Here is a 57,671-nt window from a genome sequence, read left to right on the forward strand (position 1 = left end):
GAACAGCCACCGCCATGGGCCGATATGCCAATTCTAATCCTGGCGATTATTATAAAAAATGCAAGCCAGTAAACGGTCTCCGCATTGAAGGAGCCTACTCGTCAGATGTGTCTTTATATAAAAACAAATCAAATCTGCTCGACAAGATAACCTACGATCCCAATAAGCGCCCTATTATCTTTTTCAAAAAGGATGGCACCTATATTAATGAGGGATTGGCATTTAGCAATATTACAAAGGGAGATGATTTTGCTATTGGCAAAGGAACGTATGAGTTAAAAGATTTTTCGATAATACTCACAACGCAAAGCGGACGTAAGCTGCAAGTGTCTTTTGCAGGTTTGCTGGATGCTAACCCAGCTACTAGTTCTGATGGGTACATCGTTAACCAAAATCTATTTTATAAACTGGATAATAGTTATCAATCACATTAAACGAATTGTCAAAATAAAAAAATATGCTTTGCTAAGCATGACGGCAACTATTATTTCCGCAAATGCGCAACAAGTAAGTTCTTCATTTAACAGAATATAAACATCAAAATTTAAGCTATGAAATATTTAATCACAGTTATGCTAATGTTTATTTGTGGCATTTCTTTTTCTCAAAGGCCAAGCAAAGAACAAATGGAAGCCGATAAAAAGCGATTGGCTGAAGCCATGCAAAAACTTAATGAGAAAACCTCAAAAATGGACCCTAAAGCTAAGAAAGGCTATGACAGTCTGCTCAATCAATATGGTATTGGACTAAAGATGGATAATGCTATAAAACAGGTAAACAATACTCAGACAACAAAAAATGGCGGTGTATCCTATGGGTTAGTTCCTGCAAAAAATACAAAAGCAATTGCATCTATTGCAGCCACACCCACAACTGCTAACATCAATGCATTTGTAAATAACACGAGCAACAGCAGTTTTTCCGCTGTGTTGCCTGCTGCAAAAACCAAGGCCAATGAAATTTATAAAGCATTGAAAGAAAAAGGCGCTACAACAGATGAAATGGGTAATGCTGCCGTAGCGTTCTGGATCCAGGGGCGTACACAAATAGCCCTCAGCATGATGGCTCAGGTGTGTAAAAATGCCCCCACCAACACCGATAACCTGAACAACTATGCGTCTATGCTTACCATGATGGGTGCGCCGGACATGGCCATACCTATTCTCAATAACCTGAATACACGATTTAAAAAGAACAGCACCATCCTTAACAATATTGGGCAAGCATGGTTTGCATTGGGCGATATGGATAAAGCTGGTAAATATTTAGACAGCACGTTGCTGATTTGTGCCACACATGGGCAAGCCAATGAAACACTTTGCCTGATAGCGGAGAACAAGGGAGATAAAACTGCCGCTGTTACTTATGCCAAAGCTGCATTTAAGCAGGGTAGCACCCCATCAAGAAAAGACAAGTTAAAACAATTGGGCTATACACCGGGTGCTGATGATTATACGGGTTTTCCCCGCAATAACAAAAGCGACGACCTGTTGAACCTTGGTAATTTTTTTCCAATGGAATTTCCTAAATCGTATGCTGCCATGAAGATGTACGAAGAGCAATGGAAGTCATTCACCTCGGCTATTGACCAGGCCATCAAACCATTGCAAAAAATTACGGAAGAATCGAAAAAGGAAACGACCAGGCGTTTGGAAGAGCAGCAAAAACAATTTATGAATGCCATGAACAAAACGCTTGCCAACCCCAGTTCGGTAAGTCAAAGTAGTGCTATGCAAATTATGGGTGTGCCGATGTTTTCGGAAAAAATGAGTGCCAAAGAAAAAATGGTGCTGCAGAACCTGCAGCGAAAGAAAGATGCGGTGCTGCAAAAAATTGCTGACTTCGTTAAAGGAGACGGAGCTGGATACACCAAGGATTATGAGGCAACCATGAAAAAAATAAATGAAAGATGGAAAAACGTGGGCGAAGGCGGAACAGAAAATAATGAAAACCTTTGCAACGAATCTGTAAAAGCAATAGATACTTACCTGGCTGCATACAATACGAAGTATGAGGAATTATACAAAGAATACCTGGAAGCACAGAAGCAGTATTTGAACGAAATGTCTTATTTATCACTTTACACTACCTATCCTGAATTGTTGCCGGGCATCAATGCCAGTTTGAAATGGCAGTGGCTGAAAGACCTGTCCTTTAGAGCCAAAGTGCTACAGGTGAGCTATGGCTGTGCAAGCCCAGGTAAAATAAAAGAAGGCAAGCTTACCGCATTTAAAGATCCCAACTGCAATATCAATAGCGAATTTGGTAGTGCGAAGCTCGGCTTCACGATGACGCTTACCTGCAGTGGCTTAACTACTACTGTTAATGCAGGTGTGATCAGCGGTACTTTGAACCAGGATCTGGATCATGCAGGTTTTGGCGATTCTTTTAAAAATTGCACAGTTAGTATTGGACCTAAAGTAAGTGCCGGCGGTAAACTGGGCCCATTACAGGCAAGTGTAAGCGCTGGTGTAGGTGCAGATATTGAAATTGATAGAACCGGTGTAACTGATGTAGTGGTTGTGGGGAGTGTAGAAGCTGCAGCAGGGATTGGTCCTGCTGGGGCAAGTACTGGTATGGAAGGAAGAATGAGCCTTAATAGCGGCGTTGGTTCTATAAGTGGTACAGGGTTATTTAATAAATAAAAAACGCAATACTTATTGTAAACAATTAGTCATTATAAAAATGAAAAAAATATTTTTTATCAGCCTCATGCTTTATGGATTTTCTGTACAGTCACAAACAACTTTTAAAGCATGGGAAAAACAAATTACTAAGGATTGTACAGGTGAAACGGTACAAAACGAACCAGGTAGGTTTTGGGATAACCATATTGGTTGGGGTACAGGAAGTAAAGAAGGTTTTTCAACAACAGATATTGCCAATGCAAAAAAAATGATGACCGCATTTGAAAACCTATGCAAGCCAAAACTGCAATTTACCGGCGGGCTTGCGAAAGCCAGTTTTGGGATGAATTCAAAGTCATTTTACAACCAGTCGGTCACGAATCCTTATATGTACAATCTCGGTTTTCATCAATTTGTCTGTAATATACAAACACATAAGCTGGCAATTGTTGACGAATACCAGGGTGTGCTTAGAGTAAAAGGAAACCCGGGGTTTGAAACGGTATTTCATTCCTTAGAAGGCAAGGCCGAGGCATATAAAATTCCCGCCAACAGTCAGAATATCAATGCGCCTTTCATTGCTATATATAATTACTATGCTTTTATAGATAACAGGCTGGTGGATGCTATCAATAACGGAAATAGTTTTATTGAGCTTCCTGCTGAAGGGGTAGGCGATCAGCTGAACCAAAGCAACGGACAGGTGCTTGAAAATAAGCCCGGCAAAGGGTATGGCTGGACTGGCAGCAACGGCTTTGTGGCAATGGGTACCGTTAGTTTCATATTTCGCCATGCATTTATAACGCATACCGATATTCCTTTTTTTATTCCTGTAACGAGAAAAAAATTCCTTACCGACCTACTTGAATTTTATGACAGGGACAAACCTGAACTAGTGGCGAATATGCAGGATAAGATAAAAAATCTGGCAAAAACAATAATTGAATCCGAGAAAACTAACAGTAGTTATTTGCAGGGGCAAAAAGACAGACAGGTTAATCAGGAGCAAGCTGCCAAAGATATACTTGCAATAAATGAACAGAAAAAACAAACCGTTACTAAATTGCTGCAAACGAAAGATGAAAAATGGCTGAACCAGCAGGCTATTGTTCAAGGGGACAATAAAGCTTTTACTGTTCCTTACAACCGCAATATCAACGCAAAAGAAATTTATGGGAATTTTTACTTCACTGATTTTTATACCGGTAGTGAAGGGTTAAAATTGTACCAAATCAACCCAGAGTACGTGAAAAAATACCCGCCTAATGCTGCCAAACCAGCTATCATAGATGTGGTATACCGTTTCAGAACTGGTGAGAAATTTTTGACCGGAGTAAATGATTCCTTTATCAATCAACTTGACCTGAAAGAATTTAGAAAGCTCTTGTAATAATTTTTCGAGGAATTAGGATTTGAATACCCTGAGGAAAATGCTGGAATAAAATTTAATACTAAACTGGTTGGAACGGGCAAATATATTAGCCTGATTGGTGCAGCAGGAACTGGCGGCTGGTCATCCTATCAAAAAATCATCTTTTTTAATGAGTAAAAGGGCAGTCTGGATGGTCTATTTTTATATTATAAAATTTAAGACAATGAAAAAACTACTCATTTTATCTTTGTTTATTGTGGTTGCAATGACAGCAAAAGCACAAATAAAAAAAAGCGATTCCAGTGGGATGGTTAAGCCGGTTATTAACTCCAAGATTAAAGCGAAAATCATTGAAACACCGCCTACCCAAACCACTCCTGTGCCAATTACAGGTATTGCCACAGGCACGGTACAAAGGTCTACAGGTACAACAATACCCACACTTCCATCAACTACAAACACAACTACCACGCAGAGCGTTACTACAACTACACCAGCAGCTCTTCCCGACCTAGTGATTACGAACATTAGTTTTTCTCCCAATACAGCCAATACCTATTTCGTAAATTATACCTTAAAAAATATCGGCACTGCAGGTATAAAAAAAGGTTTATTATCAGTGCAAAGCTATCTAAATGGCAATGCTTCTGGTGGTGGCAATTCAGTGTCACTAGGAACTGAGGTGAATCAATTATTGAACCCTGGCGAGTCTATAAGCAGCAAAACTGGATTTAACACTACTGGTGTTATAGTGGGTAATGCATACACATTTGAGCTTTGTGTAAATGGAATGAAAGCAAATATTGGCACGCCCACAGAAGCATGGGTTGGCCAGCAATTTCCTGAATTGAGCTATACCAATAATTCGATACAATCGGCATTTACCATTGCACCACCTCCACCTGCCGCAGCAGATATAAATGTTGTTATTACCAGAATAACGAAAAGCCCGGTAGATTCAACATCCTTCGTTAGAATTTATTATACGCTAAAAAATATTGGCGAGACAGCTATTCCACAAACAGCCTCGTTATCACAACAAGCTAGGGTTGAAGACACAGATAATGATCCAAATACCTTTCTGGAAACTGCTTGCTGCGGACAGGCGATTGGAGGAAGCACTTTGGACGCTGGTGATATTCCACATGCGCCCGGAGAAACAAAAGAGCTATACTTTGATGCCAGAGTTGCAGGAGGAGCTAATTTCTCTACTTTACCCAAAAATGCACTTTACAAGTTTAACATTCAAATAACTGGTTACGGTTTTACCGATGGCAATAGTGGGAACAATAAAAGCACTTATGATTATCGTCTTCAATAGGCATAAAATGATCAGATCAATAAAAAACGTGCTGCTGTTTAACATCCTCATGGTAATGAGCTGTACAAGTTTTGCCCAAAAACAAACATTTGATGTGGTTGCTTACACCTTGCCCAAAGGATGGCAAGAAAAGAAAAGTGAGGCAGGTATTCAGTTATCAAGTACTGATACAAAAACGAGTGCCTATGCTGTAGTAGTAATCACCAAATCAATGGTATCAAGCTTAACTGCAAGCGAAAATTTCAATAACGATTGGCTTAAATTGGTAAAAGGAACGGTACAGATAAATGGCGAACCTACTATACAAAACCCAACAAAGGAAAATGGATGGGATATCATTTCTGGAAATGCAAATTATACCGATGGCGCTAACAATGGGATAGCCACTTTATTAACTGCAACTGGTGGTAATAAGGTCGTAAGTGTAGTTTCAATGACCAATAGCAAGCAATATCAGAACGATTTATCGACTTTTCTCAGCTCGCTAGAATTATCGAAGGCTGTATTAGGATCCAAATCCTATACCAATACAGTAGCAACAGATGGAGTACGTACTAACGCTATTACTGGTATCTGGGGACAGTACCAGAACGAGAATTTTTCTACAGCAGGTGGTGGCAGACAGGCTACAGCTGGATACGATTGGCGTGAATATTATTTAAACACCAACGGAACTTACCAATTCCTTCAAAAAAACATTAGCTATCTGTACAATAACAATATCGTGATCGCTTATGAAAAAGGGGGGTATAAAATTAATGGTAACCAAATAGAGATTGTACCAAAATCAGGTATTGTTGAAGTTTGGAGCAAAGGTAATAGCGATAAGGCAGGCAAGTTGCTGAAAACTGAAAAGCGGAAGCTGGAGAAAATTTCATATACTTTCACGTTGCATTATTTTTCGGCTATTAGGGAAATAAATCTTGTACTGCAATACGCAACAACAACAACAACAACAACAAGAGACGGGGCTTTTAGCAGTAATAATTTGTTTCCAAATGCTTGGTACTATAAGAGGCCATTTAACCCAAACAAACGTTCCATTGAACTGCCCGAAGGAACAAGCATAAGATTTGAAAACAATATTGATACTGCACCATAAAAACAGGTGCTAAGACTAGATACTCTTTCTTCTTTATCAAAAATCATCCTTTTTTATGATTGTCTGCAGTGTAATCGCAACTTAATTTTATATTATAAACTTTTAGCAATGAAAAAACTACTCATTTTATCCTTGTTTATTGTGGTTGCAATGACAGGTAATGCGCAGAATCCTTTTGAAGGCAAATGGGAAGGTATGCAAACCAATATGCAGGGATATTACCCAAACAAAATAGAGTTTGAGCTTAGTTCAAATAAAGAGTTTTTGATGAAGGATCCTGTATCGAAAACAGATAATAAAGGTACTTATACTGTCTCGGGAAATTCTATCAGCTGTAAATATTTTGAAACTATCGGTGGCACAAGTTATGTGCATTATTTTGTAGGTACTTATGATGCCACTTCAAAAAAAATGGTCTGTACTTATGGAAACTATCCCGCCAACAACTGGCTAGGAAAATGGGTTGTATCCTTAAAGCCTGTTGCACAAACTTCTGTATCTTCTATACCGTCAGTAAATACACAACCCGTGGAAAGTAAAGATGCCGATTATTTTCTTTCTGTTGTTACCACTATTTTTAAAACAGGAAGTGATAACAAAGAATTTCCTTCTCCAATACAAGTTCAAGTCTATTCCGGGAATTTAACTTATTTTAATAACCATGGGTTTAGAATGAGCGATTATAAGAATGAGTTACCCAAATATAGCACGATACCTCTTGTTATTGCACAAAAAGATGGCTACAATTCCTATAACGCAATTGAAAATTCACTTGCTAATTATAAACAATACGGGCTTAGATTTTTTTTAGTTTACGATGCTAATGTATCGCTGGATGCATGGAAGATTGAATCTATTGCGCTGAAGCTCGAATTTAAAGATGCTGCTGGTAACCCTCATCCCACAATGGGAAACAAATTAATTACATTTTATGGCTCCAATCTTTGGATGGATGGTTTTGATAAAATAATTACTTTCTTTAAGACAGATAAATATTTTAACTCACTTCCGGTTCAGCAAACAGGAAAATGGTCAGATGTTAATAATTTGAAATGGTAGTTAAACCACTTCTATTGTTCCATTAAAATAAAATGTATGAAAAGAACGGTTTTTATAATAATACTTTCTGTGCTCTCTGTCTTTGCCTATGCCCAAAAACAAACATTTGATGTGGTTTCCTATGCCTTGCCCAAAGGATGGCAAGAACAGAAAAGTGAGGCAGGAATTCAATTATCCGCTACCGATAAAAAAACGGGCGCATATGCTGTAGTAGTAATCACCAAATCAATGGCATCAAACTTAACCGCCTACGAAAATTTTAATAACGACTGGCTTAAATTGGTAAAAGGAGCGGTACAGATAAATGGCGAGCCTACTATACAAAACCCGATAAAGGAAAATGGATGGGATATCATTTCTGGAAATGCAGATTATACCGATGGCGCTAACAAGGGGATAGCCACTTTATTAACTGCAACAGGCGGTAATAAGGCCGTAAGTGTAGTTTTAATGACCAATGCCAAACAATATCAAAACGAGCTGCTGGCATTTATGCAAGCTTTGAAACTATCAAAGGCCACTCAGATTTCTGTCAATAACCAGGTAATTGCAAATAATGCAAATGGTTCATCTATAATAGGTTTATGGCGCGACAATCATTTAGAAGTAAGTGGATATTTTAATGGTTTTCCGCAATATACTGCTGGTTATTTTAGGCGCGAATATTTATTTAAAGAAGACGGCACTTATACTTTTCGCTTAAAGAACTGGTCGACACTTTTGAAAGAAATACTTTTTGCCTCTGAAAGTGGAACTTATTCTGTCAGTGGGAATCAAATTACCATTACGCCTAATAAAGGTAGGGGTGAGTGGTGGAGCAAGAAAGATAATAATACAAAATTATGGGGGAATAAGTTGGGTGCATCTGATTATAAGTTAGAAAAGGTAAATTATACTTTCGAAATAAAATATTATTCCGGAACAAATAATTATGGTCTTCTTCTTAACCCAAAAAAGAATACAGAGCGTGATGGCACTTGTAATCAAAATGGTTTTTCCTACACGCAGAGTAGTACTGGTGAATCCATTATTGATAATCCGCCAGGCTTTAAAAATTAATTCAAGTAAGGGGTCAAATGAACAATATGAAGATAAAAAAAAGACTGCCTTGTATAGCTACAATCCTGAGTATTTTAAAATAAAAGCTACTCAACCTTTAAAACCAAGAGTAATAGAGTTACAGTTTCGATATGAGATTGGGGAGGACAGAGGTTTTTAGGAAAGGCTATTCAATAACTTTTTGAAAAATTATGACCTCGGAGCATTACAGAAAATGTTGGATTAAATAAATAGCAGAATGATAAAACAAATGCGGGTAAAAGCAATCCTATTTTTTCTTGTGTTAGTTCAGCAAGTAGATGCCCAGTATTGCCAGTCGTCAACAGACCTGGAAACCCTTCCTGGTAAACAAATAGATGTTGCACATTTTGAGTGGCCACAGCAAAAAGCACATTGGCTTGATGGCTTAGGTACAACCACCAACATAACTGCCGCCAGTGCCATACTTACCAAAATTGAAACACTCGAAAAACAAAGCCGTGCCAATTATAACCTTAAAGGTTGTGTGCTCAAAACCAGTTTTGCTGGCAATATTGTACCAAACATAGCTGGTAAATACTCTTTAGCGAGCTATGATCTTAACCTAGGCTGTTATGAATACATCTGTGTTAAAAACAAAATGATGATAAACAGCGAATACGAAAATGTTTTTCGGGCATATGTTAATCGTTATACTGAGATGGAAAATGCTTTTTCTTTTGGTGATGAATCTTACTATTACCAAACGCCTAAAAAGTACAACGCAAAATTTATTGCCTTGCACGATTTTATAAAAATAGGCGACTCCAAATATATCAACAATGCCAAAGGATTTTATCAGGATATTCCAGAGTCAACTGTAAAACAAGGTAATCGAAGTATTTATATGACCCGCCATTGGTATTTTACCAAACCCGGTGTTTTATTGTTTGTGCCTGTTACCCGTAAGGAATACCTCGAAGCGCTGTTAGTATATTATGAAAGAGAAGCGCTTTTAATAGCCGATAAAATAAAAGAGATCGAAAAAGAGAGTGCCGGTATGATGAAAGATCCTCAGAAATACCCCCAACTTTATGAAAATGGTAAACACAATCTGGTCAGCAGAAAGGCTAAATATCCCGATTGGCAGCAAAGAATAGCAACAAAGAGAGCCATAGTACAACAGGCTTTGAAAGAAAATACGGCAAACTGGTTGGCGCTACCTGCTATAGTGAAGCCTAAAGCAGAAACCTTTTCCTGGAAAAATAGTTACGGCCCAAATGCCAATGATTATGTATGGGTTGATACCTACAACGCCGATACCAAAGCGGATGCACAAAAAACTGGTTCATTTACTTTTAGCGGTTTTTGGGACAACAAAGGTGGTGCTACACTTTATCAATATAATCCCGAATATTTTAAGGGCGCTGAAAAAAATCTGGTCAAACCTTATATGATAGAATTGACCTACAGATATGTAAAAACCACTCTTGGGAAAAGCCTTGTAGAAAATTTTACCGAAAACTTCGACTTTGATGCTATCAGGAATATGTTGGAATGAGGGCATAAAATCATCTTTTTTAATGATTTTAACTAAGATTGATACTATTTAATTTTATTTCATCAATAACATTTTCTAAAACTGAATAACATGAAAAAAATCTTCTCAATTCTAGGCTCACTGTTGTTTGTAACAGCAGTTAAAGCACAAACTGTTATGGTAAAAAAAGAAACTGTAAACCCAGGCAGTAATCAAACTACAGGTACTTCAGCCTCATCAAAAGATCCTAAGGGAGCTGCTGTAGATCTTAAAAAGGAAGCAGCGGATAAAGCAGCTGCAGAAAGGGCAGCTAAAGACGCAAAAATTGCACAACATGTTGATTCTAAAGCCACCACAGCTAAAGATCCTAAAGCTGCACCTATCGATTATAAAAAGGAAGCAGCCGATAAAGCTGCAACAGAAAGAGCAATTAAAGATGCAAAAATTGCACCTACAAAAGGCAACTAATGCTGTTCAGTAGAAACATTTATCGGCCGTTACATATCGAAGTAAAAGAAAGTCTGGTACAAGGCCGTGGCGTATTTGCAAAAAACAAGGTACCAAAAGGGAGCCTTATAGAGCAGGCTCCCGTTCTTTTCTTATCGCATAGTGAAAAAGAAGCGCTACGGTTTACCAAGCTTTTTCATTATTATTTTTTATTGGGTGAAGCTGAAAGGCAGACCGCTTTTTGTTTTGGCTATGCCTCATTTTACAATCATTCGCCCCAAGCAAATGCCCTTTACACATTTTCGAAGAAGAAAAATACCATTAATATTTATGCTTACCGAACCATTGAAGCCGGCGATGAAATAACCATTAACTATAATGGCAAACCTGCAGATAAGAATGAGGTTTATTTCCCAAATCCGGATGAATAATGACGAAACAGCTATACTTAAAAACGATAAAGGGAAAGGGCAGGGGTGTTTTTTGTAACACAGCTATCCACGAAGGAGAAGTGATAGAAGTTTGCCCGGTCATTATTATCCCTGCTAAAGAATTTGCTGCATTAAACGCCACATCTCTGATGGATTATAGCTTTTATTTTAATAAAGAAGAAAATACACTGTCGTTAACCATGGGGTTTGGCTCTATGTATAACCATAAACAATATCCTAATGCTGTTTACATACTTGATAGAGTGAAAAAACAGATGGTGTTTACGGCTTACGAACAGATAGAAGCACATACAGAAATATGCATCAACTATGGTGGCGAACATGGTAAAGACTACAGTAAATGGTTTTTAGACAGAGGGATAGTTCCTATTTGATCAGAAAAATCATCTTTTTTAATGATTGACCTGCCTATGTCGATAGCCTATTTTTACTAGAAAAAAGCAAACCATGAAAAAAGTAATTTTAGCCTTTTTCCTCACTATTGGTATAGGAGGGATGGCACAAGCACAGATTTTGGGCAAACTCAAAGCAAAAACAAAAACTGCCGCAGAAACCTCAGTCGATCGCTCTACAGATAAAGTTGTAGACAAGGCTGTAAATAAAACCGCAGATAATGTTACAGACAAAGCAATAAACAAAGTAAGCGACAAACTGAACAACTTATTTAAGAAGAAAAATAAGAAACGTCCTGATACTGTTCCATCTGCAGTTCCAGATTCGAATAAAACTGCAATCAAACCCAATAATCAAAACAAATAGGTTTGCTCCATGAAATTAAGAAGTGGCAATAAATTGTAGCTTTTCCAAACTGGAATATCAAAACCAAACTTATTATACATGCCAATTTTGGCATTAAAGTAATCTTCTCAAGGTAAGTCCATTTTTAAATTACCTTGAGAATTGTTGCATTTCCATATAATTTTTTTGTTGTAAATCATTCAATAATGAGCCCGATAAGCTAGAAAAAGGCTTTAGCTGTTAAAAAAACCTTTAAATCGGTGTTAGCCACCATTATGCTTCCTGCCAAAAATAACCAGGTATATGTGAGTCAGTAATATTTAATGGAAAGTTAATACGTTAGGACTTGCTTAATTGCATTTTTTTTTTGGAACTTTATCTTTTTAATAATACCAAGCAAGATATAAGAGCCATGGCTGCCTACGGCAAATTTACTGATGAGGAATTGATTGCCTTGCTAATAGCGGGAGACCATGCTGCATATACTGAGATTTATCATCGGTATTGGAAAAAGCTGTTTTACATTGCCGGAAAAAAACTGGGTAATATGGAAGAAGCAGAAGAAGTAGTGCAGAATATTTTTATGTCGCTTTGGAATAGAAGAGCAGTCATTACCATTACCACTACTTTGAGCGCCTATCTTACTACCTCGGTAAAATATTGGATCATTAAAATACTAGATAAGCAGTACCATCAACAAAAATATGCGCAGAGTATTGCCAGCAATGTACTGGACGATTCTACCCAGCAATGGCTGGAGTTTCTTGACCTGAAAGAAATGCTAGACAGGTATGTATCTGAACTGCCTGAAAAGTGCCAGATGGTGTTTAACATGAGCAGAAAGCTGAACATGTCTCAAAAACAAATTGCCGAAGAACTTAATATTTCTGAAAAAACAGTCGAGGCGCATATGGGAAAGGCCATAAAAACCTTACGAACAAGGTTTAATCAGTTCTTTTTGATTTTGTTATAATTTTTTTGAGGGGGAACTAAGGGATTTCCATTTTACGATGGATATTATAGTTACAGACCCCTAAAAAATGGAACATTCAGAAGAACTAGAAAGATATAGATACCTTGCCTCAAAATGGTTGGACCACAGTATTACGGACGATGAGCTTAGGGAGTTCAATGATTGGTATAATACAAACCTTGAAACACCATTAAACATCCCGAGTTCTTTTGCTGCAAGCGAGCAGGTGCTTGAAGCAAGAATACTCCAAAAATTAAACGATACACTAGAAGTTAACGCAATAACAGAAGACAGTAAATACAAAAATGGCAGCATAAAAATTGGCTGGCCGATGCGTATTGCAATAGCAGCTTCCATCCTGATTGCCCTGGGCACAGGATTATGGTTTTATCAGAACCAGAATATAGAACCCCAATTACAGGCTGTAATCCACACTGATATCCCTCCGGGTAAAAATACCGCTATGTTAACTTTTTCAAATGGGGCAATCATACAACTTAGCGACACAAGGAAAGCGGTATTCGTTAACCATAACAAATTAACATACAATGATGGTAGCGTAGCCGGCTTGGGTACCCAAGATAGAGACATTGCAGCAGGCGAATTGATTACCGCAGTTACTCCAAAAGGAGGTACTTACCAGGTCATTTTATCTGATGGAACGCATGTCTGGTTAAATGCTGATAGCAAATTATCATTCCCCTCGCAGTTTACCAGTAATAAACGGGAAGTAAGCCTTAGTGGAGAAGCTTATTTCGAAGTCGCTAAAAACAAGGCAAAACCATTTGTTGTAAATTATGGCAAGGCAGAAGTGGAGGTTTTAGGTACCCATTTTAACATTATGGCCTATAAAGATGAGACAGCCAGCAAAGTCACCTTACTTGAAGGTGCGGTCAAAATAAATAATGGAGCAGAAAAAGTGGTGTTGAAACCTGGGCAGCAAGCAGAAATTTCTGAACGTGCAGGGCAGGGCATTATACTCAACAATGATATTGATACAGAACAGGCCGTTGCTTGGAAGGATGGATATTTTATGTTCGCTAATGAACCAGTTGAAAGTATCATGCGTAAAATAGAGCGTTGGTACGATGTATCTATTATTTACCAGGATAACCTACAGGACAAAGCCTTATGGGGCACAGTGTCGAGGTATAAAAATGTGTCGGAAGTCTTAAAACGCCTAGAGCTTACAGGAGTGGTACGCTTTAAAATGGACAACCTAAACGGCAAGGGGAAAGAAAGGAGGATAATTGTTATGAAATAGCGATACACCATTTCAGCATAATTATCTAAAAAACCAGGAGCGATTGCAGCGCCCCCGGTTTACCCGCATCAATGCGGTTTAGGTGATTACTGCCGGTATAGACATTATAATAAGATCAAACAAATTATTGAACCAACCTAATATTCAAAGATATGGAATTTTATCCTTATGAACTCTGTAATAAAAAACGTTACGGGGGTTATAAACTATTTTTAATCATGAAACTAATAGTTTTTTTTCTCCTTATTGGTTTGCTGCAGGTAAGTGCAAATGGCTTTGCCCAACGGGTAACGCTGTCAGAAAAAAATGCAAAGCTGGAGCAGATTTTCAATAAAATCCGCAAACAAACCGGTTATGATATTTTGTGTGATGCAGATATCATCAAACAAACCAAACCAGTTACAATAAATGTTAAAGACACCCCATTAACCACTGCGCTTAAAAAATGTTTTGAGGGGCAACGGGTATCCTTCAGCTTTATTCAGGACATGGTTGTTGTTAGAAGAACGACCGACCCGTTGCTTTCTGAAATCAACCTTGTTACGGTTAAGGGAACTGTAACAGATACAAAGGGCTTGCCATTACCTGGTGTTTCGGTTAAACTCAAAGGTACTTCTTCTGGCGGTGCAAGCACCAACAAGGACGGTAATTACACGATAACAATACCAGAGTCAACCGGCATTCTTGTTTTTTCCTATATTGGCTATGCACAAATGGAGGTTCCTGTTAATGGCAAAACTACCATAGATGTTCAATTAACAGAGTCGAATACGGCATTAAACGAAGTAGTTGTGGTTGCCTACGGAACGCAAACTACAAGAAACATCGTTGGATCGGTAGCTACTTTATCGGCTGCAAATATCAAGGATCAGCCAACGGGAACATTTGCTGAAAGATTAACGGGAAAACTTCCGGGAGTGCAGGCCGCTCAAGGAACCGGACGCCCTGGCCAGGGAATGGATATCCGCATACGTGGTGCTGCCTCGCTAACTTCATCGGTAAGGCCGCTGGTTGTTATTGATGGAATACCTATGATTGGTAACCCTGATAACATCAATAACATCAATCCTGACGAGATTGAATCTTTCTCCATATTGAAAGACGCTTCGAGTACTTCCATGTATGGTTCGCGCGGAGCCAATGGAGTTATTCTTATTACCACCAAAAGGGGCAAATCAGGCGCACCTAAAATTGAATTTAACAGCTACTACGGACTTGCAGAAAACATGAAAGAGCTGAAGCCCGAGGTAATGGATGCTACACAGCTGGCTACTTACATGAAAGGTTTTTTTGAAGATAAAACTTTGTATGAAGGTTATACCGGAGGTATACCCGGTGCTTACCAAAACCCCGAACAATATGGTAAAGGAACAGACTGGTACGATTTATTAACCCGTCAGGGTGCCGCCCAGAATTATAGTTTGGCCATTTCATCAGGCAATGATAAATCTGCCTTAAGCATAACAGGTGGTTATTTTGATCAGGATGGTATTGTAAAAAATACAGGTTATAAACGTTTTTCGCTACGTATAAACGGCGACGTAAAACTGACCGATAATATTAAGCTAGGGGTAAGCCTTGCTCCATCGGTACAGCTTGAGCACAACAACAGGCAAAACAGGGCAAATAGTTCAGGTTTCAATGTTGACGGCCAAAGGGCAATTTTTGCTTCAACGCTGATGATGCCCACTATGGGATCGGCATACAACACAGATGGCTCTTTAGCATTAGGAGTTGGATCTTTTCCGAATCTGTTTGTTTGGGCAAATCCATTGCGACAGCTAACTGAAATTAATGATGACGTTAAAAGAATACGGGTGCTCGGTAATATATTTACTGAAATCGGTTTTCTAAAACATTTTACCTTCAGGACTTCTGCCAATCTTGATCTGGGAAATATGCAGGCAAAAAAATTCGTGCCATCTACTGCATTCGGAGGATTTAACGATGTTCCGGTTGAATTTCCTACCGCTGGAAGTAATGATACGGCTTTGGGCGAATCATATACCGAAAACCCAACTACCTGGCTAAACGAAAATCTGTTGAGTTACAAAAATGTTTTCGGTAAAGACCATTCATTGGAGGTATTAGCGGGTTTTACTGCCCAGCGTTTTGATATTTACTCTTCACAAATTGTTGGACGCGATTACCCTGATAATAGTGTACCCTATTTAAGTGCTGCTACCCGTTTTACAACAAATACCTCAGCCGCTTATGCCTGGACCATGTTATCAGTCCTCAGCCGTGTCAATTATACATATAAAGACAGATATTCTCTTCAGGCTTCGGTAAGAAGAGACGGTTCGTCGCGCTTTGGTTCGAATAACAAATGGGGAACTTTCCCTTCAATAGGTGCTACCTGGATTGCCAGCGAAGAAGCGTTTTTAAAGGATTTTTCTAAAATAAGTTTTTTAAAAATACGTGCCAGCTATGGTTTAACAGGTCAAAATGAGTTTGGCGGCAGCCTGGCCAACCAGAATTATGCACATACACCAACCATAGGCAATAGCAATTATGTGTTTGGCAGTGTATTGGCACCCGGAAAGGTACAAAGTGGTTTAGGAAACATTGACTTGGTTTGGGAACGGAATAAACAGCTAGATCTGGGCATAGATATTGGCCTCTTTAAAGACAGGATTAATTTTACCTACGATTATTATAACAAATATACAGATGGCTTATTGTTTACCGTTCCGGTACCACACTCATCTGGCTATACCAGCGTACAGGATAATTTGGGCGACATTAGGCAATGGGGGCACGAATTTACCTTAAGTACCAAGAATTTAACAGGTGCATTTAAATGGAACACTGATTTTAATATTTCTTTCAATAGGAATATAGTTAAGAAAATTGGTGTAAATAACGTGTCTTTTGCAGATAACCCTTCGGGAGTATTGTCTGAGTTTACCGACTGGAGAACTATTGTAGGTAAGCCAATAGGCCAATATTTTGGCTATGTATTCGATGGTGTATTTATGACCCAAGCAGAAGCCAATGCAGGCCCTAAATACTATGGTACAAGCCCAACTACATTATCGCAGGCAGGAACTGTACGTTACAAAGATTTGAATGGTGATGGTAAGATTACATGGCCTGAAGACATGACTATTATTGGAAATCCAAATCCGGATTTTATATTTGGTTTCACCAACAGCTTCGCGTACAAGAACTTCGACCTGAATATTGTACTGTCTGGTACTTATGGTAATGATCTGTACAATGGTATGGAAGAAAGTACCTATAATCTTGACGGGGTTTTTAATGGCCCACCAGAATTATTGCAACGCTGGCGTTCAGAAGCAAACCCCGGAAATGGTTTGGTTCCGCGTACATTGGCCGGAACAACGGGGGCTTATCGCGCCAATTCAAGTAGATGGGTTCATGATGCTTCGCATATTACCATCAATAACATTGCATTGGGTTATACTTTCAGGAATTTTAAAAAATTAACCGCCATAAAAAGCCTGCGTTTGTACACTACTGTGCAAAATGCCTACATATTTACCAGTTATCCTGGCAATCCTGAGGTGAGTATAAACGGCCTGACTTCTGTTGCACAAGGACAGGATTTAGGGGCATATCCAATACCCAGAACATTTACGTTTGGGATTAATCTTGTTTTATAAACTGATGTATAGTTCTCATCTAAAAAGCATTAAAAATGAAAAAGTATATTTTATATAGCATCATTATACTTACCCTGGGATTAGCTTCGTGTAAAAAGTTTCTTGATGAAAATAATCCGAACAGCATCAACCTCGGCAGTTATTTTAAAAGCCAAAATGATTTTGATCTGGCAGTGAATGGAGCTTACGCCCAACTTAGAAGCATATATAACAACAGAAGCGCCTGGCTTATGGGCGAAATGCGGTCTGATAATGCGCATTACGATTATACTCCGACTGATCAGGCTGTAGCGACTTTTAGTAAATGGGCCATTGCCGATTTTATTAACGACGGATCCAATATCGAAACCCCAGCCAAATGGGACGCCGCGTATAATGCCATATCAGCATCAAATACTATACTGGATCACATCGATGATGTAACGCTGCCTACCGCAAGTAGAAACCAGGTTATTGGCGAAGCCAAATTTATACGCGCATTATCCTATCTGGAACTGGTACGGTATTTTGGTGGGGTACCCATCTATCCACGGGCTCCTTTAAGCCGTAATGAAACGTATATTGCCCGTTCATCGGCACAGGAGGTTTACGATTTTATTATAGCTGATGCAAAGGATGCAGCAGAAAAGCTTGCACCACCAACTTTCCCGCAAACAGGTAGGGCCACAAGGGGAAGTGCGCTTACCTTACTTGGTGATGTATACATAACAACCAAAAAATATGACCTGGCAGAAGCGGTATTAAAACAGGTTACTCAAATGAATTATGGCCTGATGACAACCTACCCGGATGTGTTTCAGCTGGCCAATAAAAACAGTAAGGAATCAATATTCGAAATCCAGTTTAATACTGGTTTGTCAACCCCTCAGGCAAATACAGGAGGAAATGTTTATAATTATTTGCCTAGAATGACGAGCACTACAATTATAACCGGAGTAAATACGAATACGGTAACGGCTCCTGGAGGATACAATACACCCACCCAGGAACTCATCTCAGATTATGAATCAGGAGATCAGCGGCTGGATGCTAGCATTGCAGTAGCAGAAGGGTCTTTCAATGTAAACGATATATTTACTGCTACTGCAGTTAAATCTGTTGTTGGATATACTGCGCCTTCAGGTAAAGTTGGCAGACCCTTTGCCAAAAAATTTCTTCATGCACATACCATTGCCAACCAAACAAACGATAACCTACCTATTTACCGCTATGCAGAAGTATTATTGCTGCTGGCCGAAAGTTTAAATGAACAAGGTGGAAAATCGGCCCAGGCATTGCCTTACCTGAACCAGGTTAGGGACAGGGCATTTGGTGCAGGCAAAGCTACGATTACCACTACCGATCAAAATGCGTTGAGGGCTATTATACTACATGAAAGACGGGTAGAACTGGCTTTTGAAAATAAACGTTGGATAGATCTGGTAAGGACCGGAAATGCAATTACCGTGATGAATGCTTTTGGAGTAAGCCAAAAACAGAGATTCAGCTATTTACAGGCGGGTACTTATAATGTCACGCAGGAAAAGCTATTATTTCCAATTCCAACCTCCGAAATAATGCTGAATGATAAACTTAAACAAAATCCTGGTTACTAATTACTACTAACGTCATGAAAAGAATTTTTATTTTAGGTGCCATTTTTATTCTGGCACTAAATTGGTCATGTGGTAATAAAAAGACCTCCGACCCCCCGGTTGTTAAACCTCCTTTTGTAAGCAAGCCACCCGAAGCCTTTGCAGGCTTTTTGACGGTGCTTACCAACGATGCCAGCCGGAAAATTGAGATTTACGATCCAACAATAGAAAACTGGAATACAGCCGAAGCAAAGAAATGGACATGGGCGCCCACAACCGCCCTTGGCTTTGTTACGGCCGATATCAATACTTTTGGCGGCGGGACAGATTTTAAGCTCAGAAAAGTGCCAGTATGGAACAATGCGGAATATGCCGCGCTCACTGATAACGGTTTTGCGGCCATTATCGAATATCCTTCAGGTAAACGCAAATGGTCAAAACGCCTTAGCGGAAACCTTCATTCGGCAGAACTGCTGCCCAATGGAAATATCGCCATAGCTGCATCAGATGGGGGCTGGGTTAGACTTTATGCTTCGTCTCAGGGCCCTGATCAGGAATATTATGCCGAATATCCGCTTATTTCTGCACATGCTGTTTTATGGGATCCCAAAACCAATGTACTTTGGGTTACCGGCCAGCATGCCATAACCAAAGCACATATTATTACAGCGCTTGCCATTGGCGGTACAGATGCCGTTCCAGAACTTAATGAAATCGATTCCTGGAGAACTACCATCCCGTCTGCCTGGGGCCATGAAGTATCAGCTTACTATGGCAACGACAACTTACTTTGGGTAACCAGCAATGGTGGAGAGTATGTGTACAATAAAACGACCAAGACTTTTTCTACGGCACCAACGGCAGGCCTCACCTTTGTAAAGGGGATAGCAAACCAGCCTAGCGGACAAATTGTACTGACCCGTCCTGATTACAATAAAAATCCACGTCCTGCAATGAACTGCGGTTTGAACGACTGGAGCACCAGCACGGTAGATTTTTATTCGGCCAACGGCCAGCTGGATGGCTCAAGGGTAGTAAATGGAGCATGTTTTTATAAAGTTAAGCTGCTTAACAGTAGCTATCAATAACAGCTTCTGAACAAGCTTTTTCGTACACCATCAAAATGTATAAAGATGAAAACATTAAATGCTAAAATCATATTCTTTTTATGTTGTTCAATCCTATTTTTGGCATGTAAAAAAGAAAACAAACCACAGGAAGCGAATAAGTTGGCACCTGCAAACAAACAATTAAGTGCTAATGCAAATGCTACGGCAGATGCAACACTGGCAAGCTGTTGCTGGATCGGTACCACCAACCAGGCCAATGCCACCATGGAAGCTTACGATCCTGTATTAACGAGTTGGGCTACCCCTAAATGGTCGTTTAAGCCAACAACAGCATTGGGATTTAACGCTACTTCCGAAATACCTTTATGGGGATTAGTGAATGATTTGAAAGTTAGGAACAATAACCAATGGGGCTCTGGCCAGGTGATTACCGCCCAGGCAGAAAGATTATCGGTAATTGCTAAATACCCGGGCGGACAACGCATTTGGGCAACGGGCTTTCCGGCTGATGCCGGTGTGCATGGAATGGAAATTCTCCCCGACGGAAATTGTGTGGTGGCCGCTGCTGGTACAAGCGCCAATACCGGTGGTAATTATATCAGAATCTATTCTTCTTCACAGGCAGCACCAAATCAATATGTAAATACAATTTATCCGCTGAAAGCTGCCCATCAGGTACTATGGGACCCTGTTAATAATTGCTTATGGGCACTTGGCGATTCACTGAAAAAATATGCTTACAATACCGCTGCAAGTGGAGGCACGGTTTCCAATCCCAAGCTGTCTAAAATAGCCAGCTACTCACTTCTTTCGCAATGGGGACATGATATTGCGCCTTATGATGGTGACACCGATAAGCTGCTGGTAACGACTAATGGTGGTGTTTATATATTCAGAAAATCTATTGGCGCATTTGTCGTAGGAGCAGGCGCAATAACCGGTGCCGCGCAACGTACCTTTGTAAACTCGGTAAGTACCCTGCCAGGGCAGAACACCATGGTGCAGACCTATAAAGATCCTGGTTGTCCCATTAATGGCTGGTGCAGTACACATGTAGATTTTTATAACCTCACTACAGGCGCATTTCTATATTCACGTACGGTTAGTTCTGCAGGATTTTACCGCGGAAAATCATTTGACCCCAATTACCTTTAAAATCTATGAGATCAACGATAAAGGCAACATGCATGTTTATTTTATTGTTCAATTTTGCCTTAACAAAAGCACAGGAAACGGGCCACAGGAGCGCCATTATCCCTGCTCCTGTGACGTTTGAAAAACATGCGGGCGAATTTGTGTTCAATGAACAGACCATCATTACAGCCGATGCTACCGGGCAGCCGCTGCTCGTTTTTTTTAAAGCCTATCTTTCTGGCCTAAGCAAATTTCTGGGCGGGCATTCTGTCAAACGGATGCTTCCTCAAACCGTAAAAAATAAACCAAATAGCATCCTGTTTACCAGCAAAGGCGCAGAACATCTGCCAGATGAAGGTTACAAACTTAGCATTACGCCTCAGGCCATTGTGGTAACAGGCAAAAAGGCTGGGTTATTTTATGGGATGCAATCGCTAATCCAACTGTTCCCAGTAGAAACTACAGGGGGGCTGAGGCTGCCTTGCCAGAGCATTAGCGATTATCCGAGATTTGCCTACCGTGGCCTGATGCTTGATGTATCACGTCATTTTTTTACAGTTGCTCAGGTTAAAGATTTGCTCGATATAATGGCACACTATAAATTAAACCGCTTTCACTGGCACTTAACAGACGATCAAGGCTGGAGAATAGAGATCAAAAGCTTGCCAAAACTTACACAGGTAGGGGCTTTTAGGGTGCCTCGTATAGGCGATTTTGGTGCAATGGATCCACCTAAACCAGGAGAGAAGGCAACAGATGGCGGTTTTTATACACAGAATGAGATACGCGAGATAATCAGGTATGCTGCAGAAAGAAATATCCAGGTAATGCCCGAAATCGATGTGCCGGGCCATTCCATGGCCGCAATTGCAGCCTATCCCGAACTTTCATGTACACAGGATACCAGTATTAAAGTAAATCCGGGCAGCAGTTTTGCCAAATGGTTCCCTGACGGAAAGTATGAAATGTATATCGATAACACTCTTAACCCCACAAACGAAGCAACCTATGTATTCCTGGACAAGGTTTTTACTGAGGTTGCCTCCTTGTTCCCGTATGAGTATATCCATATTGGTGGCGATGAGTGCTTTAAAGGGTTTTGGGAGAAAGACGCAGGAATACAGGCCTTCATGAAAAAAATGAATATCGGGACCACCCATGAGTTGCAGGGATATTTTATCAGCAGGTTGAATAAGATCATTAGTTCAAAAAACAAAAAACTGATCGGCTGGGATGAAATACTGGAAGGCGGATTGAATGACCAGGTTGCCATCATGAACCGTTTTGGAGAAAAAGGGGCCATCGCCCAATTAAAGAAAAAACTGAATATTGTTCTGGCACCGGGAAATAATGGTTTATATTTTGATTACGCACAGAGCCGTTCAGATATGGAATCCATCAATCACGGAGGCTTTTCTCCGGTCTGGAAAGCCTATGAGTACAACCCTGAATATGAAACCTTAACAGCCGAAGATAAAAAACACATTATGGGCGTTTCCGGCTGCGTGTGGACTGAGCATATTCCTTCTGTTTCCAAATTACAGTATATGATATTTCCGAGAATGTTTGCACTTGCAGAAACGGCATGGAGTCAGGAAAGTAACAAAGATTATAAAGGCTTTGCTGAAACTACCCTGCCAAAGCACCTCGAAAAACTGGATAAAGCCGGATACAATTACCGCGTACCTACGCCTTTTGCCTATACCGATACCACTCTTGTAGGTAAAAAATTTTATTTCGATCTGAAAGTGCCAATGGCCGGTGCAAAGATATATTATACGCTGAGTAACCGTTTGCCGGGCGATGCCGATCACGAATATCGCGGGCCGATAAGCCTCGATGTTCCGGAGGGAAAGAAAAGGGTATTGAAAATAGTGGTGGTTTCGCCTTCGGGCCGTAGAAGCGTGGTGACGAACATTACATTGGATAACAGCATTTAAAGCAAACACACAAATGAAATTAAAACAACTATCAACCCTTGTTCTACTTGCCGGATTGCTGGTGCTCTTTGGTTTTCAGCTAAGAGAAGAACAGCCCAATCCCGGCAGTTTCGAAGTATTGAAAAGAAGCTTTAAAAATCCTGTCAGCGCCTACGGTACAACACCCTTTTGGGTTTGGAATGCGAAGGTAAGCAAGCCACTTATCGATTCGATGTTGCTCGATTATAAGAAAAACGACTTTTCGGGGGTAATCGTTCATGCCAGGCCCGGACTGGTTACCGAGTATTTATCAGCAGAATGGTTCAGCCTGTTCGAATATGCCATGCAACAGGGCAAAAAGCTGGGGCTTAAAGTATGGATCTACGATGAGAATTCTTATCCTACCGGTTTTGGGGGCGGTTTGGTTCCGGATCAGATGCCAGAATCATATAACCAGGGTCAAATGTTATACATGAGCGAGGTAAACCAGCTTCCCGATAATCTTTCAGATGTTTTCATCGCTTTGAAAGCGGTTAACGGAGCGTTTATAAACGTAAGCCCAAACCTGGCAGCAGAGCGTGGTAAAACAGGAAAATACCAGATTTTTAAAAAAGTAAATTACGAAAAATCGAACCGGGGCACAGTAGCAGGCCCCATTGGATCTTCTTATGTAGATCTGATGGCCAAGGGCGTAACACAGAAGTTTATGGATGTCACCTTCAAGGGCTATGAAAAAGTTGCCGGCCGCGAATTTGGAAAAACCGTTCCGGGTATTTTTTCTGATGAACCGACCATTATTAATGAAGGAAAAGATTGCGTACGCTGGACACCGGATTTGTTTACCACCTTTAAAGAAAAATGGGGCTACGATCTGACCCTGCATCTACCTTCTTTATTTGAGGAAACCGGAAACTGGAAAAAAGTAAGGCACAACTATTACCAAACGCTGTTACAGCTGTTTATAGATCGCTGGTCTAAACCTATGTTTAACTATACACAGCAACAGGGGCTGACCTGGACGGGGCATTACTGGGAACACGGCTGGCCAAGTCCCTACCACGGACCAGACAATATGGCCATGTATGCCTGGCACCAAATGCCCGGGATAGACATGCTGTTTAACCAATTCAATGAAGAAAAACCTGTACAGTTTGGCAATATCAGGGCGGTTAAGGAGTTGAGCAGTGTTGCCAATCAGCTTGGTAAACAGCGTACGCTTTCAGAAACCTATGGAGGCGGAGGCTGGGAACTCACCTTTAAAGACATGAAACGGCTGGGCGACTGGGAGTTCGTACTGGGAGTGAATTTTATGAACCAGCATCTTTCGTTCATGACCATTACCGGGGCCAGAAAGTACGATTATCCACCCAGTTTTTCTTATCATGAACCCTGGTGGCCGTTTTATAAAACGCTGAACCAGTATTTTGCCCGGTTGTCGCTTTGCTTGGCCTCAGGTCAGCAAAAAAATGAAATACTGGTGTTGGAGCCAACAACTTCAGCCTGGATGTATTATTTCAAAGGCAAGGAAAATAAACGCTTCTTTGAGATTGCAAAAGGTTTCAACGATTTTGTTACCACCTTGCAAAAGCAGCATGTGGAGTATGATCTGGGCTGCGAAAACATCATCAAAGACCAGGCGAAAATTGAAAATGGAAAGTTCGTCATCGGGCAACGCGCCTATAGCACAGTGGTGATCCCACCAGGCATGGACAACCTGGATGGCCCTACATTTAACCTTTTGAAAACATATGCCAGTCAGGGTGGCAAAGTAATCCTGTTTGAAAAACCAGGGTTTGTTGACGGAAATGCCGGTATCTCTGATGATTTTTTCAGTGCGGGCAAGTCAAACGTGCAACAGGCCATGAATTCGGATAAAATACAGGTCATCAGGGAGCATTTGCTACCCGACGATTTCAGAATTTCTCCTGCCAGCGATAAAGGAATAGGGGGTAACCTCTATTACCAACGCAGGCAGCTTGCCGACGGGCAATTGGTTTTCCTTTCCAATGCAAGTATGGATGCTGCGGCTACAGGCAGTGTAGCGCTTAAAGGGAAAGATGTACTGCTTATAGATCTTTTTAAAGGTGGAATTTATGACTACCCTGAAAAGAGGAATCAGGATAAGGTTGAGTTTAATTTTACCATCCCGCCGGCAGGAAGCATGATGGTTTTTGTATCTGATAAGAAAGAAACTGGTTATAAGGTGGCAGCGCCTGTAATAAACGAAAAAGTGATAAAAACACTTCCGGCTAAAGTTCTCCGTCCGGATGAAAACACGCTGATGATAGATTTTTGCGATCTGGAACTAAAACGTCCCGACAGCGCTTACCGTGATCTGCATGTTGGGGTAGCTTCCAATACTGCTTTTAAACATTTTGGTTTTAAGGATGGCGTAGGCAATCCATGGAACAACCGTACGCAATTTAAAGACAGGATAGTTGCGCGCGATACTTTCTCGGCAGGAAGTGGTTATACTGCAACCTACCATTTTGAAATAGATAGGAATGTAAAGCTGAAACACTGTCGCGCGGTGGTAGAGCAGCGTGGGCTTTGGAACAGCGTAACCATAAACGGAATAAAGGTAGAAGCCGAATCAGGCAAATGGTGGCTTGATCGATCGTTCGGCGTTTTTGAAATTGGCAAATACCTTAAACCTGGCAAAAACAGCCTGTCGTTGTCGATTTCACCTATGCGTGTGTACGCGGAAATAGAACCGGTATACATCTTGGGCAATTTTAACCTGGCTGCGGCTGCCAAGGGTTGGAAGATCGTAGCCCCGCAGGCGCTTACATTCGGCCCATGGGATAAACAGGGGCTTCCGCTTTACGGGCAAGGCATTAAATATGTTAAAGAATTCCAGGTTCAAAAAGCCGGAATGAATGGTGTGGTTAGATTAAAAAAATGGAAAGGTACAGTGGCTGCAGTAAAAGTTAATGGTGCGGCGGCCGGAGTAATCAGTTCAGAGCCTAATGAGCTCGATATAAGTACTTATTTGAAAAAGGGGACCAACCGTGTCGAAGTAGAAGTGATCGGAAGCCTGAAGAACCTGTTAGGGCCCCATCATAATAAACCTTTGCCCGGACTGGTAGACCCTGGCAAATGGTACAATGTTAAAACCTATCCTTCCGGAACTGATTACCAGACTTATGGTTACGGACTTGAGGAAGACTTTGAATTATTGACCCAGGTGAAATAATTACCTGGCCAAAATCCACTTATTGTAGATACGAAAGAGGCTGTATAATAAGTTTCAATTGTCATCCTGAGCTTGTCGAAGAACCTCTTTTAAATGCTTTAAAGACGTTTTTGATACTTCGTCAAGCTCATAGCCAGGCTCAACGTGACAAATTAGAAGCGAAATTATATCTTATGATACAGCCAATAAACAGCACGAGCCGGAATAGCTAATTCCGGCTCGTTTCATTTTATGCTTATTGCAAGCATTGGGTTATGGCTAACAATAGGGTAGCTATCTCTTTTTATTTTTCTGCGCCTCCATTGCTATTCGTGAAAAAGATTTGTCCCTTTTGCGTTTTTCATGTTCCGACTCTGAAAAATGAAAGGCCTCCTTACGCAACTTATGGTAACTGTGATAGTTGTGTTCATCTAAAAGGCCACTATCCAGGGCAGCTAAAACAGAACAGCCGGGTTCGTCAACATGCCGGCAATTAGCATAGCGACAGGACTTAGCAAAATCGGTAACATTAAACATATCTGCCAATGCTTCCGGATTGTCGGCGGCTAGCCCAAATTCTCTAACGCCCGGGGTGTCTATTAATATACCACCACCATCCATCAATACCATTTCTCTTCGTGTTGAGGTGTGGCGACCTTTGCCCGAAGAACTGCTTATCTCTGATGTTGGCAATACCTTACGCTCACACAATGTATTGATTAAGGAACTCTTTCCTACACCCGATGAGCCTACAAGAACTATTGACTCGCCAGCTTTAATAAATTTCCTTAAAGGGAGTATGGTTTCCGGAAATAAAATGCTGGTATAAAAAACGGTTACCTTGCTGGTGAGGTGTTTAAGCATCTCCTCAACCTGATGGCTACTAAACTCAAGATCGGATTTTGTTAAAACCAAGACAGGTTCAATACCTTCTTCCAATACCTGAACCATAAAACGTTCAATTCGTTTTGGATTAAAGTTGGCATCAAGGCCCTGTACTATAAATGCCTTTTCTATATGTGTGGCAATGGCCTGTTTTTCAGATATAGTACCAGCTTTTCTTCGGTAAAGTGTATGCTTTCGGGGCAAAATATCAACGATTAAACCTTTATTCGCGTCAAATGGCTGGTAAATTATCCAATCACCAGTGCAAGGCAGTTCAAATGAAGACCTTCCATAGAGCAGGTTGCCGCTTAGCTCGCATAACAGCAAACCGTATTCGGTCATAACTTCATAATTGGTTTTGTTAACCGTCGAAACACGGCCATGAAGAAGATGTTTGTATGATGAATTTTGTTTATGCCGGAGCAGACTTTCGTTCCAGCCATATAATAATAAGTTATTCACTATTGTAAGTTAAGATGATGAAATAAAATTGCTTAATTCTTTTGCCTGGATATTTTGGACACTACAAAGCCTACAGGTAATATTAAATGGCTACCTGAAAAGACACTATAGGAACAAAGCGCCCAAGATTAGGCAACAATTCCCGCAGCTGAACTATAATATGTGAATGCTTGTTTTTGCATAATACAAAGGTAAAAATAAATTCCGTTAAGCATTAATTAACCCATCGGGCTTTTTATTAAGAAGTTAATCTCCTGGTTTTGCCCATCATTTAAATTCATTGGATATTTTTCGAACAGCCTAACGTCGCTAAATTATCCGTGGCTTTACTTAACCACAAAGAAATATGTCCAGCTTATTAATAATGCCTGAAAAGGAACTCGAAACCAAAGATATGATATACCCTTACCATCAAAATTTCCCGTTTCATAATTAAGGTGTTTCATTGCAGCGTAGATATTAGCGGGCATGGTCAAAATTAAGAAAAGAATAAGGAGTACCCCTGTTGTGTGCCTTAAACCGGATACAAATATTCCAATGGCGGCAGCTATCTCGATAAATCCTGTTACATATATCAATGGGATTCTGAAAGGAATAAAATCGGGCAACATTTTTGACATGCCCTGGGTAAACATGAAGTGGCCCAGCGAAGTGAATAGCAGCATGGCCGATAAAGCAATTTTGCCAGATAAATAGTAGTCAATTTCTGATTTAAATATTTTTGTGCCAATAAGGGAGCCTATAAAAACTGCGATCAATACAAATAGTGGTTTCATCTTTTTTCTTGCAAATTTATAGGGCTATCCAAAAGCAATCAATGAACAAATGTTAATTAAATCGAAATCTCCTTTCTTATTCTGCTGAGCGATTGAGGCCTAATTCCAATGTACGAAGCCAGGTATTTTTGTGGTATATATTTAATGAGCTGGGGTTGTTCAGACATTAAATCTAAATATCTTTTCTTCGCTGTATCTTCCAGCAATGACATTTCCCGTTTCATTTTTTTAAGGAATAGTTCTTCAGCTATTTTTCTTCCAATGCGGTCGCCAATCTGGGTACTGTCGTAAACCGTTTCCAGGTCTTCACAGGTAATTCGCCATAGAACACAATCAGATATTGCTTCTATGTTGTATAGGGAAGGGGTTTTAGCAAGGAACGAATCGTATCCACTTACAAACGTGTTTTCAAATGCGAAGGCAAATGTGAAGTCGTAATCGGGCTTGGGTATATTAAACCTAACAATTCCCTTTGCTATAAAGGATAGGAATTTTTCTCTTTTCCCTTTTTCAAGGATGATTGATTTTTTTGGAAATTCAACTCTCACTAGTTTTGACGAGAAAATCTCCCAGTCCTGATCGCTTTGCGTTACAAATTCGTTAAGATATTTTCTAATGTTATCCATCGCCTAATGTCCGTTTAGGTTCCTGATCTGCTTATTGGTAAATCCAACAACTGCCTTTAAGTATTTTTCAATGGTTGCCAATTCTGCCACGGTAAAGCCATCATACAGTTTGTCCAGATCTTCCTGCATGGCCTTAAACGACGGGCCTATCCGTCTGAATGCTTCTTCCTGGTCAAGAACCACAATTACTTTCCTTCTGTCATCAGCACTGCGTTCTCGCGTAACCAGTTTGCTCTTTTCAAGCCTATCGATCATTGCTGTAACTGCCCCTGTAGTAATACCGCTCAGCTCAGCCAGCTGTCCGGCCGTCATAGAACCATGTTGCAAGAGCAGGTCTATGTATTTATGGTCAGTACCAGTTAAGCCCGCTTTTTGTGCAATTGCCTGGTGCATCAGTACCGTACCTGTCGAAAATTCCCTCGTTAGGTGGTCTATGTCTGCCAAAAGTATTTTTTTTTCTGATTTTTCTTTATTGTCCATAAAAACAATTTATCTTTGTCATTAAGATACTTTATTGTAAAGTTAATTATTTTGTAGTAAAGATATCAAGAATGCTTTGCTTATAAATTTTAAAACAAAAAAAATGAACACGATAACCAATAAAAAATTGAGGGCAGATCAATGGCTGTATGTGGCCACGGCACTTTATTTTGTAATGAACGGTGCACAATTGTGGGAAACCGCCATTATGGTTCCTGCATGGGCGGCCGGTCCGCCTGCCTCCTTATTTTTTTTCAAAACTGCGTACGGGCTTGATTTCAAGCTTTTCTGGATGATTGTTCATTCCGTACATGAGGTTTTTCTATTAATTGCACTTTTCTTCAACTGGCGTATCAGACAAAGACGTAACGCCATGTTATTGCTGCTCGCTGTACATATTTCACTAAGGGTATGGACCTTACAGTATTTTGCGCCCACATTAATGCAGTTTATGGCAATGGATGTTAAGCCTGTTGTTGATCAGGGCCTGCTCGAACGAGCCACCATGTGGAAGAACCTCAATTACCTGCGTGTAGGGCTTTATGTAATGGTCAATTTAGGCTATGTGTTCATCCTAAGGTTTAATAAAAAGGATAATATCAATGGAAATTAATACAATGAATGAGAAAAAAATATTGATAGTTGGCAGTGGGATTGCAGGACCAGCCTTAGCAATTAAACTGATCGAGCAGGGTGCCCAGGTAAAAATTATCGAGGCCCGTAGCGAGGCAGAGATGAACGAAGGATTGTTTTTTGGTATTTCGCCAAATGGACTGAATATTCTTTCCGGCCTTATCGATATTTCACAGCTCTATGAGGAATACGTTCCTGGAACACTGCGTTTTTATAACGCAAAGGGAAAGCGCATTGCAGAGCTGGACGCATCTTACCAAAAAGAAGCTTATGGTGTAAGCAGTATACAGGTTAAGCGATCGGCTATTAGCAACCTGCTAAAGGAAAAACTGATCAGTTTAGGCGTTCAGATAGAATACGGCTGCAAATTGATGTCTATTGAATATTCGGGGACAAAAATAGTGGTAGAGACCAATAAAGGTAAATTGACCGGTTATGACCTGTTGATAGGGGCTGATGGGATCCATTCTAGATGTAGAAAATTGGTTTTCCCTGATGCACCTAAACCTGTATATACCAAAATGCTTTCTACTGGAGCCATTGTAAAAATTCCGGACTGGCAGGAAAAATCAGAGGCTATTGAGATGACTTTTGGCAGAGAAGCATTCTTCGGGTATTCTACTACCAATACCGGAAAAGTGTGGTGGTTTAACAACTACGATTGGGAAAAGGAACCAAATGGCAGGGAATTCAGCCTCCAACAACAAAATATAAAGGAAGACTTGCTGGAACTTCATCAAAAAGATTACCACAAAATAAGCCAGATTATTGATGCCAGTAGTAACCTGTTTGCCTATCCCATTTACGATATGCCTGCTTTGGAAAAATGGCATACCGCAAATGTGTGCCTGATCGGTGATGCGGCACATGCCATATCGCCACACACCGGACAAGGTGCTTCCCTAGCATTAGAAGACAGCGCCATTTTGGCCAAATGCCTTACTACATACCCTGACCCTGAATTTGCCTTTTCACGTTTCCAGCAATTAAGGTCTGGCCGCGTAGCCAAAGTGATTGCGCAGGCAAGAAAAATAGGTAGGGCCAAATCAAAACCAAATCCTATTGCTAACTTTTTCAGGGATATTATGTTAAAATATTTTATCAACATGGAAAAGAAAAAAATGCATTGGGTATACAGTTATGATGCAAGCAAAGAAGTTGTATAAAGCTGTCATCATCTGCAAATTGCAATCTTGCGTATATTTGAACTCTATTTTTTTTAAAAATTACCATCATGCGAATTTTAGTTACAGGAAGTAGCGGGCATCTGGGCGAAGCCATCATCAGAACATTATTAAACACAAAGACAGATTTTATAGGTATTGACCTGAATCCATCTGAATACACCTCCGTAACAGGCTCTATAACAGACAGAAATTTTGTTGAAAAATGCATGAAAGGGGTTGATGCGATTATTCACGTAGCAACACTCCATAAACCTCATGTTGCTACACATACCTATCAGAATTTTATCGACACGAACCTGACCGGCACACTGAATTTACTGGAAGCGGCAAGGGCAAATGGTGTAAGGGCATTTGTCTACACGAGTACCACCAGTACCTTCGGCGACATGCTTACACCCGAAGCGGGAAAACCTGCTGCATGGATCACAGAGGAGACAAAAGCGATCCCTAAGAATATTTACGGCGTGACAAAAAATGCTGCCGAAGATCTTTGCCAGCTGTTTTACCGCAACCACCAATTGCCATGTATTGTTCTAAAAACGTCACGCTTCTTTCCAGAAGCAGACGATAAAAAATCAGTACGCGAATTATACAACGATGAGAACCTAAAGTTGAATGAATACCTTTACAGAAGGGTGGACATTGAAGATGCCGTAAACGCTCACTTATTGGCTATTGAAAAAGCAGAAAGTTTAGGTTTTGCTAAATATATCATCAGTGCAACATCGCCATTTTCTCAAAGCGACTTGCTGGCTTTAAGATATGACGCCCCAGGTGTATTAGCTAAACTTTTCCCTGATTATGAGACCATTTATCGATCCAGAAATTGGATAATGATGCCTGCTATTGACCGGGTTTACGTGAACGAAAGAGCAAGAATAGAACTGGGATGGAAACCACAATACGATTTTGGCTATGCACTAACATGTCTTAAAGAAGGAAAAGACTTCAGAAGCGAACTGTCGAAGTTGGTAGGCACAAAAGGATACCATTCCGAAGTGTTTGAACATGGTCCCTATCCGGTAAGTGAGTAATGATATAGCGGTCTATGCAACTTACATTTGCTGCATCCCGCTTGATTGAAAAAAGACTAATAACTCTTTTGCAATTTTTTCCGGGCTGTTGTCGTTATCGGCGGCTATATGTCCCAAACCGCGGAAGGATAGGCGCCTTGCTAGCGGCAAAACGTTGCTTAATTTATCAAGTGCAAGTTTAAAGTAATGTTGGCTCTTGGTTCCACCCATTAGTAGCATTTCAGCTTTAATTTCTTTACACAGATCTATAATTCCAGATGATTGATGCACCAACATGAGATCGTAATGCATAGTTGGTATCAATGATTCTAACGGCATATCATCTTTCACTTGTTTCTTTGCATCTGCTTTTATAGCAATATTTAGCAAAGGCGCAATAAGAAAGGTTGGCAAGGATGTGAACAACGAGGGATCATCGGTACCTTTTATGGCCTCGAACATTGCTTTTCCAAGGTTTCCACGCGAGAGGGCTGATTCATAGCGACTGCCCCAGGCCACAGGATCAGTCCCCTCGACCGGGATCGGGGGTTCGTAGATTGCTACTTTTTTAAGCGCAGTTTCTATGGCGGCTGTTTGAAGTACACAAATGGCGCCAGAACTAAGCCCAAATATCTTATCCGTTGCTGTCTTATGAATTAGTGCCTGCAAATCTTCGCTTTCTAATCCAATACCATAGTTCGGGCCAAATGGGCCGCTTAAGCCCCGGCCTCGTCTGTCTGGAATATAAACGGTGAATTCATTGGATAAGAAACTGGCAAGTTTCATGAAATTTTTAGAAGTCATCATTGCTCCATGAACAAGAATAACGCCAGGCCCGGTCCCGGTTTGTCTATAACCAATTCTTGTTCCATCCTTTGATATAACGTAGCTGGTGGTATATTTCTCTATTGGGGTCATAGCCTGATTGAGGTTTACAATTAAAAGTATAAAGAAATTGCGTTACCCTGATGGCCATTTTGGCAAAAATGGCTCCGCCTTCCACATTTTAAATTGAGTTTTAATCTATTTCCAAATTAAGAACAGCCCAGATTTACAGCATTGGTACTGCAAGGAAATACATAAATTACCTGCTCACAATTTTTTTTGTTACAAATTCGCTGAAAAAGAAATCCCTATAAATACTTCCTATTGGGATTTCGTTTGTGCCGATGTATACTGTATTGTTATCCACAGAATCAATGTGTTTAACATTGATAATATAGGATTTGCTAACTCTCACAAACATATCTTTTGGCAGTTGATCGTGGATCGTTTTAATGTTCATGGCCGTAATTACTTTCTGCGTTTCGCTGTGCATCACCACATAATCTTTTAAACCTTGAATAAAAAGTATGCTATTGAAATAGACCTTAAAAATTCTTCGGTCTGCTTTCACAAAGAAAAAATCATCTGCTACCTGTTCAACACTATTATCAGCGTAATCTGCTTTGAATAATTTAGAATAGGTATGGGCTTTCTCAACTGCCTTTTGAAAGCGCTCTAATTTTATGGGTTTTATCAGGTAGTCAATCGCATCTACTTCGTAACTATCGAGGGCAAATTCAGAATAGGCAGTTGTAAAAACCACAAATGTTTCTTTTGGAATGGTGCGGGCAAATTCAATCCCACCAATTCCGGGCATATGTATATCAAGGAAAATCAACTCAACGGTATTGCTTTCCATAAAATTTGTAACGGTTTCAGGGCCACCGAAAGAACCGATTAAGTCTAAACCGTCTGTTTGGTTAATCAACATTTCTATGGCTTCTCTCGCCAATGGTTCATCATCTATAATAATACAGTTCATAATTTTATGCTTAAGGTTATGCAATACCTTTCTGAGCCATCTTCAATATTTAAACTATGAGTTGCCGGGAACAAAAGTTCTAGTCTCCGTTTCACATTTGTTAGCCCTAATCCGCCAGAATTATTAACAGATTTAAGCATCGGTTTGGAGTTGATGCATTTAAAGAAAAGTTCATCATTCTTAACATCGAAATACAGGTTTACATAAGACGGTCTTGTTGCATCATTGTTGTGTTTCACGGCATTTTCCACGAACGAAATGAGCAGCAAAGGTGGGATTTGCACACCATTCAGATCTCCCTCTTTTGAAATCAGAAAATCAAAACTATCCCGCCTTACTTTTTCCAAAGTTAAAAAATCTTCCAGGAAATGAATATCCGAAGTCAACAGCACTTTATCTCTCGCACTGTCATAAAGCTGGTAACGAAGTAAATCGCTCAGCTTCATTAAAACCTGCGAGGCCTTTTCGGGATCTTTCTTCGTTAGCACATTGGCATTGTTTAGCATATTAAACAAAAAATGTGGGTTGATCTGGTTTTTCAATTGTTCCAATTCTGCATAAGTTTTAGACTGTTTCAGCTCGTAGATCAATTGCTTGTCCATCATTCCTTTCTGAAAAAGTTTTACGGAAGAAGAGGCCGCAAGCAGCAACACCGTAAGGAAAGAAAAAAGCGGGATGTTCAACCCATGATCCTTATTAAACGGATTGAAAAAATAACCACAAGTGCCCATTATAACAAGGATGCCGATTACAGATAAGCAGTATTCAATATTTTTATTCCTGAATAAAAGTATCGGCACCAACACATACATATTTACATAGAATAATAGAACAATATATACAAATATGGCCAAGGGATTGGCAATTATAGCAGTACTATTATACAGCACAATACCCATAAAAGCAACGAACAGCAGGTGCCTAAATATCCTGAGGCTAGGTGAAATCAGGAAACGAAAAAGTACGTTTTCGCTAATCAGCTGTTTATGGGTAAAATCATTCATTGAGAAATCGTATAGTACAAACTTAACATTTAAAGCAATGGTATGATCTGCTTTTATACAAAAGTGTATGCTTTTTATACGAAAGCGGGAGGTATTATTAAAAACGTATAAAACAAGAAATATTGCTTAGTAGTACCCCAACATACTTTGCTATAAAAGATACCGCATTTGGTATAATTCAAATAAAAACAGTGTTGTAAAGCAATAGTTTAGCCGTCAGAATTATATTCAATCTTCTATTCATGAAATACGGAATCTTTTGTATCCTACTATTATTATTCATTTCTTTCGGTGCCCGTTCACAGGAAAAAGTCACATTGAGTGGAATAATCACCATAAAAACAAACACCGAAACAATAAGCGGTGCAAGTATTTATATTCCTGAGTCAAAAGTATCAGCAGTTACCAATGCCTATGGCTTTTATGCCATTACCCTGCCCAAAGGTGCCTACACAATCGTGATCAGCTATGTTGGGTTTGAACCTATTGAGGAACATATCGTTCTGACGAAAAATCTCAAGAAAGATTTTTCAATGAGTGAAAAAAGCAAGACCCTCGATGAGGTAGAGATAAAATACAATAGTTCAGCAAGTAACATCCGAAAACCAGAAATGAGTGTGAATAAACTCGCGATCTCCACTATCAAAAAAATGCCGGCAGTTATGGGCGAAGTTGATATTTTAAAAGCTATTCTGCAACTTCCCGGCGTTTCCAATGCACAGGAAGGAGCAACAGGTTTTAACGTTAGGGGTGGTTCGGTTGATGGCAACCTGATATTATTAGATGAAGCCGTAGTTTACAATACTTCGCACCTGTTTGGTTTTTTCTCTGTTTTTAATGCCGATGTGATTAAGGATCTGAAATTGTATAAAGGTGGTATACCTGCTAATTTCGGTGGGAGAACCTCCTCTGTTTTAGATATTTATCAGAAAGAAGGGAACAATAAAGAATATCACCTAACAGGCGGAATCGGAGCGGTTTCGAGCAGGTTATTAGCAGAAGGACCTATTGTAAAAGATAAGGGTTCGTTCGTAGTTGCTGGTCGTACTTCTTACGCACATTTGTTTCTGAAACTGGCAGACAACCCCAATGCTGTTTCTTTTTATGATTTGAATGCTAAATTGAATTATAAGGTCAATGACAATAACAGGGTTTTCCTTTCAGGATATTTCGGCAAGGATAAAATGGATTTCAGCAATTTTTTCAGCAACAATTATGGAAACTCCTTCTTTAATCTTCGGTGGAATCACATCTTTTCTGAGAAATTATATTCCAATGCATCAGTCATTTACAGCAAGTACGATTATGGCCTGAAGATAAAAAACGTTGGCATTGATTGGGCATCAGACATCCGCAATTATAACCTGAAGTATAATTTTAACCATCGCCTGTCTGATAAACTGGCTTTGAATTATGGTATCAATTCCATCTACTACCAGTTTAATCCTGGCACCATAAATCCTATAGATGCTACATCGCCTATCAATGCCGACCAGATTGAAAAAAAATATGCCTGGGAAAATGCATTGTACATCAGTGCCGAGCAAAAAATTGGAGCAAAAATAGCATTGACTTATGGGTTGCGATATAGCAATTTACTGCGGTTGGGAGAACAAAATATAAATAACTATGCCAATAATCAGGCGGTAATTTTCAACCCTGAATTGCAAATTTACGAGGAAGGAACGCCCATAAGTATCACGCATTATGATAAAAACAAAAAGATTATTGGTTTTGGAAATTTAGAGCCCAGGTTGGCAGTTTCTTATGCCATAAATGATGAGCAATCCATTAAGGCAAGTTATAACAGAATGAGCCAGTATATCCATTTAATTTCCAACACGGCTTCCGTTTCCCCACTTGATATTTGGGCGCCAAGCGACCAATATCTGAAACCCGAAATTCTTGACCAGGTTGCATTGGGCTATTTCAGGAATTTAGGCAGTGGAAAATACTCTTTAGAAACAGAAGCTTTTTATAAGAAAACCAAAAACAGAGCAGATTATATTGACGGGGCAGAATTGATTGCTAACAAAGCCATAGAACAAGTATTGCTAAATGGAGAGGCGAGGGCTTACGGCTTGGAGGTGATGCTGAAAAAAAACACTGGAAAATTAACAGGGTGGCTTTCTTACACTCTTTCTAAGGCAGAGCAGCGTATACCAGGAAGAAACGCAGACGAACCTGGCATTAACAACGGCGAATGGTACCGTGCCAATTACGATAAAACGCATAACCTTTCGCTTACAGCAGCTTATCAGCTATCGAAAAGATGGAATTTTGGCGGTATTTTCACCTACCAAACGGGTAAAGCTGCAACCTATCCCATTGGCAAATATCAATATCAGGGAATTACCATTGCCAATTACGGTGCACGAAATGCTAATTCACTTCCAGCTTATCATCATTTGGATTTATCGGCAACTTATACTCCAAAACCCGACAGCAAAAAAAGATGGAAAAGCGAATGGGTGTTCAGTATTTATAATGTTTACAACAGGAGTAACGCCGCATCTGTTATGTTCGAACAAAACAGAGAAACAGGGTTGAGCGAAGCGAAGAAGATATCGATTTTCGGCATCATTCCAGGTGTTGCTTACAATTTCAGGTTTTAATGCAAATTATATAAAAATGAAAAATATACTTAAATACCTTATCATTTCATGCTGCTTTTTTCTGCTGTCTTGCACAAAAGTAATAGAAGTGGATTTAGCAACAGCAGCGCCGAAATTGGTCATTGATGCATCGATTGACTGGATAAAGGGCACAACAGGCAATGAGCAGAAAATCAAACTCTCTACTACAACCGGATATTACAATGCAGTATTTCCAACTGTTTCGGGAGCAAATATAGTGATAACAGATGCAGCCAATACTGTTTTTAGCTTTGTAGAAAATCCTGGTACGGGAGAATATAACTGCTCCAATTTCCATCCGGTTATTGGCGAAACCTATACTTTAAAAGTGGTTTTAAATGGAGACATTTATACCGCAACCGAAACTTGTTTGGGTGTTCCGGATATTGAAAATAAGATAGAACAAAATAATACCGGCGGATTTGGAGGTGATGAGGTGGAAATTAAATATTACTACCAGGATAATGGCAACGAGGAGAATTACTATCTTCATCGTATTGCATCACCTGTATCAAAGTTTCCTGATTATAAAGCTAAAGATGACAATAAAAGTCAAGGCAACCTGATGCAGGAATATTTTTCTGATAAAGACCTGAAAGCTGGGGATAAGATAAACATCAGGCTCTATGGGATTTCTAAAAGATATTATGATTATTTCAGGAAATTGTTAGCCGCTGCAGGAGCTGAAAATGGTCCGTTTCAAACAGCCCCAGGCTCGGTGAGAGGAAATATCATTAATCAGACCCATTTTGCAAATTTCGCTTATGGATATTTCAGGTTATCGGAAGTAGCCGTAAAGGATTATGTAATCCAATAATTAAGTAGATTATTGGATATTGCATGTACTTAGCTTCAATCAATTAATAATGAGAAGAGGAATGAGTTAACCAACACAAGTCCAAAATTTTAAATCTCAATAATCAAATCTTTATTATATCCATTATACATCTCACTAAGATAACCATGTGGATTACATATAATTTCAGTTTTGCCAATTTTATATCTCACAGGTGTATGAATGTGGCCGTGAATCCAGTAATCAGGCTGATATTTTATAATAATGTCTTCCAAATTAGAAGCGTATGCTGAAGATATTGGATCATTTTTATAGCGTTCAGGTATTGATTTTATGCTTGGCGCATGGTGCGTAATTACAACATTTTTATAACCAATTGACTCCTCCAGACTCTTCTGCAACCATAATTTTGATACCTGGTGGATTTGATAGGTGTCAATCGTTCTAAGTTTAGAATATGCTGGATCTTTACGGATTTGCTTATAGTCGTTCATTTGGGCCTGACAGATAATACCATATTCAACAGGACTTCCAAATAAAGAAAAATCTGTCCATAAAGTAGCGCCATGAAACCTAATACCTTCAAGCGCTATCATATTATTTTCAAGAACAGTTATATTTGTATCGTACGATTGCTTGATTATTTTATTAAGTGTCTTGGGGTATGAACCTTTATAGTATTCATGATTTCCCAAAAGATAAATTACAGGCTTATCACTTATGTTTTTCTTAACCCATTCTATTCCCTTGGTACCCAAGTCTGTATCACCAGCTAAGATAACAACATCAACATTACTGAAGTCCAAATCGGAAATTCCAAATTCATGATGTAGGTCGCTGATTATCTTTACCTTCATTTCTTTATTCGTGTAATGGCTAAAGTAGATATTAATTAAGGAAAATCATATGCTGTTCTTCTCTCAACTTAATCTCTCCTGGAACGACGCCGCAATTTACATTTCTATTTAACCGTTACGGAATAGACATCCGAAAACATTATTTTCCTTATTTTAGCTATACCAAAATACTGGAGGATCATCTCATATGAATAAAAAGCTATTATCTATATTGGTGTTAAGCTTAGCGTTTAGTTTGAAATCTAAAGCACAAAAAAATGCAATAATGCCATCTGACGTAATTCCATTTCAGGTAACTGTTAAAAAATCTATCTTTAAAAGTAAAAATGCATTAGCCTTGGAAATACAGGGTGAAGCTAATGGAGACAATACACTTGCAATCTTGAAGGATATTGATTTTCATAATGGCATAATTGAAGCTACAATTAGTGGTCAAACGCTTGCAAATGCTGGTGAAACAGCGCGTGGATTTGTAGGTATTGCGTTTAGAGCAGCTTTAAATGCTTCCAAAATGGAGGTTTTTTATTTACGCCCCACTAATGGTCGGGCGAATGATCAAGTACGCAGAAACCACTCAAGTCAGTACATTTCTATTCCTGGATATCCGTGGGAAAAATTAAGAAAAGAAACACCAGGACAGTACGAAGCATACGTAGATATATTGCCGGCCGAATGGATCAAAATAAAAATTGTAGTGAAGGATGAAATTGCCAGGCTATATGTTAACGGTGCTACTCAGCCAACATTGATTGTAAATGACTTAAAGCAAGGCAAAGATACAAGAGGAAGCATTGGGTTATGGATCGGTCCCGGAACACTAGGTCACTTTACAGACGTAAAAGTAACTAAAGAAGATTGATCCATTGTTTATTAATTAATAGCGTTGATATAACCCCTAAAAACAAAAGCCCGATAGAAACTATCAGGCTTTAACAATTTTCCTCAAATTCTTTAACACCCTAATACAGTGTTAAATTTCGTTATATTTCCATACCCCAGAAATGGTAAGCAAAGTTAGTCCAGGTTGTTTTTCACCATAACTGAAAACACAAATATATTTTGAACGGCAGGATGGGCAATCTGTTCCAAAGTATAATGTCGGTAAATCATTTACCGTTAATTCTCCAAAATAAAGTGAATTTTTTGAGGTTTCGGAAACAATTTTATTTCTTAGTAATTCATTTTTAGCTAAAACTTTTTCTTCATTATACAATTGAAAAATCGGAAAGCCTGATTCGTATGGCGTTATTTTAATGGTGTTTTCATGTCCGCAATTGCAACAGTTGAATTTTACTTCAGCTAAGTGACCGATTTCAGCATTACTGAATGTGTCTTTTTCAACAGAGACCTGTTCTTCAATGGATATTTTTTTTAAAATTGAATACATCTAAATTATTTTATTTTGCAATAACTACCCCCACTGCTCCAGGATATTTTCCACTGGGATTTCTCTTAATTGTTACTTTGATATATCCTTCCTGGGCCAATTTATTCCAGGTTTTTTGGTAGCCAGTCGCCGGATCTATCGGGATTTTCCACATGGTCTGCTTGCCATAACCTACCTGATTAAACCAGGGAATAATGTCTGCTGTTTGCCCCCCGAAATTTAGTGAATTATTTAAAACTTCGATTTCATAATAAAAATCATACGAATTTTCTGGTTGGTTCAAGGCCCTTTGCCCGAATGTATACGCAGATCCATTGATGATCGGACTTGTGAAGCTACCTCCCAAAGTCGGAGCTCCTGTTCCGCTATAAGTTCCGATCCCATTACTGTACCTATCATATTTTTGTCCGGTGGTGATCGGCGTATCATCTACTATATTGAAACCTCCGTTTGCAGGCGGCCATTTTTCATTTAAATTGTTGTTTATAAATAAGTTTTCCAGTTCGCCCCACTTTTGCGACTTATATAAATCGTAAACACGATCTCTCACGGTCTGAGTTACAACGTTCGACGGATCATAGGTCGTGGCCAGTTCGTTTGCGTTTTTGTAAAACTCAGTGGCCGGTTTGTTCGGCTGTTCATTTAATAGGTCGTCCTTATCTGAGCGACAAGCCACAGAAAATAAGGTAATGTTTAAAAGCAGCAGGTACTTGAATAAATTTTTCATAGTTGTTAGTTTGGTTTATTAAAATTATGGTTTCAAAAAAAGAAGGATGATCGCGTAAAATTCAGATATGAAACCGTATGACGAATCTAATATATTTTTACACCAAAATATACAATGAATAAGAATAATCACTACACAACAAAACAAGCCAGTTTTGAACTCTATTGCAAGGAAGTTATCCAAATTGTTCATTTTTCCTGAACCAATTTCAAGGCCAGCGTCAAATTTCCTTTTGGGAGTACTACGTCCTATAGAGCTAAATAGGCTTTAAATTGGTTATTTTTACTTTTTACCCGCTGAACGAAGAGTTTTAACAAAGTTGGCACACAAAATTATAAGAGTAGCTATAAAGAATTAATACATTAGTGCGATAAAAACAAGCATGTCATTTAACTGGTTTGATCTCATCGTTCTTTTTGGTATTATGCAGGGAATAATTTCCTGTATGGTGCTGATTTTTAATAGAGCAAATGAACTTCATAAAACACTACTTATTGCAATTATTTTGGTGTTATGCATCTTAAGTTTTAAAATAGAGATTCACACTTTACAATTATGGGATAAGCCTTTTCTCCGTTATTTCCCCCTTGGAATCGACCTGCTCATCCAACCGATTCTATTTTTGTATGTCTATTCGCTTACTAAGCCTAATTTTGAATTCAAAGTTAAATTGTTATTCCACTTACTGCCACCTGCATTGTTCTTCATCCATTCGCTCCTGGTTTATTTAGCGGTGTTACCTATTGACAATCTTCACCAAAAGGATATGGTTGCTGCACAATGGTACTTCAATCAGGTTAAAGTTGTTGAGGATGTACTTTCTGTTGGGAGTGCTTTCATTTATGGCTACCTCTGCTTTATTTATCTTAAAAAATATCAACACTGGTTACATCAGTTTACTTCGGACACCCGATACCCCACACTAAACTGGCTTCGAAATATGTTAGTAGTAACAGCGCTTCTGGGCTTTAGTCTTTTTGTCAATGTTCTAATCGATAACGTCTATCCAAGCAGGAAAACATTTTTCAGATGGCAATTCTTTTATTTATATCTAACTTTTCTAATCTACTATTTGGGAATAAAAGCCCTGACGTTTAAAACTGAAATTATTACGGAAGAACAATTAATACTTGAACAGCCGGTAGAAAAACAAGCGAAATATGAAAATTCAGACTTAGAAGCTGCCAAAATGATAATTCTAAGTGTGTTGGCGGAAAAGAAGATTTTCTTAGATAATGAGCTTACCTTATTAAAAATGTCGCAGCAGCTTGGGTTAAGCCCAGGCTTGGCATCAGCAACCATCAACCAGCTATTGGGCAAAACCTTTAGATCATTGGTCAATGAATATCGAGTAAGCGAGGTAAAAATCAGACTACTAGATCCCGCTTATGAACACCTATCTCTTTTAGGAATTGCTCTTGAATGTGGTTTCAACTCTGAAGCCAGTTTCTATCGCATCTTTAAAGCTGAAGTCGGTTATTCGCCTAAAGAGTATCTCCTCAAAAATCGAATTGAAAAATAATATTTACTCTCAAAACTGATTTTGAGAAGTTATAACATTCCATTTATCATTCATTTGTTAAAAATCAATTACATGAAAATGGGCATAAAAATTTTATTAGGCATTACTGCATTTACCGCAGTGTCTTACCTAGTCTTTGGAACATCCTTTCAGTTAACTAGGAACACAACATCACCAATAAACGATAGCATCCTCGTTGAAACCAAATGGAAGCAAATGGGAGGCTTCGAAAAATACACACCAGATCATTTAAGGTTGGGCTGTTGGAGCACAGCCCTTGCACAGATTGTTTATTATCACCAGCTCAAGCCTTTTGGAAAAGTATCTTATGTTTCAAGAAATGGCTATGTGATCAACGAAAAGATTGACAGTGCTAGTGTTGACATTAAAAAGTTGGTCAAATCAATAGATAGTAGCACAACACAATCCGCTCTTGATGTTACCGCAAGGTATAATTATTATGCTGCCCTCGTGGTTCGCAAGGATTTTGGTACAGATCGGTACATGAACAAACTTGCGCCCTCTTCCTTGTTCGAGCAGCACTATAAAGTGAAGGCTACTAGATATATCTCGTGGAGACATACATTCCCTTATAGTTTTGGCAAGCTAAAAAAGGTCATTAGCCATGAGCTAGACCTCAAAAGACCGTTAATGCTCCATTTTTCAGACCTTAAAGGCTTCGGACATACGGTTGTAATCGATGCTTACAGAATCGAAAATAACAAACTAATCATGCATCTTAACCAAGGTCAGGGAGGTCCGCAGGATGGGTGGTATAATTTTGATTCTTTTATCTTACAGGCCAACGATGATAATCTAAGAGTGCTTTATACATTCGAGCCTATACAAGATTAACAAACCTTAAAATCATCGCTAATCTTAGAACTATTAAATTCAAATTCGAAGATAGCAGAGATTGTTCTAAACTAGTTTCCTAATACCCTGTAATTTTAAAAGCCCTAAGCAGGAATACTTTGAACAAGGCAGAAATAGCATTTAGACGGTGTAAAGCAAAGAGCAGGCCTTTAAAAGACTCGAAATATGGTATAATGAAGTTGAAGTATTGGAATTGACTCCTTCAGGACTGTTGCCAGATCAATCCAGTCACATTATCTGTATATCCTTAACTTCTTTATCAACAGAGCAACAAACGCTTCAGCAGAATCTTTCAATGCCAAGATCAAAGCTTTTAGGGCAACCTCAAGAGGTGTAAGGGATATTAAATTCTTCTTATTCAGATTGTCGAAAATATATGCTTAAAAAAACATCCCCCCCAACTTTTCCGCTTGATCCCGAATTATTGCATATTTTGGTGTTTCCGGTAAAACAAAAAAGCTTGCAATCATTTGATTTGCAAGCTTTTACGTAGTTTTGATACTATCTTCTGTGATCCCGCTGGGATTCGAACCCAGGACCACTACATTAAAAGTGTAATGCTCTACCAGCTGAGCTACGGAATCTACTTTGTTAAAAACGTTATCCGTTTCCTTTAAAGTGGTGCAAATATAGGGTTATGAAGCATTTCTTGCAAATAAAAAATAGCCAAATGCGTTAGTGTATTGATTTATAGGCGAATTATTTATTTGCTTTCTCTTTTTTAAATAGATTTGATATTTTTATCGCTCCTAATTTAATATCCTCCTATGCGTAGATTACTTCTTGCCTTACTTTTTTTACCAACACTCTCCATATTATCCTGCCAATCTAATAAAGCTAAAGAAGCAGAAAAGGTAAGACATAAACAAGATTCCCTGGCATCATGTGAAAAGAATATGCCCAGCCGATTTGGTGCAGTAAGGGATTCTTCGAGTTTTGCGGGCAATAAAGTAAGTCACGATGGTATGGTTTTGATTCCCGCTGGCGAATTTGCCATGGGCGCATCAGATAAAGAGGGCAGGGATGATGAATACCCCCAACATCAGGTTAAAGTATCTTCTTTCTGGATTGATGCTACCGAAGTAACCAATGCCAGTTTTAAAAAATTTGTAGATGCAACCGGCTATAAAACTACTGCTGAACGTAAACCAGACTGGGAAGAGATGAAAAAACAACTTCCTGCAGGTACACCAAAACCACCAGACAGTGTTTTTGTTGCGGCATCATTGGTTTTCTATCAACCTAAAACTATTACCACCCTAAATGATGCCTCGCAATGGTGGCGTTGGGTTAAAGGTGCCGATTGGAAACACCCTCATGGCCCAAATAGCAATATTAAAGGAAAAGAAAACTTTCCGGTTGTACATGTATCCTGGGATGATGCCATGGCTTATTGTAAATGGGCGGGTAAACGTTTACCAACAGAAGCAGAATGGGAGTATGCCGCAAGAGGCGCCTTGAAAAATGAAAAATATCCATGGGGGAATGAAGATATAGAGAAAGGTAAAGTAAAAGCCAATACCTGGCAGGGAAACTTTCCGCTTAAAAACACCAATTGGGATGGTTTTAGTGGTTTAGCTGCGGTCAAAAAATTTAAACCAAATGGTTATGGGCTTTATGATATGGCAGGCAATGTATGGGAGTGGTGCAGCGATTGGTACCGCCCTGATTATTATAGTACGCTTTCAGGATTAAGCAACAATCCCAAAGGCCCATCAGATAGCTACGACCCTATGGAACCAACTATACCTAAAAGAGTGGTAAGGGGTGGTTCTTTTATGTGTAACGCCTCTTATTGTAAAGGTTACCGGGTAACTTCCAGAATGAAAACTTCTGTTGATACAGGCTTAGAACATACAGGATTTAGGTGCGTAAGCACCAACTAAGCCCTTTTTTGTTAAAGTTAAAATTACGCAAACGTTTGATACATATTTATTAAATATTATTGTTTAGTTTGGCCCAAACAAATTAAACCGAACCAAAACTTTATGCAACAAACAACAAAATCAGGTCAAACGCAAGGGCCAAAACCACTTATTATTATTTGTGCTCTATTCTTTATTTTTGGCTTTGTAACCTGGGCAAACGGAACATTAATTCCTTTCTTTAAATTATCTTTCGGATTATCAAACTTACAGGCCTTCTTCGTAACCTTTGCATCGTATATGGCCTACTTCTTTTTAGCTTTGCCATCATCGTGGATATTAAAGAAAGTTGGTTTTAAGAATGGAATTGTTTTAGGTTTAGTAATTTTAGGCCTGGGCTCATTGATATTTATACCTGCAGCCCAAACCAGAACTTTTGGCTTGTTTTTAACCGGTATTTTTGTTCAGGGGGCGGCATTAGCTTTGCTGCAAACTGCATCAAACCCTTACCTCACCATTATTGGTCCCATAGAAAGTGCGGCAAAACGTATCAGTATCGCCGGTATCTGTAATAAGTTTGCCGGAATGATTGTGCCTTTGATTATGGGCACTTTGTTTTTGAAAAATGCTTCAGAAGTAGAAAAACAGATCAAAGCTGCTACCGGCGCTGTTCACGAGCAGCTATTAAATGATGTTTTAGGCCGTGTAAATATGCCTTATATTGTTTTGGCAATCGTTTTCTGCCTTTTTGCAGTTTTTATTAAATTCACTGACCTTCCAGAAGTTGAGGTAGAAGAAGATGTGATCGACGAAACCAAAGGAGAGGTGGTAAAACATAAAAGCATTTTTCAGTTTCCACACTTATTCCTTGGCGCCCTTTGTATTTTTGTATACGTTGGAGCTGAGGTAATGGCAGGTGATATTATCGGTATTTACGGTCGTGAATTAGGTATCAGTACGGAGATTAGCGGTAAATTAACCTCCATAACCCTATTTAGTATGTTAATTGGCTATATTATCGGTATCATTACCATTCCAAAGTACATCTCTCAACAAAAAGCCCTTAGAATTTGTGCCATTTTAGGCATTATATTTACCATTTTATCTTTTGCTATTTCGAGTTGGTTTGCTGTAATTTTTGTAGCCTTATTAGGCTTGGCAAATTCACTAATGTGGCCTGCAATTTTCCCGCTGGGCATTAGCCATTTAGGCAAATTCACAAAAATCGGCTCAGCCATTATGGTTATGGGTATAGCAGGCGGAGCAATTATGCCTTTGTTATATGCATTTTTAAATGAAAAATTACACATACACTTCCAGTTGGCCTATCTGTTAACCGTATTGCCTTGCTACTTATACATCCTGTTTTTCGCCATCAAAGGCCACAAAGCCGGATTGAATTTAAAATAACCCAAACCAAATAAATTTTATGATTAAGCCCGATCTTTAATTAGATCGGGCTTTCTTTTGTCCTTAATTTTCAGTTATTTTACCCAAATTATATCAGAGGTTGAAACTTGATGCGCAATACTCAAATCTTGATACTTAATATTACAATACTCATACCCCAATAATGAATAAAGCTATTTTTCTCGACCGCGATGGTGTGCTTAATCACGAAATATACGATTACATCTGCCGCGTTGAAGATTTTAAAATCTTAGATTACCAAATTCCAGTATTAAAAAAACTATTCGATGAAGGTTATCTTTTAATTGTAATTACCAACCAGGGCGGTATTGCCTTAAAGCGTTATACTGAGCAAGAATTGGCTATTATGCACCAAATGCTCCGTAATGCTTTTGTAGCTAAAGGGGCCGATATTGCTGGCTTTTACTATTGCCCGCATCATCCAACTGTTGGTGGCGAATGCAAATGCAGAAAACCGGCTTCTGGAATGATTTTAGATGCCATTGATATGTACGATATTGACCCGGCACAATCTATTATGATCGGTGATAAACCACGGGATGTTGAAGCTGCAAATGGGGCAGGAGTGAAAGGAATCCTGATCGAACCTGATGAGCAGATTAGTTATGAGAAGGTTAAAGAGGCATTGAAAAGAGAATCTTTAGTTTAGCGTTCGGAATTTGGAATAAGCAAATCGCCCATACCAACCTTAATGATTAAAAAGGATGTAATATGGGAGATGTAGCCTGCAATTTGCCCACCATCCATTTTAATGGTTTGAGCGTTTTAACACGCTGTACACTATATCTTTTTGGCTGTCCTTCGACTGCGCTCAGCATGCCAGCCAAAAAGGATGCCGTTTCCATCGTTAACGCAACACAACGCGACGACTTACGAAATTACATTACGTTTTTTCTAACTAACACTTACGAAATCTTTCCAAGCGCTTGCCCTTTGAGATTTCGTAAGATACCTGGCCACCTAGATCTGATTAAAATGGCATTCCGATTTCAGATTAATTTATCTTTATCAAAATTTCCCGGAATATAATGGAAAGCAGGACCACAGGTACCTTTAAGCACTGTTTTTGCGCTCCAAAAAGAGAAAAGATAAAGCGATAATATAAATTGCAATTTGCCTGTCATACATTATAACTCTTACATTATCTATAAAAACAAAAAATCCTAAGTTAAATAATAACTTAGGATTTTTTCATATACCAGGAATCAACGTTCCAGGCTCAAAACTTATTTTCCAGCTGCTTTAGCGTGGTCAGCTAAAAATGTAGCTAAACCGCTATCCGTTAGTGGGTGTTTTAACAAACCAACAATTGCAGCTAATGGTGCAGTAATTACATCGGCACCTAATTTAGCACAGTTTACAATGTGTAATGGGCCACGGATTGATGCCGCTAAAATCTGAGTTTCGTAACCATAGTTATCAAAAATAGTTCTGATATCTTCAATTAAAACCAAGCCATCGCTAGAAATATCATCTAAACGGCCTAAAAATGGAGAAACATAAGTAGCACCTGCTTTGGCAGCCAATAAAGCCTGGCCTGCAGAGAAAATTAAAGTACAATTTGTTTTAATTCCTTTTGAAGAGAAATACTTAATGGCTTTAACACCATCTTTAATCATTGGAACTTTAACTACGATTTTTGGATTTAAGGCTGCTAAAGCTTCACCTTCTTTAACAATTTCATCAAAAGTTGTAGAAATAACTTCAGCACTTACGTTATCATCAACAATATCGCAAATAGCTTTATAATGGTTAATTACATTTTGTTCGCCAGTAATACCTTCTTTCGCCATTAAGCTAGGATTGGTGGTTACGCCATCTAAAATGCCAAGATCTTGCGCTTCTTTGATTTGATCAAGATTTGCTGTGTCAATAAAAAATTTCATGTTTATAAACTCTTAAAATGATTATTAGGTTCTGCTGCTAGAATCCCTGAAGAATTTAATATCCCCCCTTCAGGGGGTTAGGGGGTAAAAAAAGGGCAAGCACCTTCTATCGCACCGCTACAACCTTCTACCCTTGCTGTGTTCCCACCCTGGGGGAGTTCAAAGGGAGCTGGTCGTAAAAGACTTGCCCGGGCACAAAGGTAGAAAAAGAAGTTGTTTCGCGAAATGCATTTTTGTATTTTTTTTCTCTTTTAGGCTATCTGGCTGATTAGTAAATTAATAAAATTAAAATGAGTATTTTTTAATAATTAGGAGGAGAATACAGGATAAATAATTTTTGAACGAAAAATTCATTTATAAAGAAAGTATTTATAAATAAAGCAACAATAAAAACGATTTATGTTTGAATTTAGCGGAAAAAACGAATTTATTGCGCAATATCACCATTATAAATTTAATAAATATTAACCACTATCATTACCATTTTTTTAATCTAATCGCTTTAAATTACTTAAGGACTAAAATTTTTCTAAAAATCGTGTCAACTCTGTAATTTAAAATTTGTTTTTCGTATCTTAGTGTTTCCTATACACTAACAACTAACGAGCAAAGAATGGAACCAAACAGTGGATTGTACGATGCGCAATTTGAACACGATGCCTGCGGTATTGGGTTCGTTGCACATGTGAAAGGGCGAAAATCGCATCAAATCATCTCTGATGCACTTACTATTTTAGAGAATCTAGATCATAGAGGGGCATGTGGAGCAGAACCAAATACAGGCGATGGAGCCGGTATTATGATTCAGATTCCTCACGAATTTTTTTACGACGAATGTTTAAAAGCTGGCTTTAGCCTACCTGAAACCAATAATTATGGTGTAGGTATGTTATTTATGCCAAAAGATATCAGATCAAGAGAAGAGTGCAGAGAATTGATTTACCGTGCCGCCGAAAAATTAGGCCTTGAAATTTTAGGTTTTAGAAAAGTTGACGTTGATACTACAGATATCGGTAATATGGCCCTTTCTGTTGAACCAGAAATTGAGCAGGTATTCATTGCCCGCCCTTATGCCGTAGCACCAGGGGCAGATTTCGAGCGTAAACTTTATATTTTTAAAAATTACCTGATTAAATTGATCGTAAACACTGTTCATGGTGGTAAAGATTTTTATATTGTTTCGCTTTCTGCGCAAACCATTATATATAAAGGTCAGCTTACTTCATTACAGGTACGTACATACTTTACTGATCTTACCGATAAGCGTATGGTTTCTGCTTTAGGTCTAGTTCACTCACGTTTTGCAACCAATACTTTCCCTTCATGGAGGTTAGCCCAGCCATTCCGCTTTATTGCGCATAATGGCGAGATTAACACTTTGCAAGGAAACTTAAACTGGTTTAGAGCAGGCGTCAAGTCTTTTGCTTCAACTTACTTTACGCCAGAAGAATTAGATATGTTATTGCCTGTAATTGACGAATCCAATTCAGATTCAGGCTGTTTAGATAATGTTATTGAATTATTACTTCACTCTGGAAGAACCCTCCCTCATGTATTAATGATGTTGGTACCAGAGGCATGGGATGGTAACGAAGATATGGATCCTGTTAAAAAGGCGTTCTACGAATTCCATGCTACTTTAATGGAGCCATGGGATGGACCTGCAGCGATTGCTTTTACCGACGGTAAATTAATCGGTGCTACTTTAGATCGTAATGGTCTCCGCCCTTCGCGTTATGCCATTACCTCTGATGATCGCGTAATTATGGGCTCTGAGGCTGGCGCATTAGCCATCGATCAAAGTACTATAATCGAAAAAGGCCGCTTAACACCTGGCAAAATGTTCGTGGTTGATATGGAGCAAGGCAGAATTATCAGCGATAACGAAATTAAAGAAGAAGTTTGTGGTAAAAGCCCTTACGGCGATTGGATTAACCAATATCAGATCCGTTTGGAGGAATTACCAGAGCCACGTGTAATGTTCACCGGTTTATCTACCGAATCTATATTTAAATACCAACAGGTTTTTGGTTACAGCAGGGAAGATATAGATCTTTTGCTAAAACCGATGGCTATTGAAGGAAAAGAACCAATCGGCTCGATGGGTACCGATACGCCATTGGCTATTTTGTCAAAACGTCCGCAACACCTATCGTCTTATTTTAAGCAATTATTTGCACAGGTAACCAACCCACCAATTGATCCGATCAGAGAGAAGGTGGTAATGAGTTTGGCCAGCTTTATGGGCAGCATGGGTAACTTGTTAGAAGAAACCCCAAAACAGGCACACTGTGTAGCCATTAAACATCCTATCCTAACCAATCAGGAATTAGAGAAGTTAAGAAGTATTGATACGGGTGTTTTCCAGGCGAAAACTTTACAGACTTATTTCAGAGCCGATGGCAAGCCGGGCGCTATGGCAAAAGCCTTAGACCGTTTGTGCCGTTATGCAGTTGATGCCGTTGAAGATGGTTTCCAGGTTATTGTATTAACCGATAGAGCTATTGACTCTGAGCATGCTGCAATGCCTTCTTTATTGGCCGTTTCTGCGGTACATCATCACTTAATCCGTAAAGGATACCGTGGTGCCGTAGGTATTGTGATAGAGGCTGGTGATATCTGGGAAGTACATCATTTTGCAACTTTGTTAGGCTTTGGTGTTACTGCAATAAACCCTTACCTGGCTTTAGAAACCATTAACGGTTTCCAGGAAGAATCGGGTTTATCGGCAGAACAGCTTACTAAAAACTATATCTACGCGGTAAATAGTGGTTTACTTAAAATTTTCTCTAAAATGGGAATCTCAACCTTACAATCATACCAGGGCGCACAGATTTTCGAGATTTTAGGTTTAAATAAACAAGTGGTAAATACTTACTTCACTGGCGCTGTTTCGCGTATTGGTGGTTTAGGCCTGGATGAAATTGCAAAAGAGACTTTAATTAAGCATCATCGCAGTTTTGGCCCGTTAACACAGACCGAAAACTTGTTGCCAGCAGGTGGAACATATAAATTCCGCCGTAAAGGTGAAGCGCATTTGTTTAATCCGCAAACCATTCACTTGTTGCAAAACGCAACACGTAAAAACGATTACAATATTTTCAAACAATACTCTAAGTTGGTGAATGAGCAAACACAACAGGCTTATACCATCCGTGGATTGTTCGAATTTAACTATAGTCGCCCATCTGTACCTTTAAATGAGGTAGAATCTACTGAATCGATCTTAAAAAGATTTGCAACAGGAGCCATGTCTTTCGGTTCAATTTCACATGAGGCACACTCTACTTTAGCGATTGCCATGAACCGTATTGGTGGAAAGAGCAATACCGGAGAGGGTGGTGAAGATGAAATGCGTTATACTAAATTGCCAAATGGCGATAGCATGCGTTCAGCTATTAAACAAGTTGCTTCCGCACGTTTTGGTGTAACGAGTTATTATTTAACCAATGCTGATGAGTTACAGATAAAAATGGCTCAGGGTGCTAAACCAGGAGAAGGTGGTCAATTACCGGGACACAAAGTAGATGATTGGATTGCAAAAGTCCGCCACTCTACACCAGGGGTTGGTTTAATTTCTCCTCCGCCACACCACGATATTTACTCGATTGAAGATTTAGCTCAGTTGATTTTTGATTTAAAAAATGCTAACCGTGCTGCCAGGATCAATGTAAAATTGGTTTCTAAAGCTGGTGTGGGAACGATTGCGGCGGGTGTTGCTAAGGCTCATGCCGATGTTATTTTGGTATCTGGTTTTGATGGTGGAACAGGAGCTTCCCCTTTAACCTCGATCCAACATGCTGGCTTACCATGGGAGTTAGGCTTAGCAGAAGCGCACCAAACATTGGTTAAAAACAAACTGCGTAACCGTATTGTATTACAAACGGATGGGCAGCTTAAAACAGGAAGAGATATTGCTATTGCAGCATTATTAGGCGCTGAAGAATGGGGAGTGGCTACGGCAGCCTTGGTAACTTCGGGATGTATTATGATGCGTAAATGTCACTTAAATACGTGCCCAGTTGGTGTTGCAACACAAGATCCCGAATTAAGAAAACTCTTCACCGGTGATGCAGACCATGTGGTGAACTTATTTTATTTCCTTGCTGAAGAATTACGTGAGATAATGGCTGAATTAGGTTTCAGAACCATCCACGAAATGATTGGCCAAGCTGATATTTTAAAATTACGTGAACTGCCTGCTGAAGACTGGAAATTGAAACACCTTGATTTATCAGCTATATTATATAAAGCAGAAGAAAATGGTTTGCCTTTATTTAATACCGAAGGTCAGGATCATGGTTTAGATCAGGTTTTAGATCATAAGTTAATTGCTGCAGCACAGCCTGCCATTGATCATAACGAACCTGTATTTGCTAGCTTCGATGTAAAAAATACCGACCGTGCACTGGGTACCATGTTATCGAATGAAATATCGAAAGTTCATTTAGGTGCCGGTTTACCTCCAGATACGATCAACTTTAAATTTGTAGGTTCTGCCGGACAGAGTTTCGGGGCTTTTAATACGCGCGGGGTAACTTTATCACTAGAAGGTGAAGCGAACGATTACGTAGGTAAAGGATTATCGGGTGCCAGACTGGCTATTTATCCTTTCTCAAATTCAACTTTTATCCCTGAGCAAAATATCATAATCGGTAACGTAGCCCTTTATGGCGCAACATCTGGTGAATTATTTGCCCGTGGTAAAGCAGGTGAACGTTTCGCTGTGCGTAACTCTGGTGCAACAGCCGTTGTTGAAGGAGTTGGCGATCACGGTTGTGAGTACATGACAGGTGGTGAAGTGCTGATTCTTGGTGATACTGGAAGCAACTTCGCTGCTGGTATGAGTGGTGGTGTAGCCTGGATTTATGATGCCAATGGAACTTTTGCACGCAAATGCAACAAAGAAATGGTTGATTTAGATCCGTTGCAAGCTGAAGATGAAGAGCGTATTTTAGCTTTACTTAAAACGCATATCCGCCTAACGGATAGCAAAGTAGCTGAGTTTATCTTAAGCGATTGGAAAACTCAGTCTGCTCATTTCGTAAAAGTATTCCCTAAAGAATACAAAGCAGTTTTAAGTAAACGTAATCAACAAGTAAAAACACACTAGGCCATGGGAAAAGTAACAGGATTTCAAGAATACGATAGAGTTGCGCCCACTAGAGAAGAGGCTGCAACGCGTGTAAAACACTACGGTGAATTTTTAAATAATTTACCTTCACAAGAATTAAACAATCAAGCTGCCCGTTGTATGGATTGCGGCGTACCTTTCTGCCAATCAGGCTGCCCATTGGGTAATGTGATACCAGAATTTAACGACGCTGTTTATCAAGGCAAATGGGAATTAGCTGCCAATATTTTATTAAGCACCAATAATTTTCCTGAATTTACAGGTAGAATTTGCCCAGCACCATGCGAATCAGCTTGTGTGTTAGGTATTAACCGACCACCTGTTTCTATCGAGGAAATTGAAAAACATATCATCGAAATCGCTTTCGAAAAAGGATTTATTAAAGCAAAAGCACCATTAATCAGAACTGGTAAAAAAGTAGCTGTAATTGGTTCAGGTCCTGCGGGCTTAGCTGCTGCTGCTCAATTAAATAAAGTTGGACATGAAGTTACTGTTTTCGAACGTGATGATGCTCCAGGTGGTTTATTGAGGTATGGTATTCCTGATTTTAAACTACAGAAAAATGTAGTAGATCGCCGTATCGATTTAATGAAAGAAGAAGGCATTATCTTTAAATGCAATGCCAATGTAGGCGAAAATGTTGAAATAGGTACTTTATTACGCGATTTCAATGCGATTGTATTGGCTGGAGGTTCAACTATTCCGCGCGATTTACCAATTGATGGTCGTTCAGCTAAAGGTGTGCATTTCGCAATGGATTTCTTGAAACAACAAAATAAACGTGTAGCAAGCAGAGCCTTTGAAGCAGAAGATATTATGGCTACCGGTAAAAATGTAATCGTAATCGGTGGTGGCGATACCGGATCTGACTGTATCGGTACATCAAACCGTCATTGTGCAAAATCGGTTACACAATTCGAAATTATGCCAATGCCACCACAGGCACGCAACGAGCATATGCCTTGGCCAAATTACCCAATGTTGCTAAAAAATACTTCTTCTCACGAGGAAGGTGCACAAAGAGCTTGGTCGGTAAATACAAAAAACTTTATTGCTGATGAAAAAGGGAACCTTAAAGCATTAAAAGTAGTTGACGTGGAGTGGGAGATTGATGCGAACGGACGTCCGGTTACTTTTAAAGAAATAGCTGGTACCGAAAGAGATCTTCCATGTGAACTGGTGCTTTTAGCAATGGGTTTCTTACATCCTCAAAAAGAAGGTTTAATTGAGAAATTAGGTGTAGAGTTAGATAACCGCGGAAACGTTAAAGCATCTGAACACACCTACCAAACCAATATTGCCAAGATTTTTGCCGCAGGTGATGTTCGCCGTGGACAATCGCTGGTAGTTTGGGCCATTTCAGAAGGTAGAGAGGCTGCCCGTAAAGTAGATGAATACTTGATGGGAACAACTAATCTGGCATCGAAAGATGCAATTGCATATGCTTAGTAGGTTTTAAATTCTATATTTTTAGGGTCGTGATGCGAATCACGACCTTTTTTGTTTATTTCTTCTCCTATCGTGCTGAATGAATAATCGTAATTTGATCAAAGCGCTTGCTCTATGCACTTTTTCAGGATGCTTAGCGTGGTGTTCCAGTAAAACACCAAATGTTTATAAATAATGTCTGTAGGGAAATTATATAGATTTATAGTTAAACTGCTTCCTTTTTCATTCGGACGGAGTAGAAACTCAATGGTGGTATAACTTTCGGGCTGTTCTGGCAGATTAGATAGAGAGCTTAAATGACTGTATTTTAATTGCTGTTCAGGTTTGAATTGAAGAACATTTCCTTTGTTTTCAAACGGCGTTTGTGATAGTACACCCCGGATGATGATTGGAGCTCCGATACCCCAGTCGGTGCTGATTTCGATTGGTGATTCAGACATCCACTGCTGCATGATTTCTGTATCGGTTAGAGCTTTCCAGACTTTCAAAGGGCTGCTATGAATGTCAATACTGTTGCTGTATAGGATGTTTGTAGTTTGCATAACAGTTCTAAATATCGCTATTACCTAACATATTTTAACTCTTTTATGCCAAAATATAATAACAACTTTTAACCGGTGGTGAATGAGAAAGACAATTTAATCGCTATTAAGTTTCTTCCCGCATTACAAATGCAAGTTTCGTTAGCTATTTAAAAGTTAAAACAATTTCAATTGCTCGTTTCTCGGTGGTTTCTCTTTCCCAAAAACGGTTCTGCCGCCATATTTCCAACTTTCAGTACGTTCTTTGTGAACCACCTTTTCAAAATCCATATTCGGAACAAAGTCTTTTTCAGCATTGCGGGCAATTTGATGCAATGATTTTATTGCTTGTTGCTTATCGGTATTTCCAATCTTCGCTTTTTCAATTGACTTTTGCAAAACACTTATTGTTTCATCATAAACGTTTACCGGAACAGGGAAGGGATGACCATCTTTGCCACCATGGGCAAAAGAATAACGCGCAGGATCGGTAAATCTGGAAGGCGCACCATAAATTACCTCACTTACCAAAGCCATAGATTGTAAGGTTCTTGGCCCCATGCCTTCAAGTAATAATAATTCCTCAAAATCTCTCGGCTGCTTTTCCTGGGCCAACCACAATATACTGCCTAAACGCTTTAAATCTACATCTTTTGATCTTACATCATGATGATCAGGTAATACCAACTTTTGTATTTCACTAATCATCCGCGTCGGCGATTCAGCCGTAATGCTCATCATGCTCTGCCTTGCCTTATTAGCATCATTAGCTGTTAAGTTCAATATTTTACCTTGATTAATGCCGCAGATACCCGTGTGCGGTTCTTCTACAAAAGATTTTAGGTTTTCAGAATGCCAATGGTATCTTCTCGCTGTTACGCTGCTATCGCTCATGCCTTGCTGCACTACTGCCCAATCGCCTTCGTTGCTTAAAATAAAATTATGAAGGTATAATTGAAACCCATCTTGAATGGCAGTATTATCTACTTTTGCACTGAGTTTACTGGCCCGAATCAATTCTGTACCATTTAGCCCTGTTTTATCGGCAATTTTTAAAAGTTCATTTGGAGTTTCCCTACTATACTTTCCTTTGCCGCCACAAATGTAAATCCCCAACTCTTTTGATAAGGGATTAATCGATTTTTTTAAAGCACCCATTACCGATGTTGTAATTCCTGAAGAATGCCAATCCATACCCATTACAACCCCTAAACTCTGAAACCAAAACGGATTACTCAAGCGGCGTATTACTTCTGCTTTACCATATTCTATTAAGATAGCTTCCGTTATAGCTAAAC

Annotated in this window: 47 protein-coding genes, 1 tRNA gene and 1 other RNA gene (2 of these 49 only partly in view); 34 read left to right on the forward strand and 15 right to left on the reverse strand. The window is 39.3% G+C overall.

The window, feature by feature from the left end; genetic code table 11:
- The 20 genes from HDC90_RS02305 to HDC90_RS02400 form a co-directional block, all read left to right on the forward strand.
- Positions 1-434, forward strand: partial view of a hypothetical protein gene (locus tag HDC90_RS02305; protein ID WP_184463458.1) — the 3' portion only. Its footprint begins 775 nt before the window's first position; only the last 434 of its 1,209 coding nucleotides appear in the window; the start codon falls outside the window, past its left edge; the stop codon is at positions 432-434.
- 117 nt (positions 435-551) lie between these two features.
- Complete coding sequence (locus tag HDC90_RS02310) at positions 552-2,645, forward strand: M48 family metallopeptidase (protein ID WP_184463460.1); 2,094 nt, start codon at positions 552-554, stop codon at positions 2,643-2,645.
- A 40-nt stretch (positions 2,646-2,685) separates the two neighbouring features.
- On the forward strand, positions 2,686-4,017 hold the full coding sequence (locus HDC90_RS02315) for a hypothetical protein (RefSeq protein ID WP_184463462.1): 1,332 nt from the start codon (positions 2,686-2,688) through the stop codon (positions 4,015-4,017).
- Positions 4,018-4,222: 205 nt separating this feature from the next.
- Positions 4,223-5,320 (forward strand): hypothetical protein, encoded by a 1,098-nt coding sequence (locus tag HDC90_RS02320; RefSeq protein ID WP_184463464.1) that lies wholly within the window; start codon positions 4,223-4,225, stop codon positions 5,318-5,320.
- A 7-nt stretch (positions 5,321-5,327) separates the two neighbouring features.
- On the forward strand, positions 5,328-6,422 hold the full coding sequence (locus HDC90_RS02325) for a hypothetical protein (RefSeq protein ID WP_184463466.1): 1,095 nt from the start codon (positions 5,328-5,330) through the stop codon (positions 6,420-6,422).
- Between the two features lie 108 nt (positions 6,423-6,530).
- Positions 6,531-7,481 (forward strand): hypothetical protein, encoded by a 951-nt coding sequence (locus HDC90_RS02330; protein WP_184463468.1) that lies wholly within the window; start codon positions 6,531-6,533, stop codon positions 7,479-7,481.
- Positions 7,482-7,517: 36 nt separating this feature from the next.
- A complete protein-coding gene (locus HDC90_RS02335; RefSeq protein ID WP_184463470.1) occupies positions 7,518-8,540 on the forward strand; it encodes a hypothetical protein in 1,023 nt (340 codons plus the stop codon).
- 238 nt (positions 8,541-8,778) lie between these two features.
- A complete protein-coding gene (locus HDC90_RS02340) occupies positions 8,779-10,059 on the forward strand; it encodes a hypothetical protein (protein WP_184463472.1) in 1,281 nt (426 codons plus the stop codon).
- 90 nt (positions 10,060-10,149) lie between these two features.
- Positions 10,150-10,506, forward strand: a complete 357-nt coding sequence (locus HDC90_RS02345; RefSeq protein WP_184463474.1) for a hypothetical protein — start codon at positions 10,150-10,152, stop codon at positions 10,504-10,506.
- The gene (locus HDC90_RS02350; protein WP_184463484.1) at positions 10,506-10,916 is read left to right on the forward strand and encodes an SET domain-containing protein-lysine N-methyltransferase; all 411 of its coding nucleotides are present in this window, start codon (positions 10,506-10,508) and stop codon (positions 10,914-10,916) included. Before HDC90_RS02345 ends, HDC90_RS02350 begins: the two co-directional genes overlap by 1 nt.
- Positions 10,916-11,311 (forward strand): SET domain-containing protein-lysine N-methyltransferase, encoded by a 396-nt coding sequence (locus HDC90_RS02355; protein WP_184463486.1) that lies wholly within the window; start codon positions 10,916-10,918, stop codon positions 11,309-11,311. Before HDC90_RS02350 ends, HDC90_RS02355 begins: the two co-directional genes overlap by 1 nt.
- 73 nt (positions 11,312-11,384) lie before the next feature.
- The gene (locus tag HDC90_RS02360) at positions 11,385-11,696 is read left to right on the forward strand and encodes a hypothetical protein (protein WP_184463488.1); all 312 of its coding nucleotides are present in this window, start codon (positions 11,385-11,387) and stop codon (positions 11,694-11,696) included.
- A 346-nt stretch (positions 11,697-12,042) separates the two neighbouring features.
- The gene (locus HDC90_RS02365) at positions 12,043-12,648 is read left to right on the forward strand and encodes an RNA polymerase sigma-70 factor (protein WP_255497449.1); all 606 of its coding nucleotides are present in this window, start codon (positions 12,043-12,045) and stop codon (positions 12,646-12,648) included.
- Between the two features lie 67 nt (positions 12,649-12,715).
- Positions 12,716-13,912 (forward strand): FecR family protein, encoded by a 1,197-nt coding sequence (locus HDC90_RS02370; RefSeq protein WP_184463490.1) that lies wholly within the window; start codon positions 12,716-12,718, stop codon positions 13,910-13,912.
- A gap of 218 nt (positions 13,913-14,130) precedes the next feature.
- A complete protein-coding gene (locus tag HDC90_RS02375; RefSeq protein WP_184463492.1) occupies positions 14,131-17,541 on the forward strand; it encodes a TonB-dependent receptor in 3,411 nt (1,136 codons plus the stop codon).
- Between the two features lie 35 nt (positions 17,542-17,576).
- Positions 17,577-19,136 carry a RagB/SusD family nutrient uptake outer membrane protein gene (locus HDC90_RS02380; RefSeq protein WP_184463494.1) on the forward strand — a complete coding sequence of 520 codons (1,560 nt, stop codon included), beginning with the start codon at positions 17,577-17,579 and terminating at the stop codon, positions 19,134-19,136.
- 14 nt (positions 19,137-19,150) lie between these two features.
- Entirely contained in the window at positions 19,151-20,203 is a 1,053-nt protein-coding gene (locus HDC90_RS02385) for a DUF6528 family protein (protein WP_184463496.1), read from the forward strand.
- 45 nt (positions 20,204-20,248) lie between these two features.
- Complete coding sequence (locus HDC90_RS02390) at positions 20,249-21,340, forward strand: DUF6528 family protein (RefSeq protein WP_184463498.1); 1,092 nt, start codon at positions 20,249-20,251, stop codon at positions 21,338-21,340.
- 5 nt (positions 21,341-21,345) lie between these two features.
- A complete protein-coding gene (locus tag HDC90_RS02395) occupies positions 21,346-23,259 on the forward strand; it encodes a beta-N-acetylhexosaminidase (RefSeq protein ID WP_184463500.1) in 1,914 nt (637 codons plus the stop codon).
- A gap of 13 nt (positions 23,260-23,272) precedes the next feature.
- Positions 23,273-26,434, forward strand: a complete 3,162-nt coding sequence (locus tag HDC90_RS02400; RefSeq protein ID WP_184463502.1) for a glycosyl hydrolase — start codon at positions 23,273-23,275, stop codon at positions 26,432-26,434.
- Positions 26,435-26,707: 273 nt separating this feature from the next.
- Here HDC90_RS02400 and rsgA read toward each other — a convergent pair whose 3' ends face one another.
- The 4 genes from rsgA to HDC90_RS02420 all read right to left on the reverse strand — a co-directional run bounded on the left by rsgA (position 26,708) and on the right by HDC90_RS02420 (position 29,642).
- Positions 26,708-27,760: a ribosome small subunit-dependent GTPase A gene (rsgA, locus tag HDC90_RS02405; protein WP_184463504.1), complete on the reverse strand. Its 1,053-nt coding sequence runs from the start codon at positions 27,758-27,760 to the stop codon at positions 26,708-26,710.
- Positions 27,761-28,086: 326 nt separating this feature from the next.
- Entirely contained in the window at positions 28,087-28,536 is a 450-nt protein-coding gene (locus HDC90_RS02410; RefSeq protein WP_184463506.1) for a hypothetical protein, read from the reverse strand.
- Positions 28,537-28,592: 56 nt separating this feature from the next.
- The gene (locus tag HDC90_RS02415) at positions 28,593-29,162 is read right to left on the reverse strand and encodes a Crp/Fnr family transcriptional regulator (protein ID WP_184463508.1); all 570 of its coding nucleotides are present in this window, start codon (positions 29,160-29,162) and stop codon (positions 28,593-28,595) included.
- Between the two features lie 3 nt (positions 29,163-29,165).
- Complete coding sequence (locus HDC90_RS02420; protein ID WP_221451777.1) at positions 29,166-29,642, reverse strand: MarR family winged helix-turn-helix transcriptional regulator; 477 nt, start codon at positions 29,640-29,642, stop codon at positions 29,166-29,168.
- 103 nt (positions 29,643-29,745) lie between these two features.
- Here HDC90_RS02420 and HDC90_RS02425 point away from each other — a divergent pair, with 103 nt between their 5' ends.
- From HDC90_RS02425 to HDC90_RS02435, 3 genes are all read left to right on the forward strand, one after another.
- A complete protein-coding gene (locus HDC90_RS02425) occupies positions 29,746-30,255 on the forward strand; it encodes a transposase (RefSeq protein WP_184463510.1) in 510 nt (169 codons plus the stop codon).
- The gene (locus HDC90_RS02430) at positions 30,245-31,441 is read left to right on the forward strand and encodes an NAD(P)/FAD-dependent oxidoreductase (RefSeq protein WP_184463512.1); all 1,197 of its coding nucleotides are present in this window, start codon (positions 30,245-30,247) and stop codon (positions 31,439-31,441) included. The genes HDC90_RS02425 and HDC90_RS02430 overlap by 11 nt, the downstream gene beginning before the upstream one ends.
- A 68-nt stretch (positions 31,442-31,509) precedes the next feature.
- Positions 31,510-32,496 carry an NAD(P)-dependent oxidoreductase gene (locus HDC90_RS02435; RefSeq protein WP_184463514.1) on the forward strand — a complete coding sequence of 329 codons (987 nt, stop codon included), beginning with the start codon at positions 31,510-31,512 and terminating at the stop codon, positions 32,494-32,496.
- A 21-nt stretch (positions 32,497-32,517) separates the two neighbouring features.
- Here HDC90_RS02435 and HDC90_RS02440 read toward each other — a convergent pair whose 3' ends face one another.
- The 3 genes from HDC90_RS02440 to HDC90_RS02450 form a co-directional block, all read right to left on the reverse strand.
- Positions 32,518-33,393, reverse strand: coding sequence for an alpha/beta fold hydrolase (locus tag HDC90_RS02440; RefSeq protein WP_184463516.1), 876 nt, complete (start codon positions 33,391-33,393; stop codon positions 32,518-32,520).
- Positions 33,394-33,559: 166 nt separating this feature from the next.
- A complete protein-coding gene (locus HDC90_RS02445) occupies positions 33,560-34,282 on the reverse strand; it encodes a LytTR family DNA-binding domain-containing protein (RefSeq protein ID WP_184463518.1) in 723 nt (240 codons plus the stop codon).
- Positions 34,279-35,286, reverse strand: coding sequence for a sensor histidine kinase (locus HDC90_RS02450; RefSeq protein ID WP_184463520.1), 1,008 nt, complete (start codon positions 35,284-35,286; stop codon positions 34,279-34,281). The genes HDC90_RS02445 and HDC90_RS02450 overlap by 4 nt, the downstream gene beginning before the upstream one ends.
- 242 nt (positions 35,287-35,528) lie before the next feature.
- On the opposite strand from HDC90_RS02450, the gene HDC90_RS02455 reads away from it, so the two are divergent.
- Together HDC90_RS02455 and HDC90_RS02460 are read left to right on the forward strand one after the other, a co-directional pair.
- Positions 35,529-37,901, forward strand: a complete 2,373-nt coding sequence (locus HDC90_RS02455) for a TonB-dependent receptor (protein ID WP_184463522.1) — start codon at positions 35,529-35,531, stop codon at positions 37,899-37,901.
- 16 nt (positions 37,902-37,917) lie between these two features.
- Entirely contained in the window at positions 37,918-38,739 is an 822-nt protein-coding gene (locus tag HDC90_RS02460) for a DUF4249 domain-containing protein (RefSeq protein WP_184463524.1), read from the forward strand.
- An 89-nt stretch (positions 38,740-38,828) separates the two neighbouring features.
- Here the strand turns inward: HDC90_RS02460 and HDC90_RS02465 are convergent, their stop codons facing one another.
- The gene (locus HDC90_RS02465) at positions 38,829-39,575 is read right to left on the reverse strand and encodes a metallophosphoesterase (RefSeq protein ID WP_184463526.1); all 747 of its coding nucleotides are present in this window, start codon (positions 39,573-39,575) and stop codon (positions 38,829-38,831) included.
- 265 nt (positions 39,576-39,840) lie between these two features.
- Here HDC90_RS02465 and HDC90_RS02470 point away from each other — a divergent pair, with 265 nt between their 5' ends.
- Positions 39,841-40,434 (forward strand): hypothetical protein, encoded by a 594-nt coding sequence (locus HDC90_RS02470; RefSeq protein WP_221451778.1) that lies wholly within the window; start codon positions 39,841-39,843, stop codon positions 40,432-40,434.
- Positions 40,435-40,545: 111 nt separating this feature from the next.
- On the opposite strand, the gene HDC90_RS02475 is transcribed toward HDC90_RS02470, so the two are convergent.
- Together HDC90_RS02475 and HDC90_RS02480 are read right to left on the reverse strand one after the other, a co-directional pair.
- Positions 40,546-40,962, reverse strand: a complete 417-nt coding sequence (locus HDC90_RS02475; protein WP_184463530.1) for a hypothetical protein — start codon at positions 40,960-40,962, stop codon at positions 40,546-40,548.
- 10 nt (positions 40,963-40,972) lie between these two features.
- Complete coding sequence (locus tag HDC90_RS02480) at positions 40,973-41,689, reverse strand: hypothetical protein (protein WP_184463532.1); 717 nt, start codon at positions 41,687-41,689, stop codon at positions 40,973-40,975.
- A 382-nt stretch (positions 41,690-42,071) separates the two neighbouring features.
- On the opposite strand from HDC90_RS02480, the gene HDC90_RS02485 reads away from it, so the two are divergent.
- From HDC90_RS02485 to HDC90_RS25650, 3 genes are all read left to right on the forward strand, one after another.
- The gene (locus HDC90_RS02485; RefSeq protein WP_184463534.1) at positions 42,072-43,211 is read left to right on the forward strand and encodes an AraC family transcriptional regulator; all 1,140 of its coding nucleotides are present in this window, start codon (positions 42,072-42,074) and stop codon (positions 43,209-43,211) included.
- 72 nt (positions 43,212-43,283) lie between these two features.
- Positions 43,284-44,066: a C10 family peptidase gene (locus HDC90_RS02490; protein ID WP_184463536.1), complete on the forward strand. Its 783-nt coding sequence runs from the start codon at positions 43,284-43,286 to the stop codon at positions 44,064-44,066.
- Positions 44,067-44,330: 264 nt separating this feature from the next.
- Positions 44,331-44,471, forward strand: coding sequence for a transposase (locus tag HDC90_RS25650; RefSeq protein WP_370576566.1), 141 nt, complete (start codon positions 44,331-44,333; stop codon positions 44,469-44,471).
- 127 nt (positions 44,472-44,598) lie between these two features.
- On the opposite strand, the gene HDC90_RS02500 is transcribed toward HDC90_RS25650, so the two are convergent.
- Positions 44,599-44,671: transfer RNA gene (locus HDC90_RS02500), tRNA-Lys, on the reverse strand.
- Between the two features lie 183 nt (positions 44,672-44,854).
- Between HDC90_RS02500 and HDC90_RS02505 the strand changes: the two genes are divergently transcribed.
- From HDC90_RS02505 to HDC90_RS02515, 3 genes are all read left to right on the forward strand, one after another.
- Complete coding sequence (locus tag HDC90_RS02505; RefSeq protein ID WP_184463538.1) at positions 44,855-45,973, forward strand: formylglycine-generating enzyme family protein; 1,119 nt, start codon at positions 44,855-44,857, stop codon at positions 45,971-45,973.
- Between the two features lie 102 nt (positions 45,974-46,075).
- Complete coding sequence (locus tag HDC90_RS02510) at positions 46,076-47,362, forward strand: sugar MFS transporter (protein ID WP_184463540.1); 1,287 nt, start codon at positions 46,076-46,078, stop codon at positions 47,360-47,362.
- Positions 47,363-47,525: 163 nt separating this feature from the next.
- The gene (locus tag HDC90_RS02515) at positions 47,526-48,032 is read left to right on the forward strand and encodes an HAD-IIIA family hydrolase (RefSeq protein WP_184463542.1); all 507 of its coding nucleotides are present in this window, start codon (positions 47,526-47,528) and stop codon (positions 48,030-48,032) included.
- Positions 48,033-48,609: 577 nt separating this feature from the next.
- Here HDC90_RS02515 and fsa read toward each other — a convergent pair.
- The gene (fsa, locus tag HDC90_RS02520) at positions 48,610-49,269 is read right to left on the reverse strand and encodes a fructose-6-phosphate aldolase (protein ID WP_167294327.1); all 660 of its coding nucleotides are present in this window, start codon (positions 49,267-49,269) and stop codon (positions 48,610-48,612) included.
- A gap of 90 nt (positions 49,270-49,359) precedes the next feature.
- Positions 49,360-49,459: signal recognition particle sRNA small type (gene ffs, locus HDC90_RS02525), an RNA gene on the reverse strand.
- Positions 49,460-49,882: 423 nt separating this feature from the next.
- On the opposite strand from ffs, the gene gltB reads away from it, so the two are divergent.
- The gene (gene gltB / locus HDC90_RS02530) at positions 49,883-54,382 is read left to right on the forward strand and encodes a glutamate synthase large subunit (RefSeq protein ID WP_184463548.1); all 4,500 of its coding nucleotides are present in this window, start codon (positions 49,883-49,885) and stop codon (positions 54,380-54,382) included.
- 3 nt (positions 54,383-54,385) lie between these two features.
- Positions 54,386-55,852 (forward strand): glutamate synthase subunit beta, encoded by a 1,467-nt coding sequence (locus tag HDC90_RS02535; RefSeq protein ID WP_184463550.1) that lies wholly within the window; start codon positions 54,386-54,388, stop codon positions 55,850-55,852.
- A gap of 98 nt (positions 55,853-55,950) precedes the next feature.
- Here HDC90_RS02535 and HDC90_RS02540 read toward each other — a convergent pair whose 3' ends face one another.
- Together HDC90_RS02540 and HDC90_RS02545 are read right to left on the reverse strand one after the other, a co-directional pair.
- Positions 55,951-56,394, reverse strand: a complete 444-nt coding sequence (locus HDC90_RS02540) for an SRPBCC domain-containing protein (protein ID WP_184463553.1) — start codon at positions 56,392-56,394, stop codon at positions 55,951-55,953.
- Between the two features lie 156 nt (positions 56,395-56,550).
- Positions 56,551-57,671 carry the 3' portion of a DUF763 domain-containing protein gene (locus HDC90_RS02545; RefSeq protein WP_184463555.1) on the reverse strand. It continues 82 nt past the right edge of the window, so only the last 1,121 of its 1,203 coding nucleotides appear in the window; the start codon falls outside the window, past its right edge; its stop codon occupies positions 56,551-56,553.

Origin of the sequence: Pedobacter sp. AK013, from assembly GCF_014205835.1 — a bacterium.
Taxonomy (GTDB): Bacteria; Bacteroidota; Bacteroidia; order Sphingobacteriales; family Sphingobacteriaceae; genus Pedobacter.

Bases quoted from the DNA above. Each gene is read 5' to 3' on its own strand.
- HDC90_RS02310 (WP_184463460.1), top strand. From the start codon at position 552: ATGAAATATTTAATCACAGTTATGCTAATGTTTATTTGTGGCATTTCT.
- HDC90_RS02315 (WP_184463462.1), top strand. From the start codon at position 2,686: ATGAAAAAAATATTTTTTATCAGCCTCATGCTTTATGGATTTTCTGTA.
- HDC90_RS02320 (WP_184463464.1), top strand. From the start codon at position 4,223: ATGAAAAAACTACTCATTTTATCTTTGTTTATTGTGGTTGCAATGACA.
- HDC90_RS02325 (WP_184463466.1), top strand. From the start codon at position 5,328: ATGATCAGATCAATAAAAAACGTGCTGCTGTTTAACATCCTCATGGTA.
- HDC90_RS02330 (WP_184463468.1), top strand. From the start codon at position 6,531: ATGAAAAAACTACTCATTTTATCCTTGTTTATTGTGGTTGCAATGACA.
- HDC90_RS02335 (WP_184463470.1), top strand. From the start codon at position 7,518: ATGAAAAGAACGGTTTTTATAATAATACTTTCTGTGCTCTCTGTCTTT.
- HDC90_RS02340 (WP_184463472.1), top strand. From the start codon at position 8,779: ATGATAAAACAAATGCGGGTAAAAGCAATCCTATTTTTTCTTGTGTTA.
- HDC90_RS02345 (WP_184463474.1), top strand. From the start codon at position 10,150: ATGAAAAAAATCTTCTCAATTCTAGGCTCACTGTTGTTTGTAACAGCA.
- HDC90_RS02350 (WP_184463484.1), top strand. From the start codon at position 10,506: ATGCTGTTCAGTAGAAACATTTATCGGCCGTTACATATCGAAGTAAAA.
- HDC90_RS02355 (WP_184463486.1), top strand. From the start codon at position 10,916: ATGACGAAACAGCTATACTTAAAAACGATAAAGGGAAAGGGCAGGGGT.
- HDC90_RS02360 (WP_184463488.1), top strand. From the start codon at position 11,385: ATGAAAAAAGTAATTTTAGCCTTTTTCCTCACTATTGGTATAGGAGGG.
- HDC90_RS02370 (WP_184463490.1), top strand. From the start codon at position 12,716: ATGGAACATTCAGAAGAACTAGAAAGATATAGATACCTTGCCTCAAAA.
- HDC90_RS02375 (WP_184463492.1), top strand. From the start codon at position 14,131: ATGAAACTAATAGTTTTTTTTCTCCTTATTGGTTTGCTGCAGGTAAGT.
- HDC90_RS02380 (WP_184463494.1), top strand. From the start codon at position 17,577: ATGAAAAAGTATATTTTATATAGCATCATTATACTTACCCTGGGATTA.
- HDC90_RS02385 (WP_184463496.1), top strand. From the start codon at position 19,151: ATGAAAAGAATTTTTATTTTAGGTGCCATTTTTATTCTGGCACTAAAT.
- HDC90_RS02390 (WP_184463498.1), top strand. From the start codon at position 20,249: ATGAAAACATTAAATGCTAAAATCATATTCTTTTTATGTTGTTCAATC.
- HDC90_RS02395 (WP_184463500.1), top strand. From the start codon at position 21,346: ATGAGATCAACGATAAAGGCAACATGCATGTTTATTTTATTGTTCAAT.
- HDC90_RS02400 (WP_184463502.1), top strand. From the start codon at position 23,273: ATGAAATTAAAACAACTATCAACCCTTGTTCTACTTGCCGGATTGCTG.
- HDC90_RS02410 (WP_184463506.1), bottom strand. From the start codon at position 28,536: ATGAAACCACTATTTGTATTGATCGCAGTTTTTATAGGCTCCCTTATT.
- HDC90_RS02415 (WP_184463508.1), bottom strand. From the start codon at position 29,162: ATGGATAACATTAGAAAATATCTTAACGAATTTGTAACGCAAAGCGAT.
- HDC90_RS02420 (WP_221451777.1), bottom strand. From the start codon at position 29,642: ATGGACAATAAAGAAAAATCAGAAAAAAAAATACTTTTGGCAGACATA.
- HDC90_RS02425 (WP_184463510.1), top strand. From the start codon at position 29,746: ATGAACACGATAACCAATAAAAAATTGAGGGCAGATCAATGGCTGTAT.
- HDC90_RS02430 (WP_184463512.1), top strand. From the start codon at position 30,245: ATGGAAATTAATACAATGAATGAGAAAAAAATATTGATAGTTGGCAGT.
- HDC90_RS02435 (WP_184463514.1), top strand. From the start codon at position 31,510: ATGCGAATTTTAGTTACAGGAAGTAGCGGGCATCTGGGCGAAGCCATC.
- HDC90_RS02440 (WP_184463516.1), bottom strand. From the start codon at position 33,393: ATGACCCCAATAGAGAAATATACCACCAGCTACGTTATATCAAAGGAT.
- HDC90_RS02445 (WP_184463518.1), bottom strand. From the start codon at position 34,282: ATGAACTGTATTATTATAGATGATGAACCATTGGCGAGAGAAGCCATA.
- HDC90_RS02450 (WP_184463520.1), bottom strand. From the start codon at position 35,286: ATGAATGATTTTACCCATAAACAGCTGATTAGCGAAAACGTACTTTTT.
- HDC90_RS02455 (WP_184463522.1), top strand. From the start codon at position 35,529: ATGAAATACGGAATCTTTTGTATCCTACTATTATTATTCATTTCTTTC.
- HDC90_RS02460 (WP_184463524.1), top strand. From the start codon at position 37,918: ATGAAAAATATACTTAAATACCTTATCATTTCATGCTGCTTTTTTCTG.
- HDC90_RS02465 (WP_184463526.1), bottom strand. From the start codon at position 39,575: ATGAAGGTAAAGATAATCAGCGACCTACATCATGAATTTGGAATTTCC.
- HDC90_RS02470 (WP_221451778.1), top strand. From the start codon at position 39,841: ATGCCATCTGACGTAATTCCATTTCAGGTAACTGTTAAAAAATCTATC.
- HDC90_RS02475 (WP_184463530.1), bottom strand. From the start codon at position 40,962: ATGTATTCAATTTTAAAAAAAATATCCATTGAAGAACAGGTCTCTGTT.
- HDC90_RS02480 (WP_184463532.1), bottom strand. From the start codon at position 41,689: ATGAAAAATTTATTCAAGTACCTGCTGCTTTTAAACATTACCTTATTT.
- HDC90_RS02485 (WP_184463534.1), top strand. From the start codon at position 42,072: ATGTCATTTAACTGGTTTGATCTCATCGTTCTTTTTGGTATTATGCAG.
- HDC90_RS02490 (WP_184463536.1), top strand. From the start codon at position 43,284: ATGAAAATGGGCATAAAAATTTTATTAGGCATTACTGCATTTACCGCA.
- HDC90_RS02505 (WP_184463538.1), top strand. From the start codon at position 44,855: ATGCGTAGATTACTTCTTGCCTTACTTTTTTTACCAACACTCTCCATA.
- HDC90_RS02510 (WP_184463540.1), top strand. From the start codon at position 46,076: ATGCAACAAACAACAAAATCAGGTCAAACGCAAGGGCCAAAACCACTT.
- HDC90_RS02515 (WP_184463542.1), top strand. From the start codon at position 47,526: ATGAATAAAGCTATTTTTCTCGACCGCGATGGTGTGCTTAATCACGAA.
- fsa (WP_167294327.1), bottom strand. From the start codon at position 49,269: ATGAAATTTTTTATTGACACAGCAAATCTTGATCAAATCAAAGAAGCG.
- gltB (WP_184463548.1), top strand. From the start codon at position 49,883: ATGGAACCAAACAGTGGATTGTACGATGCGCAATTTGAACACGATGCC.
- HDC90_RS02535 (WP_184463550.1), top strand. From the start codon at position 54,386: ATGGGAAAAGTAACAGGATTTCAAGAATACGATAGAGTTGCGCCCACT.
- HDC90_RS02540 (WP_184463553.1), bottom strand. From the start codon at position 56,394: ATGCAAACTACAAACATCCTATACAGCAACAGTATTGACATTCATAGC.